General features: G+C 62.1%; 56 protein-coding genes (1 of these 56 running past the window's edge). 38 read left to right on the forward strand and 18 right to left on the reverse strand.

The features are described 5' to 3' along the window. The coding region (locus Q1M07_RS03050) for a KUP/HAK/KT family potassium transporter (protein WP_300450814.1) at positions 1-148 on the reverse strand (148 nt) is incomplete at its 3' end. Between the two features lie 298 nt (positions 149-446). On the opposite strand from Q1M07_RS03050, the gene Q1M07_RS03055 reads away from it, so the two are divergent. Continuing rightward, a complete protein-coding gene (locus Q1M07_RS03055; RefSeq protein ID WP_300450533.1) occupies positions 447-1829 on the forward strand; it encodes a CorA family divalent cation transporter in 1383 nt (460 codons plus the stop codon). Between the two features lie 75 nt (positions 1830-1904). On the opposite strand, the gene hemL is transcribed toward Q1M07_RS03055, so the two are convergent. The 3 genes from hemL to Q1M07_RS03070 are packed head-to-tail and all read right to left on the reverse strand — an operon-like array spanning position 1905 to position 4663. After that, positions 1905-3185, reverse strand: coding sequence for a glutamate-1-semialdehyde 2,1-aminomutase (hemL, locus tag Q1M07_RS03060; protein WP_300450536.1), 1281 nt, complete (start codon positions 3183-3185; stop codon positions 1905-1907). Continuing rightward, on the reverse strand, positions 3157-3825 hold the full coding sequence (gene thiE / locus Q1M07_RS03065; RefSeq protein WP_300450539.1) for a thiamine phosphate synthase: 669 nt from the start codon (positions 3823-3825) through the stop codon (positions 3157-3159). The genes hemL and thiE overlap by 29 nt, the downstream gene beginning before the upstream one ends. Beyond that, positions 3818-4663 (reverse strand): hydroxymethylpyrimidine/phosphomethylpyrimidine kinase, encoded by an 846-nt coding sequence (locus Q1M07_RS03070; RefSeq protein WP_300450816.1) that lies wholly within the window; start codon positions 4661-4663, stop codon positions 3818-3820. The genes thiE and Q1M07_RS03070 overlap by 8 nt, the downstream gene beginning before the upstream one ends. Positions 4664-4782: 119 nt before the next feature. Between Q1M07_RS03070 and Q1M07_RS03075 the strand changes: the two genes are divergently transcribed. From Q1M07_RS03075 to Q1M07_RS03100, 6 genes are all read left to right on the forward strand, one after another. After that, positions 4783-4971: a rubredoxin gene (locus tag Q1M07_RS03075; protein ID WP_300450542.1), complete on the forward strand. Its 189-nt coding sequence runs from the start codon at positions 4783-4785 to the stop codon at positions 4969-4971. Positions 4972-5075: 104 nt separating this feature from the next. After that, a complete protein-coding gene (locus tag Q1M07_RS03080; protein WP_300450545.1) occupies positions 5076-5471 on the forward strand; it encodes a response regulator in 396 nt (131 codons plus the stop codon). A 48-nt stretch (positions 5472-5519) separates the two neighbouring features. Then, positions 5520-5882, forward strand: coding sequence for a response regulator (locus Q1M07_RS03085; protein WP_300450548.1), 363 nt, complete (start codon positions 5520-5522; stop codon positions 5880-5882). Positions 5883-5896: 14 nt separating this feature from the next. Then, entirely contained in the window at positions 5897-6409 is a 513-nt protein-coding gene (locus tag Q1M07_RS03090; protein ID WP_300450550.1) for a chemotaxis protein CheW, read from the forward strand. Between the two features lie 72 nt (positions 6410-6481). Further along, positions 6482-8647 (forward strand): methyl-accepting chemotaxis protein, encoded by a 2166-nt coding sequence (locus tag Q1M07_RS03095; protein WP_300450553.1) that lies wholly within the window; start codon positions 6482-6484, stop codon positions 8645-8647. A gap of 38 nt (positions 8648-8685) precedes the next feature. Further along, positions 8686-14058 carry an Hpt domain-containing protein gene (locus Q1M07_RS03100; protein WP_300450556.1) on the forward strand — a complete coding sequence of 1791 codons (5373 nt, stop codon included), beginning with the start codon at positions 8686-8688 and terminating at the stop codon, positions 14056-14058. Here Q1M07_RS03100 and Q1M07_RS03105 read toward each other — a convergent pair. After that, entirely contained in the window at positions 14036-15484 is a 1449-nt protein-coding gene (locus Q1M07_RS03105) for a deoxyribodipyrimidine photo-lyase (RefSeq protein WP_300450558.1), read from the reverse strand. The two genes, Q1M07_RS03100 and Q1M07_RS03105, sit on opposite strands and share 23 nt — an antisense overlap. A gap of 47 nt (positions 15485-15531) precedes the next feature. On the opposite strand from Q1M07_RS03105, the gene Q1M07_RS03110 reads away from it, so the two are divergent. The 5 genes from Q1M07_RS03110 to Q1M07_RS03130 are packed head-to-tail and all read left to right on the forward strand — an operon-like array spanning position 15532 to position 19296. After that, positions 15532-16092, forward strand: a complete 561-nt coding sequence (locus tag Q1M07_RS03110; protein WP_300450560.1) for a YqgE/AlgH family protein — start codon at positions 15532-15534, stop codon at positions 16090-16092. Continuing rightward, entirely contained in the window at positions 16085-16591 is a 507-nt protein-coding gene (gene ruvX, locus Q1M07_RS03115) for a Holliday junction resolvase RuvX (protein ID WP_300450563.1), read from the forward strand. Before Q1M07_RS03110 ends, ruvX begins: the two co-directional genes overlap by 8 nt. Continuing rightward, a complete protein-coding gene (gene pyrR, locus Q1M07_RS03120; RefSeq protein ID WP_300450565.1) occupies positions 16578-17084 on the forward strand; it encodes a bifunctional pyr operon transcriptional regulator/uracil phosphoribosyltransferase PyrR in 507 nt (168 codons plus the stop codon). Before ruvX ends, pyrR begins: the two co-directional genes overlap by 14 nt. Continuing rightward, complete coding sequence (locus tag Q1M07_RS03125; RefSeq protein ID WP_300450567.1) at positions 17077-18036, forward strand: aspartate carbamoyltransferase catalytic subunit; 960 nt, start codon at positions 17077-17079, stop codon at positions 18034-18036. Before pyrR ends, Q1M07_RS03125 begins: the two co-directional genes overlap by 8 nt. A gap of 3 nt (positions 18037-18039) precedes the next feature. Then, the gene (locus Q1M07_RS03130) at positions 18040-19296 is read left to right on the forward strand and encodes a dihydroorotase (RefSeq protein ID WP_300450569.1); all 1257 of its coding nucleotides are present in this window, start codon (positions 18040-18042) and stop codon (positions 19294-19296) included. 24 nt (positions 19297-19320) lie between these two features. Here Q1M07_RS03130 and Q1M07_RS03135 read toward each other — a convergent pair whose 3' ends face one another. The 4 genes from Q1M07_RS03135 to Q1M07_RS03150 are packed head-to-tail and all read right to left on the reverse strand — an operon-like array spanning position 19321 to position 21646. Continuing rightward, the gene (locus Q1M07_RS03135) at positions 19321-19611 is read right to left on the reverse strand and encodes a DUF167 domain-containing protein (RefSeq protein WP_300450571.1); all 291 of its coding nucleotides are present in this window, start codon (positions 19609-19611) and stop codon (positions 19321-19323) included. A gap of 3 nt (positions 19612-19614) precedes the next feature. Continuing rightward, positions 19615-20145 (reverse strand): YggT family protein, encoded by a 531-nt coding sequence (locus Q1M07_RS03140; RefSeq protein ID WP_300450573.1) that lies wholly within the window; start codon positions 20143-20145, stop codon positions 19615-19617. Beyond that, entirely contained in the window at positions 20142-20960 is an 819-nt protein-coding gene (proC, locus tag Q1M07_RS03145) for a pyrroline-5-carboxylate reductase (RefSeq protein ID WP_300450575.1), read from the reverse strand. The genes Q1M07_RS03140 and proC overlap by 4 nt, the downstream gene beginning before the upstream one ends. Further along, positions 20957-21646: a YggS family pyridoxal phosphate-dependent enzyme gene (locus tag Q1M07_RS03150; RefSeq protein WP_300450577.1), complete on the reverse strand. Its 690-nt coding sequence runs from the start codon at positions 21644-21646 to the stop codon at positions 20957-20959. Before Q1M07_RS03150 ends, proC begins: the two co-directional genes overlap by 4 nt. Positions 21647-21715: 69 nt before the next feature. Here Q1M07_RS03150 and Q1M07_RS03155 point away from each other — a divergent pair, with 69 nt between their 5' ends. The 7 genes from Q1M07_RS03155 to Q1M07_RS03185 all read left to right on the forward strand — a co-directional run bounded on the left by Q1M07_RS03155 (position 21716) and on the right by Q1M07_RS03185 (position 30173). Then, entirely contained in the window at positions 21716-22762 is a 1047-nt protein-coding gene (locus Q1M07_RS03155; protein WP_300450579.1) for a type IV pilus twitching motility protein PilT, read from the forward strand. 27 nt (positions 22763-22789) lie between these two features. Then, complete coding sequence (locus Q1M07_RS03160; protein WP_300450582.1) at positions 22790-23926, forward strand: PilT/PilU family type 4a pilus ATPase; 1137 nt, start codon at positions 22790-22792, stop codon at positions 23924-23926. A gap of 319 nt (positions 23927-24245) precedes the next feature. Beyond that, positions 24246-25313 carry a PEP-CTERM sorting domain-containing protein gene (locus tag Q1M07_RS03165; protein ID WP_300450584.1) on the forward strand — a complete coding sequence of 356 codons (1068 nt, stop codon included), beginning with the start codon at positions 24246-24248 and terminating at the stop codon, positions 25311-25313. 108 nt (positions 25314-25421) lie between these two features. Continuing rightward, entirely contained in the window at positions 25422-26723 is a 1302-nt protein-coding gene (locus tag Q1M07_RS03170; protein ID WP_300450587.1) for a tetratricopeptide repeat protein, read from the forward strand. A 219-nt stretch (positions 26724-26942) separates the two neighbouring features. Beyond that, entirely contained in the window at positions 26943-27527 is a 585-nt protein-coding gene (locus Q1M07_RS03175) for a phasin family protein (protein ID WP_300450590.1), read from the forward strand. Positions 27528-27784: 257 nt separating this feature from the next. Beyond that, positions 27785-29074: an APC family permease gene (locus Q1M07_RS03180; RefSeq protein ID WP_300450593.1), complete on the forward strand. Its 1290-nt coding sequence runs from the start codon at positions 27785-27787 to the stop codon at positions 29072-29074. 22 nt (positions 29075-29096) lie between these two features. Beyond that, positions 29097-30173, forward strand: coding sequence for a hypothetical protein (locus Q1M07_RS03185; RefSeq protein ID WP_300450596.1), 1077 nt, complete (start codon positions 29097-29099; stop codon positions 30171-30173). Here the strand turns inward: Q1M07_RS03185 and Q1M07_RS03190 are convergent. Continuing rightward, positions 30109-31038, reverse strand: a complete 930-nt coding sequence (locus tag Q1M07_RS03190) for an alpha/beta hydrolase (protein WP_300450599.1) — start codon at positions 31036-31038, stop codon at positions 30109-30111. The two genes, Q1M07_RS03185 and Q1M07_RS03190, sit on opposite strands and share 65 nt — an antisense overlap. Before the next feature lie 286 nt (positions 31039-31324). On the opposite strand from Q1M07_RS03190, the gene Q1M07_RS03195 reads away from it, so the two are divergent. Next, positions 31325-33031, forward strand: a complete 1707-nt coding sequence (locus Q1M07_RS03195) for a HAMP domain-containing protein (protein ID WP_300450602.1) — start codon at positions 31325-31327, stop codon at positions 33029-33031. 161 nt (positions 33032-33192) lie between these two features. On the opposite strand, the gene Q1M07_RS03200 is transcribed toward Q1M07_RS03195, so the two are convergent. From Q1M07_RS03200 to lgt, 3 genes are read right to left on the reverse strand one after another with little or no spacing between them, the layout of a single operon-like run. Beyond that, the gene (locus tag Q1M07_RS03200) at positions 33193-33666 is read right to left on the reverse strand and encodes a VOC family protein (protein ID WP_300450605.1); all 474 of its coding nucleotides are present in this window, start codon (positions 33664-33666) and stop codon (positions 33193-33195) included. Positions 33667-33716: 50 nt separating this feature from the next. Further along, positions 33717-35102, reverse strand: coding sequence for a malonyl-CoA decarboxylase (locus Q1M07_RS03205; RefSeq protein WP_300450608.1), 1386 nt, complete (start codon positions 35100-35102; stop codon positions 33717-33719). A 44-nt stretch (positions 35103-35146) separates the two neighbouring features. Then, the gene (lgt, locus tag Q1M07_RS03210) at positions 35147-35944 is read right to left on the reverse strand and encodes a prolipoprotein diacylglyceryl transferase (RefSeq protein ID WP_300450610.1); all 798 of its coding nucleotides are present in this window, start codon (positions 35942-35944) and stop codon (positions 35147-35149) included. An 82-nt stretch (positions 35945-36026) separates the two neighbouring features. On the opposite strand from lgt, the gene ilvD reads away from it, so the two are divergent. The 7 genes from ilvD to Q1M07_RS03245 all read left to right on the forward strand — a co-directional run bounded on the left by ilvD (position 36027) and on the right by Q1M07_RS03245 (position 43577). Then, positions 36027-37883, forward strand: a complete 1857-nt coding sequence (gene ilvD, locus Q1M07_RS03215; protein ID WP_300450613.1) for a dihydroxy-acid dehydratase — start codon at positions 36027-36029, stop codon at positions 37881-37883. Between the two features lie 247 nt (positions 37884-38130). Further along, positions 38131-38442, forward strand: a complete 312-nt coding sequence (locus Q1M07_RS03220; protein ID WP_300450616.1) for a c-type cytochrome — start codon at positions 38131-38133, stop codon at positions 38440-38442. A gap of 168 nt (positions 38443-38610) precedes the next feature. Next, the gene (locus Q1M07_RS03225; RefSeq protein ID WP_300450620.1) at positions 38611-39909 is read left to right on the forward strand and encodes a branched-chain amino acid ABC transporter substrate-binding protein; all 1299 of its coding nucleotides are present in this window, start codon (positions 38611-38613) and stop codon (positions 39907-39909) included. 171 nt (positions 39910-40080) lie between these two features. After that, entirely contained in the window at positions 40081-41004 is a 924-nt protein-coding gene (locus Q1M07_RS03230; RefSeq protein WP_300450818.1) for a branched-chain amino acid ABC transporter permease, read from the forward strand. Continuing rightward, a complete protein-coding gene (locus Q1M07_RS03235; protein WP_300450623.1) occupies positions 41001-42077 on the forward strand; it encodes an ABC transporter ATP-binding protein in 1077 nt (358 codons plus the stop codon). The genes Q1M07_RS03230 and Q1M07_RS03235 overlap by 4 nt, the downstream gene beginning before the upstream one ends. Before the next feature lie 2 nt (positions 42078-42079). Then, positions 42080-42856, forward strand: coding sequence for an ABC transporter ATP-binding protein (locus tag Q1M07_RS03240; protein WP_300450626.1), 777 nt, complete (start codon positions 42080-42082; stop codon positions 42854-42856). Positions 42857-42872: 16 nt separating this feature from the next. Continuing rightward, positions 42873-43577, forward strand: coding sequence for an ABC transporter ATP-binding protein (locus Q1M07_RS03245; protein WP_300450629.1), 705 nt, complete (start codon positions 42873-42875; stop codon positions 43575-43577). 12 nt (positions 43578-43589) lie between these two features. On the opposite strand, the gene Q1M07_RS03250 is transcribed toward Q1M07_RS03245, so the two are convergent. Together Q1M07_RS03250 and Q1M07_RS03255 are read right to left on the reverse strand one after the other, a co-directional pair. Then, entirely contained in the window at positions 43590-44765 is a 1176-nt protein-coding gene (locus Q1M07_RS03250) for an EAL and HDOD domain-containing protein (protein ID WP_300450632.1), read from the reverse strand. Beyond that, positions 44758-45831 (reverse strand): CDP-6-deoxy-delta-3,4-glucoseen reductase, encoded by a 1074-nt coding sequence (locus Q1M07_RS03255; RefSeq protein ID WP_300450635.1) that lies wholly within the window; start codon positions 45829-45831, stop codon positions 44758-44760. The genes Q1M07_RS03250 and Q1M07_RS03255 overlap by 8 nt, the downstream gene beginning before the upstream one ends. A 39-nt stretch (positions 45832-45870) precedes the next feature. Here Q1M07_RS03255 and Q1M07_RS03260 point away from each other — a divergent pair, with 39 nt between their 5' ends. From Q1M07_RS03260 to ppk2, 4 genes are all read left to right on the forward strand, one after another. Then, positions 45871-46773 (forward strand): NAD-dependent epimerase/dehydratase family protein, encoded by a 903-nt coding sequence (locus tag Q1M07_RS03260; protein ID WP_300450638.1) that lies wholly within the window; start codon positions 45871-45873, stop codon positions 46771-46773. Next, the gene (locus tag Q1M07_RS03265) at positions 46767-47183 is read left to right on the forward strand and encodes a CopD family protein (RefSeq protein ID WP_300450641.1); all 417 of its coding nucleotides are present in this window, start codon (positions 46767-46769) and stop codon (positions 47181-47183) included. Before Q1M07_RS03260 ends, Q1M07_RS03265 begins: the two co-directional genes overlap by 7 nt. A gap of 20 nt (positions 47184-47203) precedes the next feature. Next, positions 47204-48367, forward strand: coding sequence for a THUMP domain-containing protein (locus tag Q1M07_RS03270; RefSeq protein ID WP_300450643.1), 1164 nt, complete (start codon positions 47204-47206; stop codon positions 48365-48367). A gap of 502 nt (positions 48368-48869) precedes the next feature. Further along, positions 48870-49658: a polyphosphate kinase 2 gene (ppk2, locus tag Q1M07_RS03275; protein ID WP_300450820.1), complete on the forward strand. Its 789-nt coding sequence runs from the start codon at positions 48870-48872 to the stop codon at positions 49656-49658. Positions 49659-49803: 145 nt separating this feature from the next. Here ppk2 and Q1M07_RS03280 read toward each other — a convergent pair whose 3' ends face one another. The 3 genes from Q1M07_RS03280 to Q1M07_RS03290 form a co-directional block, all read right to left on the reverse strand. Next, positions 49804-50247, reverse strand: coding sequence for a cache domain-containing protein (locus Q1M07_RS03280; protein WP_300450645.1), 444 nt, complete (start codon positions 50245-50247; stop codon positions 49804-49806). 223 nt (positions 50248-50470) lie between these two features. Continuing rightward, positions 50471-50938: a hypothetical protein gene (locus Q1M07_RS03285; RefSeq protein ID WP_300450649.1), complete on the reverse strand. Its 468-nt coding sequence runs from the start codon at positions 50936-50938 to the stop codon at positions 50471-50473. A gap of 513 nt (positions 50939-51451) precedes the next feature. Continuing rightward, positions 51452-52261 carry an inositol monophosphatase family protein gene (locus tag Q1M07_RS03290; RefSeq protein ID WP_300450652.1) on the reverse strand — a complete coding sequence of 270 codons (810 nt, stop codon included), beginning with the start codon at positions 52259-52261 and terminating at the stop codon, positions 51452-51454. Between the two features lie 65 nt (positions 52262-52326). Here Q1M07_RS03290 and Q1M07_RS03295 point away from each other — a divergent pair, with 65 nt between their 5' ends. From Q1M07_RS03295 to iscA, 7 genes are all read left to right on the forward strand, one after another. Then, on the forward strand, positions 52327-53124 hold the full coding sequence (locus Q1M07_RS03295) for an RNA methyltransferase (RefSeq protein ID WP_300450655.1): 798 nt from the start codon (positions 52327-52329) through the stop codon (positions 53122-53124). A gap of 58 nt (positions 53125-53182) precedes the next feature. Further along, complete coding sequence (cysE, locus tag Q1M07_RS03300; RefSeq protein WP_300450823.1) at positions 53183-53935, forward strand: serine O-acetyltransferase; 753 nt, start codon at positions 53183-53185, stop codon at positions 53933-53935. Between the two features lie 60 nt (positions 53936-53995). Continuing rightward, positions 53996-54490 carry a Fe-S cluster assembly transcriptional regulator IscR gene (iscR, locus tag Q1M07_RS03305; protein WP_300450658.1) on the forward strand — a complete coding sequence of 165 codons (495 nt, stop codon included), beginning with the start codon at positions 53996-53998 and terminating at the stop codon, positions 54488-54490. Positions 54491-54511: 21 nt separating this feature from the next. Then, entirely contained in the window at positions 54512-55669 is a 1158-nt protein-coding gene (locus Q1M07_RS03310; protein WP_300450661.1) for a cysteine desulfurase family protein, read from the forward strand. Between the two features lie 64 nt (positions 55670-55733). Then, positions 55734-56945 carry an IscS subfamily cysteine desulfurase gene (locus tag Q1M07_RS03315; protein WP_300450664.1) on the forward strand — a complete coding sequence of 404 codons (1212 nt, stop codon included), beginning with the start codon at positions 55734-55736 and terminating at the stop codon, positions 56943-56945. Between the two features lie 23 nt (positions 56946-56968). Further along, complete coding sequence (gene iscU / locus Q1M07_RS03320) at positions 56969-57364, forward strand: Fe-S cluster assembly scaffold IscU (RefSeq protein ID WP_300450667.1); 396 nt, start codon at positions 56969-56971, stop codon at positions 57362-57364. A 39-nt stretch (positions 57365-57403) separates the two neighbouring features. Then, positions 57404-57671, forward strand: the 5' portion of a protein-coding gene (iscA, locus tag Q1M07_RS03325) for an iron-sulfur cluster assembly protein IscA (RefSeq protein WP_300450670.1). 56 nt of this gene lie beyond the right edge of the window; only the first 268 of its 324 coding nucleotides appear in the window; the start codon lies at positions 57404-57406; the stop codon falls past the right edge of the window.

The raw sequence follows: 57671 nt of genomic DNA on the forward strand, positions 1-57671 counted from the left end.
TCACCGACAACGGATGGTGACCACCAAACACTTCCTTCATCGTGTACAGCGGACTGGTCCCGATATCCCCAAAAACCACTCCCATCGCCGCCAGCGCCGTCCCCGCCAGTCCGGAATGCTCGCCGCCCGACTCCTTCCTTTCTGCCATGGTACCTCCGGAAAAGCACTTGCTCGGGTGAATGCCCCTGTGCCACTTGCCCGAGCGTCGGCCGTACCGCCGGGTATCGTCGCCCAGATCGATCGCCTACGATCACCTGTCGGCGAGGCCGCCGCAGGATCTCCGACTTCTCCCCAACGACCGACGGCTGTCGCTCGAGAAGTCTGCGAAATCTGTTGCATTTCTTTTCAAGCGCCGAAATAGGCGCCAATTCGGGAAGTCTACCTCAGCTTCCGGGAGTACAATCGCGCGCTTCCTCCAGCCACCTCATCATCAGGGAGTCGATACCGTGGACGAGCAGGCCAGAAAACCGACGACGCCGGAAATGCTGCAACAGGGACTCGCCGACGTCCACCTGAGTGAGGTGCGTTCTCTGCTTTCGCTGCAGAAACGGGTGGAGGAACTCGTGGCGCCACTGGTACGCGAACAAGGTACGTCTAACCTCGACGAGGCTAGCGCCGGGATCCAGCAGCAGTATCGTCGGGAACTACGGCAAAAGCTCAAGCTGATGCCGGCCAAAGAAGTGGCCTACATCATCGAAGCGCTCGATTCCAACGAACGCTTGGTCGTCTGGGACGAGGTCAAGGAAGGCGCCGACCCGATTCTCGCCTTACTGCCGGACGAAGTTCTCGAGGAGCTGATCGACGATAGCCACTACCGCAACGAAAAAATGTCGATCACCGCGTTCGAGCTGCGCGATGGCCGGCTGCGCCAGATCGCGATCAGCAGCCCCGACGATCTCGAGAGCATCAACCCGATCTGGATAGATCTCATCGCGCCAACCAAGAAAATCCGCGGCTGGATCGGCGACGCCTATGACGTGGAGATTCCCGATCCGGGCAGCCTGACCGACCTGGAGGCGAGCGCTCGCTTCTATGTCGAGGATGACGGAGAGGTCCATCTGCACTCCGATTTCCTGCTCGACACGCGCGACGAATCGCGCAACGTCCCGGTCGCCTTGATCCTGCACAACGAGATTCTGTTCACCGTGCGCAGCGAGGAACTGCCGGTGTTCCGTCTGCAACGGGCGCGCGCCCGCACACGCCCGGGTTACGTGACGGACGGCAAGGATGTCTTGCTCGACCTGTACGCCGCGGACGTAGAGTACTCGGCGAACGCGCTCGAAGATGTCTATGCCGGGCTGGAGAAGGTCGGTACGCAGGTCTTGCGATCGCGCATCAGCGACGCCGAGGCGGCGGAGATCCTCGCGGCGATCGCCGAAGCGGAAGACCTCAACGGACGCACCCGGCGCAGCGTCCTCGACACGCGGCGCGCGCTGTCCTTTCTCCTGCGCGGCAAGGTGCTTTCCGAGTTGCAGCACAACGACATACGCGAGATCCTGCGTGACATCGAATCGCTGGACGGCCACACAGCTTTCCTGTTCAACAAGATCAACTTCCTGATGGATGCCACCGACAGCGCGATCAACATCAACCAGAACAAGGACATCAAACGCCTGACGATCCTCAGCGTGGTCTTCATGCCGATCAACGTGCTGGCCGGCATGGGCGGCATGTCCGAGTTCTCGATGATGACACAAGGCATTCCCTGGCCGATCGCCTATTCCAGCTTTTTTGTCGCGATGATCGCCGTCGGCGGCCTGACCTATGCAGGACTGCGCTTCTTCTCGAATCGCAAGACACGCAGCAGGAGCCACGGCGGCTCCTTGTAAGCGCTTGCCGGGTGCCCTGAAGAGCGCCGTCGGACCGCGCCGGCGGCGACAGTTCCGGTCGCTCCAAAAGCAAGATCACCAGGCAGCGAAAACCGTTTCAGCCGCCACCACGGTCGCCGCGATGTCGGCCTCGCCATGTGCGGCGGAAACGAAACCGGCTTCGAAAGCCGAGGGAGCAAAGTAGTGACCGGCAGCGAGCATGCCGTGGAAGAAGCGATTGAAAGCCTCCCTGTCGCACGACATCACCTCGGCGTAGGTCTGCGGACACTGGTCGCGGAAGTACAGCCCGAACATGCCGCCTATCGATTGTACCGAAAAGCTTACGCCATGCTTGGCGGCGGCGGCGGCCAGCCCGTCAGTGAGCTGCCGGGTCAGCCGCGCCAGCCGTTCATGGAATCCCGGAGCGTGTACGAGTTTCAAGGTCGCCAAACCAGCGGCGACCGCCACCGGGTTGCCGGACAAGGTGCCTGCCTGGTACACCGGACCCAACGGCGCCACCTTGGCCATGATCTCGCGCCGACCGCCAAAAGCGCCGACCGGCATTCCGCCGCCGATTACCTTGCCGAGTGTGGTGAGGTCGGGCGTGATGCCGTAGAGGCCTTGTGCGCCTCCCCCGCCGACGCGAAAACCCGTCATCACTTCATCGAAAATCAACACCGCTCCATAGCGGCTGCACAGCTCGCGCATGGCCGACAGGAAGGCCGGCCGCGGCGCAATCAGGTTCATGTTGCCTGCCACCGCTTCGACGATCACCGCCGCGACCCGCGAACCATGCTCCGCAAACGCCGCTTCGAGTCCCTCGCTATCGTTGTAGTCGAGAACCAGCGTGTGCCGCGCCAGATCGGCCGGCACACCGCCCGAACTCGGGTGACCGAAAGTGAGCATCCCGGAGCCCGCTTTCACGAGCAGGCTGTCCGAGTGGCCGTGATAACAACCCTCGAACTTGATCAACAGATCGCGCCCCGTATAGCCGCGCGCCAGGCGAATGGCGCTCATCGTCGCTTCGGTCCCGGAACTTACCAGGCGGACCATCTCGAGCGCCGGCATCGACCTACAAAGCAGCTCGGCCAAGTCGACCTCGCCCTCGGTTGGCGCGCCGAAGGATAGTCCACGAAGCGCGGCGTCGCGTACGGCAGCGACGACTTCGGGATGGGCGTGTCCGACGATCAGCGGCCCCCAGGAACCGACGTAGTCGACATAGCTCTTGCCGTCCGCATCGGTAACGCGTGGCCCCAGACCGGCGACGAAAAAGCGCGGTGTACCGCCGACCGAACGAAAAGCTCTGACCGGCGAATTGACGCCGCCCGGAATGAACTGCTGGGCGCGTTCAAAGAGTTGCTGATTGCGGGAGATCACGCGAGGCTTCCTCAAAAAGTTGTTGGTAGGTAGCTGCCCGGGCGGCGATATCTTCCGCCTCGAAGAGGTCGGCCACGACGGCCAGCAAATCCGCGCCGGCAGCGAGCAGCGGTGCCGCGTTGCGCACGGTGATCCCGCCGATGGCGCAAGCCGGCACACCGAGTTCGACGCGGCAACGATGGAACAGGGAAAGCGGTGCCGGTACCGCCAGCGGCTTGGTCGACGAAGGATGAACGGCTCCGAAGGCCACATAATCGGCCCCCGCCGCCGCCGCGCGGCGGGCCCGTTCGAAGTCGGCGTAGCACGAAGCACCAAGCAGGCAACCCGGTGCCAGAGCTTGTCGCGCGGCTCCGAGATCACCGTCGGAAGCTCCGAGGTGCACGCCGTCGGCATTGATCTCCAGCGCCAAGCGCAGATCGTCATTGACTATGAGGCGAGCGCCAAATCGCCGGCACAAGCTTTGCAACGCATGTGCCAGTTCCGCGCGTCGGCGTGCGTCTCCGCTCTTCTCCCGGTATTGGACCAAGCTTACACCACCCCTCAGGGCCGCCTCGACGCGGGCGAGCAAATCCTTCGCCGCCAAACCGTCCGGGGTGATCGCGTAAAGCCCGCGCAAGGCGTGCCGAGCGGAGTCACTCATCTCGAGCCGCACGGCGAGCGCGCAACTCGAAGTTGCGATCCGGAATGCACTGCCCCGCTCCAGGCTGGAAAGCAGCGGCCAGCGACTGCCATGTATACTCCTGAGCCGCCCGCACTGCCTCGCCGACAGGCATTCCGGTCGCCAGACAAGCGGCCACAGCCGCCGCCAGGGTGCAGCCCGAACCATGGTATTCGCCGGGCAAGCGTGGCCAGACGTCCTGGCGCAACAGGCCAGAGCGCTGCTCATAGAGGCGATTGACGACCTGCTCGCTCCTCGCGTGCGTGCCCGTCAACAGCACATGCCGGCAACCAAAGTCCAACAGGCGCCGCGCACATTCGGCGAGCGGCAACACGACGGCAGGATCTTCCTCGTCGCCCGCGGACAAGCGACGCGCTTCGAGGGTGTTCGGCGTCAGAACCGTGGTCAAGGGCAGCAACCGTTCCCGTAGGCCCGCGATCATCTTCCGGTCGGCCAGTTCATCGCCCCGGCCCGACGCCAGAATCGGGTCGAGGACCAGCGGTATGCCCGGGTATTCAGCGATGATCTGGGCGATCAGCGCGATATTCTCGACACTACCCAAAAGACCTATCTTGAAGGCGGCGACCGGCATGTCGGCCAGCAACCGCCGCGCCTGCCGCGCGACCCAATCGGCCGGTACGGCCATGATCCCGGCGACGCCGACCGTATCTTGAACCGTGATCGCCGTCGCCACGCTCAGCGGGTGACAGCCAAGCGCCGAAATGGTCAGGACGTCCGCCTGCAACCCTGCCCCGCCCGAAGGGTCAGCAGCGGAAAAAGTCAATACGAGAGGTGGTAGGCAAGCAAGATGGGGGGTGATCAAGGCAGACTGACCTCGGCCGACATTTCTGTCCGAAAAGAAAATCTTGGCAGCGAGAGAAGGGTTTGGCTAGAATCCCCGCTTTTTCTCACGATTCTAACCGAAAATCGACAGCCACCATGAACACAGCAAGTGACCAGCCCTATCGTACCTGGATGTGTCTGACCTGCGGCTTCGTTTATGATGAGGCGGCGGGACTGCCCGACGAAGGCATTGCTCCGGGAACGCGATGGGCCGATGTACCGATCAACTGGACATGCCCGGAGTGCGGCGCGCGCAAGGAAGACTTCGAAATAGTCGAAATATGAAGACAATGAGCAAGACAATGCGGTATAGAATTGACGCGCAGGCGAATCATGCCGGTTTCGCGGGACTCGTAGAATAAGCACCTGGGACACTCTGGAGGAGACAAGTGGCTGAAGCGGCAAACCTGCGCGGCGTCAAGGTCATGGTCATCGATGACAGCAACACGATACGGCGCAGCGCGGAGATTTTCCTTGTGCAGGCTGGTTGTCAGGTGCTGCTTGCCGAGGACGGCTTCGATGCGCTGGCGAAAATTGCCGATCACCAGCCGGCAGTCATTTTCTGCGACATCGTGATGCCGCGGCTCGACGGCTACCAGACCTGCGCCCTGATCAAGAAGAACCAACGTTTCCGCTCGACGCCGGTGATCATGCTGTCGTCACGGGATGGCCTGTTCGATCGCGCGCGCGGTCGCATGGTGGGTTCAGATCAGTACCTGACCAAGCCATTTACCAAAGACAGCCTGCTGCAGACGGTCGCCGCTTTCGCGCCGCCGTCTGACTGAGCGTAGCGAAACGCGTTGACCGATAGCCAGTCGAGGGAGCTACAGGCCATGACGATCAAGAAAATTCTCGTCGTTGACGATTCGCCGACCGAGCGGCACGTGATGAAAACCTTGCTGAGCAGCAACGGTTATGAGGTGATTACCGCCGAAAACGGCGAAGAAGGAATTGCCAAGGCGAAGAGCGAACTACCCGATCTGGTCCTGATGGATGTCGTCATGCCGGGCCTCAACGGTTACCAAGCCACCAGAACCCTGACTCGGCATGAGACGACGCGCAGCATTCCGGTCATCATGTTTACCACCAAGGGACAGGAAACCGACAAGATCTGGGGCCTGCGACAGGGTGCGCACGACTACCTGGTGAAACCGGTCAATGGCCAGGAGCTGCTGGCCAAGATCGCCGCGCTCTGAGCGATAGCGCGAGCATGAGCAAGAAGAAGATCCGGCTGCACGAATTCCAGTCCTACCTCGCGGCGCGGCTTGCCGGAACGAGCGATCGAAGTTCCGCCGGATTGCTCGGTCTGCAGGCAGGATCGGATTACTGGCTGGTCGACCTGGCGGACTCGGGCGAAATCGTTCCCTTATCGCCGCTCACCGACGTTCCCTTGACGAAACCGTGGTTCGCGGGCATCGTCAATATTCGCGGCAACCTGTACTCGGTAGTCGATTTATCGGCCTTTCTCGGTAAGGAAGCCACGCCCCGTAACGGCAGCTCGAGGTTGCTTTTGATCGGCACCCGCCATGGCAGCAACGCGGCCCTGCTGGTAACCCGAATGATCGGCCTACGCAACATCGAAGCCCTGAACGCCGAGCCGCCCGATCCTCAGGCGCCGGTCTGGGCGCACCAAGCCTATACCGACAACGAAGGACGGCGCTGGAGGAAACTCAGGGTGCGTGATCTGCTGGCTGACGACAAATTCATGGACATCGGCGTTTGATCCGCCTTGGTATCAGGCAGTACTCGACGACCGTCACTGCCACCGTCGAGAAAGCGTAACCGGAGAAGCAAGATGACGTTCAAACCCAAGTTGCCCGCTTTCCTGTCCCGCAAGGCGGACCCGGCAGGGGAGACTCTCGTGGTGCGTGCGGCGGCCGACCCGAAGGCAGCGACAGGCCCGGGCAGGAGCAACCTCATGTCCGCGCTGTTGAGCAAGTATCCGGTCGCCAAACAACTGCAGATTCTCGGCGGCGCGCTGCTCGTCGTGATGCTGCTGATCGCGACCGTGGTTTATCGCGACAGCCGGCAGGCGACTTACGGTACCGCTTATATTGCCGCCGCCGGCGACATGCGAATGCTTTCGCAACGCTTGGCGAAAGCTTCCAGCCTGGCCCTGCTGGGCGACCCCGCGGCTTTCAAGCAGCTCCGGGAGTCGCGTGACAGCTTCGCGGCCAACCTAGAGGGATTGACCAACGGCGGCGAGTTGGCGGCAACGCGAGTGCCGCCTTCCCCAGATGCCCTCCAGTCGCAGTTGCAGTCACTGGCGCAAACGTGGGAAAAGACCGACAAGAGCGCGCTGCGGCTGCTCGAAATGGAAACGAACCTCGTCTCGCTCGGCAAGGACGTAGCGTCCATCAACGACAAGAACCCGCAGCTTCTCGAACTGTCGGAGCAAATCGCGGCGCTCAAACTGCAGGGCAACGCCAGCATCCGGGAAATTGCTGCCGCCAACCAGCTCGTGATGCTAACGCAAAGAATCGCCAAGAACGCCAGCGCACTGCTGGTCGGCAATGCGATCGACCCGGAAATCGCCTTTCTCCTCGGCAAGGATACGAATACCTTTCGCGACTTACTGCGCGGCCTCGCCAAAGGGAGCGATACGCTACGGATCACGGCTTCGACAGACCCGGACACGAAGCAGAAGCTGAGTGAACTCGAAGCCAGCTTCGGCGAGTACCGGACAGCCGTCGGCGAAATCCTCGGCAACATGCAGCGCTTGGTAATCGCCAAGCAGGCCGGTTCGCAGATTTTCCGTGACAGCGAAGAACTGCTCGAAGCGACCAATCAGCTTGCCCAGGGCTATCAGATCGGAACCATGCAGCGTACCGGCTATGGCCTTGCCTTGGTGACCTTGATTCTGCTCGCCATTGGACTCCTGTTTCTCCTGGCCAGGACCTATCTCGCCGAAAGTGTTCGGCAGGCGGAAGCCGCCGAGCAAAGCCGGCAGGCCACCGAGGCGCTCAACCGCCAGAATCAAGGTGCCATTCTGCGCCTGATGAACGAACTAGGAGATCTTGCCGACGGCGACCTGACGGTCACCGCGACGGTCTCAGAAGACATCACCGGCGCCATCGCCGACTCGATAAACTACACCATCGAGGAACTGCGCGTGCTCGTCGGCCGCATCAACGACGCCGCCAGCCGCGTGACCGAAGCCACAGGCATCGCACAGCAGACATCCACCGAACTGCTGGCCGCCGCTGAACGTCAGGCCAACGAAATCAAGGCGACGGGGCAATCTGCCCTGGCCATGGCAAGTTCGATGACCAGCGTCTCGAGCGACGCCAAGCAGTCGTCGACCGTCGCCCGCCAGTCGCTCGCCGCGGCCGACAAGGGCGCTCAGGCGGTCGAGGACTCGATCAAGGGCATGAACAAGATCCGCGAGCAAATTCAGGAAACCTCGAAGCGAATCAAGCGTCTCGGCGAATCGTCGCAGGAGATCGGCGAGATCGTCGAGCTGATTTCCGATATTACCGAACAGACCAATGTGCTGGCCCTCAACGCCGCGATCCAGGCGGCATCGGCCGGCGAAGCGGGGCGTGGCTTCACGGTGGTGGCGGAGGAAGTACAACGCCTCGCCGAACGCTCCGGTGAAGCGACGAAGCAGATCGGCGCCATCGTCCGGACGATTCAGACCGACACCCAGGACACTGTGTCGGCAATGGAGGAGTCGACCCGTGGCGTCGTCGAGGGCGCCCGGCTGTCCGACGCCGCCGGCCAGGCGCTGGCCGAGATCGGGGAGGTTTCGAAGGCGTTGACGGTACTGATCGAAAACATCGCCGTCGCAACGCGCCAGCAGGCTGATTCGGCAACTCAGGTGGCGCGCAAGATGCAGGAGATTCTGCTAGTCACTGGTCAGACAACGGCGGGTACACAGAAAACCGCGACTGCGATCGGCGAACTGGCCGCTCTGGCAACCGAACTGAAGGGATCGGTTGCCGGCTTCAAGGTGTCTTGAGCGCTGGCGCCGATCAGCGGAGTGGAGAATTTGCCCCGATGAACGCCCAGACGGACTTCGACATCGGCCCGCTGACCTGGGTCAAGAGCGAGATCGACCTCGCGCTAGAGCGCGCCGACAAGGCGCTGCAACAGTTCACGGCGAGCACGGCCGACGGGGCGGGCGATCTGACGCAGCTCAGATTCTGTCGAACTCACCTGCACCAAGTCCAGGGCGCCCTGACCATCGTCGGCTTGGACGGCGTGACGCAGTTCAGCGAGGCCTTGGAATCATTGCTCGAGGCGATGGAACTACAGGAACGTCCGGCCGAACAGCTTTCGGTCGACCTGGTGCGACGGGCGATGGCCGCGCTTCGTCATTATCTCGACGACCTGCTTGGCGGCCAGCCGAATCAGCCGTTGCGCCTCTTGCCATTGTATCGGGAAGTACAGTTGGCACGCGGACAGGAGCGAGTTCTCGCCACCGATCTGTTCTTCCCCAATCTGCTCGTCGGCCCCGGACGGCGGCCGGGCCCGCCGCTGCAGATCGAACGTGCCGAGCGACAACGCGCCCTGCGCCAGCAGCGGGCGCATTTTCAACGCGGTCTTCTGTCCTGGCTGCGCTCACCGAAGGACGGCACCGGCCTTCCGGAGATGCTGGAGGCCGTCAAGCGTATCGAGGCCATCCAGGACTTGCCGTCGGCACGTGCCTTCTGGTGGGTCGCCACCGCCTTCCTGACCGCCCTGACCCAGCGCGGGCTGCCGGCGGATGCCGACGCCAGGCAGTTGTGCACCCGCATCGACCTGCAGATTCGCCGACTCCTCGAAGGCTCGAGCAACGTTGCCGAGCGCCTGATGCGCGACGCACTCTACCTCGTCGGCTGCGCCACGAGCAATGATCGTGCGGTGCGACGAGTCAAAGAGGTTTATCAGCTCGCGGCACTGATACCCGGGGCCCCAGCCACACCGGTCGCGCTGGAGTCCGTCCGCCGCCAATTGCGCGAAGCGATCGCACTCACCGAAGAGAGCTGGAACAAGTTCTGCGCCGGGACGACGCAGGCCTTGCCAGCCTTCCGGGCCAACAGCAGTGCCTTGTCGGCCGTCGTCGAAGAATTGGATCACGCCGACTATCGTCGCCTGGTGCAAGCCATTGGCGAAGTTGCCAATCTGTTGGCGCAGACACCGGCACGGCATAGCGAAGCCCTGGCCATGGAAACGGCGACGGCGATCCTCCTCGCCCAGAACGCGCAGGAAAACATACAGCGCCTCGACCGCGGTTTCTCGCACCAGGTCGACGTCATGGTGGACCGGCTTCGCGCGTGCATCGCCGGAACACCACCGCCTCCCGGATCGGAGCTGCCACTGCTCGACGAAATGTCGCGCCTGGCACAGGAAAAGCTGCTGATTGGGCAGGTCGCCAAGGAGATTCAGAACAACCTGGCGCAAATTGAACAAGTGCTCGATGGTTTCTTTCGCGACACCGACAAGCCCGCCGATCTCGGCGGCCTGGAAACGCCCTTGCGGCAGATCGTCGGCGCCTTGACCATGATGCGCCATGATGGCGCGGCAACCGTCGTACGGCAGTGCGCGGCCGACATCAGCGCTTTCTCGGAACCGAACTATTTGCCGCAGGAGGCCGATTTTTCCCGTGTCGCCGATCGACTGGCGCTGGTCGGGTTCTTTGTCGACGCGCTGCAGACCGGCGCGGCTGATTTCGAGAGCTTTGTCGACAATATGCAGGCGGATACCGCCCGCCGGCCGGCAACCATAGCCGAGCCGGCGGCGACCGTCGAGCAGGAGATCGAGCAGCACAAGCGAGAAGCGCACGGCTTGCTGGCGGCGCTCAAGGAGCAACCGACCGATGCCGGTTTGCTCCAGGAGGTTCAGCAGAATCTCGCCGCACTGCAAAAAGACGCCGATCTGGTGGCCGACAAGAAGCTCGGCCAACAGACGAAGCACGCCCTTTCGGCGCTCGCCGCCGGGGGTGATGCCGCCCGTCAGATCGACGAAGCAATGGCCACGCTCAAACCGCAAGCGGCCGAGACGCCGCTGCCATCGGCTGAGACGCTGCAGCTCTCACAGGCGACCACCGAGGAAGTCGATGCCGAGTTGCTCGGCATCTTTCTCGACGAAGCCGACGAGGTACTGGCCGGTATGGCTCAGAACTACCACTTGCTGCAACAGCGTCCACATGATGTCGAAGTGCTGACGGCGCTCCGCCGTGCGGTGCACACGCTCAAGGGCAGCGGCCGGATGGTCGGTCTGAAGGATCTCGGCGAATCAGCGTGGTCTGTAGAGCAAGTGCTCAACCTCTGGCTGCGGCAGGAGCACGAAGTCACGCCGCCGCTTCTCGACCTGCTTGGCCAAGGATACCAAGTGTTTCTGGCCTGGGTCGGGCATCTGAAGAGTAGACGCGGGAGTGCCCCGGACACCAGCTCACTGATTGCTTTCGCCGACGCGCTCAGGCAGGGCCGTGAAGCCGCGGCAGAATCGTCACTGCCGAGCAGCGTCACGCCCGCGGCCACCGCCACTGCCCCGGAAGCCGTGCCGACCGAGGTCGCCAGCCAGCCAGAGCGAGTTGAGGACGAACCACGGACGACACGTTCTCGACTGGCCTTGGCGGCGGACCTGGCCGAGATCTTCAATGCCGAGGCTGCCGTCCATCTCGCCACCCTGCAGCGCGAGTTCGCGCTGCTCGAAAGCGACCCGCGCGCCGAAACGCGGCATGAGATGTACCGTGCCGCGCATACGCTCGGCGGCATCGCGGCGACCGTCGGCATCGAGGCGGTCAACCGACTCGGTCACGCTCTCGAGAATGCCTTGCTGCGTCGCAATCGCGCCACGCAGCCGGACAGCCTCGAAGCACTTGAGATGGTGCGGCAGACGATCGCCGTCCTCGCCCAGATGCTCTCGGATGTGCTCGACGACCACGAGCCCGAAGCTGCCCCCGCGCTGGCCGAAGCGCTCGACACACTTTACCCGGAACAGCTTGCCGAACATCCACCGGTGCCGCCGGCCGAAGCCGCAACCGAAAACGTGGAATTGACGACCCCCGAGGCAGCACCGTCGCCGACCCCTCCCCACCCGCCGGCGCCGACGGCGAGTGGCACGGGCGCGGCAGTCTCACCACTGCAGGACGAACTGGACGAGCAACTGTTACCACTGTTTCTCGAAGAAGCCGTCGAACTCAACCAGAGCATTGCGAAGCAACTGCGTGTCTGGCGCGGTGATCCCACCGATGGCGAGGTCGTGCGTCGCCTGGCGCGTCTCTTTCATACCCTGAAGGGTAGTGCCCGCATGGCCGGTGCGATGAACCTCGGCGAGCTGACGCACGCCATCGAGACGCGCATGGCCGAGGCGCAGCGTGCGGGTAGTGCGCCGCCGGAACTGATCGATGATATCGACAACGCGTTCGACGTCATCGTGCAAACCGTCGAAGGCTTGCAGCGCGGCGAATCGGCCGACGCCTTCGTCGAGGTGCCAGACAACGCCGTAGCGGAGCTGGCAGCGGAGTCAGCGACCGCCGAAGCGGGTACAGCTGGCGAGCGAGGCGCGGCCGTCAGTCAACGCGAGGCGCAGGAGGCGGAAAGCGAGGCGGCGGCACAGCGCGCGGTACTGCGTGTGCGCGCCGACCTGATCGACCGCCTGGTCAATGAGGCGGGTGAGCTGTCGATCGCGCGCTCGCGGATCGAAGGTGAGATGCGAGCCATCAAGGGATCCTTGCTCGATCTGACCGAGAACGTCATCCGTCTGCGCCGGCAGTTGCGCGATATCGAACTGCACGCCGAGTTGCAGATGCAATCCCGTACCGCCTTGACCGACCATACCCACACCGATTTCGATCCTCTGGAGTTCGACCGCTTTACACGCTTCCAGGAACTGACGCGGATGATGGCCGAATCCGTCAACGACGTCGCCACCGCCCAGCAGAGCCTGCTGAAGAATCTCGACGATGCCAATGCGGCAATCCTCGCGCAATCACGCCTGAACCGCGAGCTGCAGCAGGAGCTGATGTCCGTTCGCATGGTCCCTTTTGCCAGTATCGCCGATCGCCTCTACCGTATTGTCAGACAGGCGAGCAAAGAGATCGGCAAGCGCGCCAACCTGGAGATCAGTGGCGCCGAGTTGGAACTCGACCGGACCGTTCTCGACAAGATGTTGGCACCGCTGGAACACATGCTGCGCAACGCCATCGCACATGGTCTTGAAACGGCCGACCTTCGTCTGGCTAAAGGCAAACCGGAGATCGGCGAATTGTCGCTGTCACTGGCCCAGGAAGGCAACGAGATCATTCTTTGTTTCTCGGATGACGGCGCCGGTCTCGACCTGAGCCGCCTGCGGGAACGTGGTCTCGCCGCCGGCCTGCTGACCAGCGAAGAGGCAACGGATCCCGCGCGCGTGGTCGACCTGATCTTTGCCCCGGGCCTCTCGACAGCCAGCGAGGTATCCCGCCTGTCCGGCCGTGGCATCGGGATGGATGTGCTCAAGAGCGAAGTGGCAAGCCTTGGTGGTCGCATCGAAGTCGCCTCGAGCGCCGGTCAAGGAACGACTTTCCGACTCTATCTGCCGCTCACTCTCGCCGTCACCAAAGCCTTGCTGGTGCGCTCGGGCAATCGCGAGTACGCCATTCCGGCGGCGATGATCGAGCAGGTGCTCGATCTCAAGGAAAAAGGCTTGGCACGCATTCGCGAAGCCAACGCCGCCACTTGGTCCGGGCACCCCTATCCCTTCCACTACCTTCCCCACCTCCTCGGCGACACCCGCGCGCTGCCCGAAAAGCATCAACAGTACTGGGTTCTCCTGTTACGCAGTGGAACCGGCCGGATCGGACTGCAAGTCGATGGCCTGCTCGGCAATCAGGAAATCGTCGTCAAGAACGTCGGGCAGCAACTCGCCCGGGTCATCGGTGTCGATGGCGCGACGGTCCTCGGCAACGGCCAAGTTGTGCTGATCCTGAACCCGGTTGCTTTGGCCAGTCGTACTCGTGGCGCGTCGGCAGTGGTGCCGGTACCGACCGTCCGCCAGCCAACGGCAGAGGCCTCCGTCACGGCGACCTTGCCGACCGTGATGATCGTCGACGACTCGCTGACCGTACGCAAGTTCACCAGCCGCCTGCTGGCGCGTGAAGGCTATCAGATCATAACCGCCAAGGACGGTGTCGACGCACTCGAGCAACTGGTCGCCCTGGTCCCCGACGTGATGCTGGTCGACATCGAGATGCCTCGCATGGACGGCTTCGAACTCACCCGAAACGTACGCGCCGACAAGCGCCTGCGAACCGTTCCCATCGTCATGATCACTTCGCGGACCGCGGACAAGCACCGCCAGTACGCCTTCGAGTTGGGCGTCAATCACTATCTTGGCAAACCCTATCAGGAAGACGAACTGCTGCGCCTGGTCGCGCAACACGTCAAGGAACAGCGCGGGTCTTGACGACGGCGTAACGCTCTAGGGTGCGCCGTCTGGCCTGATCATGGTCGACCAGTGGCGCAGGTGTCGTGCGACCGATCAGCACGGCGCAGGCCTGCTGCTCGTGCTGGGTCATCCGCCAGGGTGCGTGGATGAACTTGTCGGGAACTCCAGCAAGCTCAGGCAGGTAGCGGCGAATGAACTTGCCGGCCGGGTCAAAGCGCTCCGATTGGGTGACCGGATTGAAGATGCGGAAATAGGGTTGCGCATCGCAGCCGCTGGAAGCGGCCCATTGCCAACCGCCGTTGTTCGCGGACAGGTCGAAATCGTTCAACTGGCAAGCGAAGTAGGCTTCCCCAAGCCGCCAGTCGATTCCCAGGTCTTTGCTCAGGAATGAGGCGACCAGCATACGCAGGCGGTTGTGCATGTAACCCGTCTGCTTGAGTTGCTGCATCGCTGCATCGACCAGGGGATAGCCGGTACGCCCGGCGCACCAGGCGGCGAAAGCCTCGTCCGCTGCCGGCCCGCTCTCCCACTCGATCGCGTCGTACGCCGGTTTGAAAGCGCCGCGGACGACATGCGGGAAGTGGTCGAGAATCATGAAGTAGAAATCTCGCCAGACAAGTTCCCCAAGCCAGGTAGTCGCCCCACCATTTCCCTCGCGCAGAGCGCCAGCGGCAACCGCCGCGCCAACCAGCGACCGCACCGACAGCGTCCCGAAGCGCAAATGAACGGAGAGGTAGGATCCTCCATCGACGGCCGGAAAGTCGCGCTGCTCCCGATAGCGCGCTAGGCGCCCGAGAAAGCTGGCCAGCCCCCGACGTCCACCGGACATTCCCGGCACGATGCCCGACGCCCTCAGGTCGGTTCGGGAAAAACCGATATCCGTCAAGGAAGGCAGAGCATTAGCCAGCGACGAGGCAACCAGAACCCCGGGCCCAGCCTGATGCGGGCGCCAATCGTCTTCCGTCAAACGCCTTAGCCAGGCGTTCCGATAAGGGGTAAATACGGTGTATGGACGCCCGGCCTGCGTAAGCACGTCGTTGCCGTCGAAAACGGCCTGATCCTTGAACGACTCGAAGGCAATTCCCGTCGCCTGCAGCGCCGCTCCGACAGCGGCGTCCCTCTGTTTCGCCCCTGGCTCATAGTCGCGATTGGCAAACACTGCCGCGACGCCAAGTCGCCTGGCCAGGCACGGGATTTCGCTGACCGCCCAGCCGTGTCGTACCAGCAAGCCACCGCCGCGCGCGCGCAAGGCCGCGTCGAGTTCGGCGAGCGACTCGAGGATGAACTCGACGCGACGATCGGCTCGCTGCTCGAGGCGGTCGAGAATCTCCCGATCAAACACGAAGACGCAATACACCCGCCGTCCGCGCCGCAGCGCCTGACTTAGCGCGGCGTGATCGGTATCACGCAGATCGCGCCGGAACCACACTAGAATCGATTCCAAAGTGGATTACCTTTGTATCGGCAGCCGCCGCCGATTAGAATAAGGCCATGCAAAGCATCAATCTGACCGATCATTTTCTCATCGCCATGCCGGCGATGCTAGATTCGTACTTTTCCCGGACCCTGGTTTACATCGCCGAGCACAACGATCGCGGCGCCCTCGGCGTGATCGTCAATCGGCCGATCGACATGAGTCTGGGAACACTTCTCGAACGGATAGACCTCCCGCTGGCGGACGACGCCTTCGCCCACCTGCCGGTTCTGTTCGGCGGTCCGGTACAGACCGACCGCGGCTTCGTCCTTCATCGTCCGGTCGGTCAGTGGCAGTCGACCTTGGTAGTCAACAAACAGGTCGGTCTTACCAGCTCGCGCGACATCCTGCAGTCGGTCGCGCGCAGCGGACAACCGCAGGATCTGATGGTGACACTGGGCTACGCAGGCTGGTCGGCCGGTCAGCTCGAACACGAGCTTGCGCAAAACGCCTGGCTAACCGTGCCGGCGGAATTGCGCATCTTGTTTGAACTCCCTTACGAAGAGCGACTCGCTTCGGCCCTCGAGTTACTTGGCGTCAACCTGACCAATCTGGCCGACGAAGCCGGGCATGCCTGAGCGCATCGGCCGACACCAGGGCACGGTGCTCGCGTTCGACTTCGGCGCCAAGCGCCTCGGCGTCGCCGTTGGCGAATGGCAGACGAGGCAGGCGCATCCACTGACGACAATCGAGGTTGAGGCTGTCACCGAGCGCTTCGCGGCGATCGGCGCGCTGATCCGGGAATGGCGACCCGCACATCTGGTAGTTGGCCGCCCCACCGCTTTGGACGGCACCGACCACGCGATGACCGCCCGCTGCCAGCGCTTCGCTCAGCAGTTACGCGGGCGCTTTGGCCTTGATGTCGACTATGCCGACGAGCGGCTCTCTTCGTTCGAGGCGCAGGAAAGACTCCTGGCCAGCGGCCACGACACCCGTCGCGCCAGGAGACACCTCGATGCGGTCGCCGCACAGTTGATTCTGCAAAACTACTTCGACGACATGAGCGGCCCAGCCCGGCTTGACATGCCCGACACACCTAACACTCTTGATCACGCGCACACCGATGCCGACCATTGACCTCCCTGACGCCGAAGCACAATGTAGCGAACTCGCCGAACTGATACGCCCCCACCTTCGGTCAGACACGGTGCTGGTCGGCATCCACAGTGGCGGCGTGTGGGTCGCCCGCCGTCTTTGCGAGCGCCTCGCTCTAAACAAAGAAATCGGCCTAATCGACGTCTCCTTCTATCGCGACGACTACAGCGAACGCGGCCTTCATCCGCGCGTCAAGCCGAGCTCTATCCCTTTCGATGTCGAGGGCCGGCCACTGATCCTCGTCGATGACGTACTTTACACGGGACGCACGACGCGCGCGGCAATCAACGAACTGTTCGATTATGGCCGCCCGGCCAGCATACAGCTTGCTGTCCTGGCTGACCGCGGCCGGCGACAGCTACCGATTTGCGCCGACTACTGCCCCTGGCGAGTGGCGCTCGATCCGTCGCAGGAACTGATACTCTCGACCAACGACGATGGGCGTCTGCAGTGGAGTGTGGCCGAAAATGCGTAATCCGCAACTCAACGCCAACGGTGAATTGACCCACCTGTTGTCCATCGAGGGTTTGCCACGCGAAGTGATTACCCATATTCTCGATACGGCATCCAGCTTTCTCAAGGTTTCGCACCGCGATGTCAAGAAGGTCCCACTGTTGCGTGGCAAGAGCGTCTTCAACGTCTTTTTCGAGAATTCGACACGTACGCGGACGACTTTCGAGATTGCCGCCAAGCGACTGTCGGCGGACGTCATCAACCTCGACGTGACGCGCTCGTCGACGGCCAAGGGTGAGACGCTGCTCGACACGGTGGACAATCTCGTCGCCATGCACGCTGACATGTTCGTCGTCAGGCACGCGGCGAGCGGCGCGCCGCATCTGATCGCCGATCATCTGCACCGCCTCGGGCGGCGCGACGTGCACGTCGTCAATGCCGGGGACGGACGCCATGCGCATCCCACGCAAGGCCTGCTCGACATGTACACCATCCGTCACTATAAGAAGGATTTCAACGACCTGGTGGTAGCGGTTGTTGGCGACATCCTGCACTCGCGGGTTGCCCGTTCGGATCTGCACGCGCTGACCACGCTCGGTGCCGCCGAGCTGCGCGCGGTCGGGCCGCAGACCCTGTTGCCAACCGCCATCGAGAAAATGGGCGTGCGTGTCTGCCATGATTTGCGCGCCGGACTACGCGACTGCGACGTGATCATCATGCTGCGCCTGCAGAACGAACGTATGAACGGTGCCTTGCTGCCATCTGCTCGCGAGTACTTCAGCTGTTACGGACTGACACCAGCAATGCTGGCGCTGGCCAAACCAGACGCCATCGTGATGCACCCGGGACCGATGAATCGGGGCGTGGAGATCGACTCCGACGTCGCCGACGGGCCGCAGGCGGTAATCCTGCCGCAGGTCACGTTCGGCATTGCCGTCAGGATGGCGGTGATGGGCATTCTCGCCGGAAACTGAGCCATGAGCTACCCGCTGTTGCACCTCCGGAACGCCCGCCTGATCGATCCCAGCCAAGGCATAGACGGGCGACTCGACCTTTTCCTTGCCGATGGACGTGTCGCTGGCGTCGGCCAAGCACCGGCCGGCTTCACTGCCCAACGCCGCATAGAGGCCAGCGGACTGATCGCTTGTCCCGGACTGGTCGATCTTTCGGCCCGCTTGGGCGGCATCGAAGCGGAACTCCAAGCCGCTGTCGCCGGCGGAGTGACCTCGCTGGCCTGTCCGCCAGACAGCAAACCGCCGCTCGACGAGCCCGGGCTGGTCGAGCGCCTGGTCCGTCGCAGCGACATGCTCGGCCTGGCGCGGGTCTATCCGATAGGCGCACTGACGCAGGAGCTGGCCGGTCGCAGGCTGGCCGAAATGAACGGTCTTGCGCGTGCCGGCTGTATCGCCTTTTCGCAGGCCAAATGCCCGATCATCGACACGCAGCTCCTGCTGCGCGCCATGCAGTACGCCGCCACCTTCGGCTACGCCGTTCGCTTGCGGCCGCAGGAGCACTTCCTCGCTCGCGAAGGTGTGGCCCACGACGGTGAAGTGGCTTCAAGACTGGGTCTGACGGGAATTCCGGTGTCGGCCGAAACCGTCGCCATCTCGACCGCCCTGCAACTGGCCGGTGAAACCGGAGTCCGTCTACACCTCTCCCGCCTCTCGTCTGCCGCCGGCGTCAAGCTGATCCGCGCTGCCCGGCGGGCGGGCGTACCGGTCAGCTGTGACGTCGCGATCCACCACCTGCATCTGTCGGAAGTGGACATCGGCTACTTCGACAGCAATGCTCGCCTCGACCCGCCACTGCGCTCGCAGAACGATCGCGAGGCCCTGCGCACTGCTGTCGGCGACGGCTTGGCGGCCATCTGCTCGGACCACACACCGGTCGACGCGGACGGCAAGCAATTGCCCTTTGCCGAAGCGACTCCCGGTGCCACCGGCCTTGAACTGCTGTTGCCGCTAACCCTGCTCTGGTCGGAGCAGACGAAACTGCCGCTGACCGTCGCCCTGGCCCGCATCACCTCGGATCCCGCAACGATCCTCGGCATCGACGCCGGATCGCTCGCCGTCGGCTGCCCGGCTGACATCTGCCTTTTCGACCCCGATCAGCTTTGGCAGGTCACGCCGGGAGGCTTGCGCAGCCAAGGCAAGAACACACCTTTCCTGGGTCGCGAAATCAAGGGTCGGGTACGCATGACCTTGATTGGCGGACGAATCGTCTACGAAGCCTGAGCGCAAGGCGCCGCTGGGAAAACGCTACGGGCCAAGCAGCCTCTGCCGCGCGTCTGCTGGCGCACCGCTGACATGTAATACCTTGCGGCGCGCCAAGTGGCCACTTTTCAGGTCGACTGCCGACCTCGCCAAGCCGAGACGCTGTGCCACCAAATCGATCAACGCCATGTTGGCCCGACCGTCGATCGGTAGTGCCGCGAGGCGCACCTTCAACGCATCGCCATGCATGCCGACGACCTCGGTCCTTTTCGCTCCAGGCTGAACGTGGACGGTCAGGGTGACTACACTACCCGCCACGCTTAGCCATTCGGCCATGGACTACAGGAACATCAGAAGTAGTTGCGCAAGAACGATGGCAACCAGCGGCGACAGGTCGACCGACCCAATCGGCGGAATGACGCGCTGCAGCGGACGCAGAAAGGGCCGCGTCAGTTGCACCAGCGGCTGGCCAAGCGGCGAGTACGGGTTGACCCAGGACAGTATGGCCTGCACCAGCAAAGCGCCGATCAGCAGGTAGATACTGAGGCGCAAGGTGGCCAACAGCGCCCACCAGAGAAGCAGGCTGTCGAACGACCATGCGACGCCGTGACCGCGCCAATAAAAGGCCGCCAGAACATAAATGAGTTGCAACAGATAAGCTGGCAACAGGCTCGCCAGATCGAGCCCGAAAAACCCGGGCAGGACTTTGCGCAAGGGCCGAACCAGCCAGTTGCTGAGTTCGACGACGAACACACCGAGCGGATTGTTGAACGAAACCCGCCACGCCTGCATGTAGAAACGCAGCAGCAGGGCGCCGCTCAGAAAGCCGGTCAGCGCTTGCAGCAGGAACAGCCCCGCCTCAACGATCATTCGTCGTCCTTGCCGAACAACTCGCCCAGTTCGCGGCCGCGGACGTTGGCGGCGAGAACTCCGGCGATGAAGCCATCCTTGACGCCGCGTTCCTCCATCGTTCGCAGCGCCGCCTCAGTGGTACCCCCTTTCGAGGTCACGCGCTCGCGCAGCACGCTTGCCGCTTCGTCGGATTGGGCGGCTAGTTTGGCGGCACCGAGTACCATTTCGATCGACAGTTGACGCGCCTGCGCCTGCGTCAATCCGAGATCCCGGGCGGCCTGCTGAAGAGCCTCGATGAACAGGAAAACGTAGGCCGGGCCACTGCCGGAGATGGCGGTAACGGCGTCCATCTGAGCCTCATCGGCGATCCACAGCGTACTGCCAACGGCCTGCATGATGCGCTCGGCGCCCAATCGCTCGGCCATCGACACCGCCGGCATCGCACACAGTCCCGTAATGCCGGCGCCAATCAGCGCCGGCGTGTTGGGCATGGCGCGGACGATCTTTCCGTAGCCGCCCAACCAGCGCGACACGTCGGCAAGGCGCAGCCCGGCAGCGATGCTGATCACCAATTGCTGTTTGAGATGGTGGAGCAACGGCGTACACGCGTCGCGCATCTGCTGCGGTTTGACTGACAGCAGAAGCGCGTCGCAATCCAGCGCCGCGGCGCTCGGCGCCTCGTAACAGCGCACTCCGTAGACGAGCCGCAGCTTGGCACGCCCCTGCGCACCCAACTCGATCACGGCGATGTCCGCCGCCGCAAAGCCGGTCTTCACCAGGCCACCGATCAGGGCGTTGGCCATGTTCCCACCGCCCAGGAAAGTGATTCTCATACTTTCTGTCTCTCGCCAAAAATTGCGCTACCCACCCGAACCAGCGTCGCACCTTCAGCGATCGCCGCTTCAAGGTCATGCGACATGCCCATCGAAAGCGTGTCAAGCGGCAGACCATCGGCCTGCATTTGTTCCGCAAGCTCCCGCAGCCGGCGGAAAGAGTGGCGCTGTTCGAGGAAGTCGTCACTTGGCGCCGGGACGCACATCAGGCCACGCAGGCGCAAACCCGGCAACCCGGCGACAACGCGCGCCAAAGCCGGCGCATCGGCAGGCGAAACACCCGCCTTGCTGGCTTCGCCACTGATATTCACCTGCAGGCAGACGGACAACGGACGCCGTGACGGCGGACGTTGGGCGGAGAGTCGTTCGGCGACGTGCAGGCGGTCGAGGGAATGTACCCAATCGAAGTTTTCGGCCACGCCACGCGTCTTGTTGGCCTGCAGGGCACCGATAAAGTGCCAGTCGAGGTTCAGCGCAGCGAGTTCCGCCATTTTCGCCAAACCTTCCTGAAGGTAGCTCTCGCCGAACGCCCGTTGCCCAGCAGCAGCAGCCTCGCGCACGCAGGCGCTGGACCAAGTCTTGCTGACCGCGAGCAGGACGACATTACCTGGATCACGCCCATACTGCCGCGCGGCGCGGGCTATTCGCGCGCGAACGGCTTGCAGCTTGGCGGTAAGTGTGATCATAATCAGGCGTCGCGCAGATTGTCGCTAGTATAACACCCTGCCCTCTTCACCGCCCGAGGACTGATCCGGATGGACATCACCGAACTGCTGGCCTTCAGCGTCAAGAACAAGGCTTCCGACCTGCACCTCTCGTCGGGCTTGCCGCCGATGATCCGGGTAAATGGCGACGTGCGCCGCATCAACCTGCCGGCGATGGAGCACAAGGACGTACACGGCATGGTCTACGACATCATGAGTGACGGCCAGCGCAAGCACTACGAAGACACGCTGGAATGCGACTTCTCTTTCGAGATCCCCAATCTGGCGCGCTTTCGCGTCAATGCCTTCGTTCAAAACCGCGGCGCGGCCGCGGTTTTCCGGACCATTCCGTCGAAAGTCCTGACGCTCGAGGAGCTCAACTGCCCGAAAATCTTCAAGGACATCTCGGAATACCCTCGCGGCATCGTACTGGTCACCGGGCCAACGGGATCGGGAAAATCTACCACGCTGGCGGCGATGATCAACCATGTCAACGAGACCATGTACGGCCATATCCTGACGGTCGAGGATCCCATCGAATTCGTGCATCAATCGAAAAAGTGCCTGATCAACCAGCGCGAGATCGGACCGCATACGCTGTCCTTCCAGAATGCTCTGCGCTCGGCTCTCCGCGAAGACCCGGATGTCATCCTGGTCGGCGAGATGCGGGATCTGGAAACCATCCGCCTTGCCCTCACTGGTGCGGAGACCGGCCACCTGGTGTTTGCCACCCTGCACACATCGAGTGCTGCCAAAACTATCGACCGTATCATCGACGTCTTTCCGGCAGCCGAAAAAGACATGGTTCGCTCGATGCTTTCCGAGTCGATCCGCGCCGTGATTTCGCAGACCCTGCTCAAAACCAAGGATGGTCAGGGTCGAGTCGCAGCACACGAAATCCTCATCGGCACGCCGGCGATACGCAACCTGATCCGCGAAAACAAGATCGCACAGATGTACTCCACCCTGCAAACCGGCCAGCAGTACGGCATGCAGACCCTAGATCACAGCCTGCTCGAGCTCGTCAAGCGAAACCTCGTCGCCGTCGGTGAAGCACGCAGCAAGGCGGCCAACAAGGATACCTTCGGCGGCGCCTAAGGCTTGCCTCGCAACCGGAAGGACAGCATGGAACACGATCAAGCACTCAAGTTCATGCACGAGTTGCTGCGTTTGATGACGCAGAAAAACGGTTCCGACCTTTTCATCACCGCACATTTCCCGCCGGCGATCAAGATCGACGGCAAGGTCATGCCGGTTTCCAACCAGCCACTCCTGCCCCAGCACTCGGCCGAACTGGCGCGCTCGATCATGAACGACCGCCAAGCCGCAGAGTTCGAGGAAAGGAAGGAATGCAACTTTGCCATCTCGCCCTCGGGAATCGGCCGTTTCCGCGTCAATGCCCTGGTTCAGCAGGGCCGTGTGGCCGTGGTCTGCCGGACGATCAACCTGGTGGTGCCGACTCTCGACGAGCTTCAGTTGCCGCCGGTGCTCAAGGACATCTCGCTTGCCACGCGCGGTCTGGTGGTATTCGTCGGCGGCACCGGCACCGGCAAGACAACATCGCTCGCCGCCCTGGTCGATCACCGCAACCGCAACAGCCACGGCCATATCATCACCATTGAGGATCCGATCGAATTCGTGCACGAACATAAGAAGTGCATCGTCACCCAGCGCGAAATCGGCGTCGACACCGACTCCTGGGAAGTCGCACTGAAAAACACCCTGCGGCAAGCACCGAACGTCATCATGATGGGGGAAATACGTGATCGTGCGACGATGGATTACGCCATCGCATTTGCGGAAACCGGACATCTTTGCCTGGCGACGCTACATGCCAACAACACCAACCAGGCAATCGACCGCATCATCAATTTCTTTCCCGAAGAACGTCGCCACCAGTTGCTGATGGACCTTTCGCTGAACCTGCGCGCCTTCGTATCGCAACGCCTGCTGCCCAAACGGGACGGTCGGGGACGCGTACCGGCGATCGAGGTGATGCTCAATTCGCCGCTGATTTCCGACCTGGTCTTCAAGGGCCAGGTACACGAAATCAAAGACGTCATGAAGCGTTCGCGAGAGCTTGGCATGCAGACCTTCGACCAAGCGCTGTTCGACCTCTACGAAGCCGGCCAGATCAAGTATGAGGATGCCCTGCGCAACGCCGACTCGCTCAACGACTTGCGCCTGCAGATCAAGCTGCATGGCAAGGAATCTAAAGACCGCGACCTCACCGCTGGCATCGGTCATCTGGACATCGTCTAGCAGACCGTTACCAGCGCCTGCCGAACCTCGGTGCAGGACGACCTCCTACCGGTAGCTCGGACCAGAGCGGCACACCGCCACCCCGAAAGCATCGCTCCGAATCCTGGCTTTGCCGTGAAACCCGCGTGGCGCGGCACTGGGCCACCTCCTTCGAGGGCACGCGCAAGCACGGCGAAGGTGTCGGACGCCTTTACAGCTGACGATTGACAGAGGCCAGCCGAAGCGATCATCATTCATTATATCAATACAATACTAAATTGGCACGACTGTTGCTTAATGTTTCTCGCAGATCGCACAAACATTCCACCAGGAGAGAGCCATGACCTTTAGAATCAAGACCATCGCCAGTAGCCTAGCACTGGCCGCCGGCAGCCTGCTGATCGCCGGAACCGCCAACGCTGGCGCGATCATCAGCAACGGCACCGTGCAACTCGGGGTGCGCGACCTCGGCAACCTGAACCAGGGTGGGGGTAGCAATGCCGCCGGCTCGGGCACCACCATTGTCGGCCTGCGTTCGGTGGCGACCAATTCCGACTCGACCTCACCCGGCTGCACCTGCGAAGGTTGGGGAGTCGGTATCGTCAGCACCGGGCAGTCAGGCTACGCCAATGACGCCGTCGGCACGGCCAACTTGTCGTTAGTCAGCTTCGTCTCGACGCCGACCACCGCCGTGTCGGTCACCAACGTACTGAATGGCGCTGGCTCTCCCATCCTGCAGGTAACGCACAACTATCACCCGATCGCCGGCACGCCCTATCTCTACGCCGTCGATGTCAGCATCAAGAACACCAGCGGCAGCAATCTCGCCAGCGGCGACCTCGTCTATCGTCGCGTCATGGACTGGGACATTCCGAGCCCGGGCAGTGAAATGGTCAGTATCGCCGGCGTGCCGGCCGCACTGGGCCTGGCCAACGGCAGCAACCTCAAGCGCTCGGACAACAACGGTTTCAACTCCGGCGACCCGTTCAGCTTCAGCCCCTTTGGTCTGACGAACGTCAACTTCACGGACGCCACCGGCGACATCGGCGCCCTGTTCGACTTCGAGTTCGAGGCGCTGGCCGACGGAGCCACGCGCACTTTCTCGACCTACTACGGAGTCGCCCCGGACAAGGCTGCCGCCGATCTCGCCCGCCGCCTGGTCGATGGCGACGCCAGCGACGAGGACATCGGCTTGTACTCCTACGGACGCTGCGGCACCGGCGACAGCTTCGATAGTTTTACCTGCACCGCCGACGGCGGGCCGAACACCTTCATCTTCGGCTTCGGCGGAAGTGGTGGTGTTCTCGACCCGGTCGACCCGAAAGTCCCGGAGCCGGGCTCGCTGGCCCTGCTCGGTCTCGGCTTGGCCGGTCTTGCCGGACTACGTCGTCGCCAGCACAAAGGCTGATCGCCGGGCACATCAGCTCAGCCCTCTTCTCCATCGCTGGAGGAGAGGGCTTTTCGGTGTATGGCTTAGCTTAGAATGATTGCTTCACCTTCGCCAAGGCCCCTCACCATGCGTCAGCCGATCGCCTCTTTCGTCCTGCTCACGGTGCTGCATGTGGCGACACCGGTTTCGGCACTCCCCACCGTTTATCTCGTCGAAACGTCGCCCACGACGGCCGCCCAAAGCGCGTCGTCGGAGTTCCCGTTGTTCGAGCGCGGGCTGATCGCTCTCGACAAGAATGACCTCCAGCAGGCTGAAAAGCTCTTTCGTCAGGCCATCGAGAAAGACCCCAAGTCGCCAAAGCCTTTGCTCGGTCTGGCCGAGACGGCGCGCCGACGTGGCCAGACCGGCGAAGCTGAACGCTGGGTGGCCAAAGCCGCCGAAGTAGCGCCAAATGACCCCGATAGCCAGCTTGCCATGGGCCGCCTGCTGTTTGCCAAACGCAAGTACGCCGAGGCAGAGGCGAGTTTTCTCAAAGCGGCGGCCGGCAACCCCGATGCCGCCGCGCCATGGATAGACCTTGGCGAGTTGTACAATCAGCAGGGCAAGCCCGAACGTGCCGGCGAAGCCTTTGGCAAGGCGATCAGGCTCAAGCCGGAGCACGCCGGCGCACACTACGGCGCGGGGATGGCGTATCTGGCCCGGCGCGATTTCCTCAGCGCCACACCGCTGCTCGAGAAAGCGACGCGACTGGCGCCCGACAATCCGCTGGCGTGGATGGCGCTCAGCCAGGTACTCGCCGCGCAACGCAAGTACAAGGACGCACTGGTTGCCGCCGAAAAGGCGACCCAACGACAACCCGGCATGATTTCGGCTCAATTCAATCTAGCCGATGTCGCGCTGTCCGCCGGGCAGCCCAGGCTGGCGGTGAGCGCGCTCCACGATGCCGCAAGAATCGCCCCTAAGTCGGCGCAGATTCCGCTGAAGCTCGGCATGCTGCACCAGCAGGCAGGCGAATGGAAGGAAGCCTACCTGGCCTACGAACACGCCATCCGGCTCGACCCGAAGCTGGCTCTGGCCTACAACAATCTGGCCTGGATCGCCGCTGAGCGCAAGGAGCGGCTCGATGACGCCCTGCGCTGGTCACAGAAGGCGATCGAGATTGCGCCTCAGGAAGTGGGATTCAAGGACACGCTAGCCTGGGTAAAGCGCGCGCGCGGCGACCTTCCCGGTGCGATCCGGCTGCTCGAGCAGGTAACCGCGGAGAAGTCGGCCAGCGCCGAGCACTTCTACCATCTCGGTATCGCCCGCTCGGACGCTGGCCAGAAGGCGGGGGCGATCGACGCACTGCGCAAAGCGCTGCAAGTAGACCCCGGTTTTCCACAGGCGGGCGACGCTAGCCGGCGGCTGAACGAGCTTGCCGCGCGCTGAAAGGCGGAGAAAGCCGCCCTTCGAAACCAGCCGCCGGACTATCGGCCGCGGTGGACGCTTGCCCACGAGGGACGAGCGTCAGCAAAAAAAGGCTTGGCCGCAAGCCCGGAAAAGCTTACTCTCGCGTCGCGTACCGGCGCAGCCGTCCTGTGGCATCCCGATCTGCGGCTCAAGCTTCGGAAACCACGGGCTCGCCAATCATCCCATGCGGAGATTACCATGCCCGCCTCATACACAGACGTCATCGAAGCTCACCGTAAGACATTGGACAGCCTCGCGGCGCTGGCGTTTACGACCATCGAAGTCTCCGAGCGCCTGCTCAGTCTCAACCTGCAAACGACGCGCCGTTTCGTGAATGACGCCTTGGCACGAAACCAGGCCTTGCGCGGGGTCGGCGACCTCCACGAGGCGCTGGCGGTAAATGCGGCCTTCAGTCAACCCTGGCTAGAGAGAGTCCTGACGTACTCGCGCCGCTACCACGACATCCTGGCGGAGACCCACACGCAACTGGCCAGGACAAGCGAAGCCTGCGCGGCGGACTTCCAACAGTCCATGACAACTCTCTTGGAGCGGACCGCCGCCTCGTCGCCAATGGGCTCGAAAGCGACATCGGCGCTCCTGCAGTGCACACGCCATGCCGTCAGTTCGGCGGTCGAGGAATTCCAGCGTGCCGCCCAGCCCATTCTGGAAATCAGTGAAGCCGGCGCCGCAGCGCTGGCCTGCACGACGGCGCGCGCGGTTGACGCCGCCACGGCCTCTGCCGAATTGGCGACTGAAAGAAAGCGCAAACGCCGCCCCAGCTAGCCTGACCGACCTGCTAACCGGGAGCCAGGATAGACGATTCGCAGGCCGTAGTGATGGGACGACGAACACCTACCTGCCCGTCCAAGAATGGCGGACAGGTGTGCAAAAAAGCGACAGTGTGCCGAGTGACAACGCCCGCTTGATCTGCTTCTCGCCAAGCTGGACGAGCAGCATGCTAGTCTCGCGGACTGTCGTTTCGCCTCCCCATGTTTGTGTCCCCGCGCGTCGTGCGCTACTGTGGGCAAGGACTCGCCGTCATGCGCCATCATCTCAATACCTTTTCGGCGACTTTCCTGGTCGTGGCCAGCATGCTCGGCACGGGCATTCTGACCACCAGCGGAATCATGCTGTCGCTCGTGAAGACACCGGGTGCCGTGCTTTGCATCTGGGTCGCGGGCGGACTCCTCGCCTGGATCGGCGCTTGGTGCTACGGGGAACTGGCGCGCCGCATGCCTCGCAACGGTGGTGAGGCAAGCATCCTGCGCGAACTGTTCTCACCCTCCTTGGGTGAACTGGCCGGGTGGACCTCGTTCGTCGTGGCTTTTGCGGCCGGCAACGCCGCCTCTTCGCTGGCCTTGTCCGACTACCTGGCGCAGGCCCTGCCGGGATTGGCTCTGGCACCGCAAGTCGTGGCCTGTACCGCGCTGCTGTTGGTGACCAGCCTGCACGGCCTGTTCGGCCCGCTCGGCCTGCGCATCCAAACGCTGCTCGCGGCAAGCAAGTTCATCCTGCTCGCTGGATTGACCCTCTACGGCATCTTCCTCGCCTCGCCGGCGATGGAAGCACCGGTCTCGGCCCTCGAACCTCTGCGTCGAACTGCCGAATTCGGTGCCCCTTGGGGTCTGGCAATGATGCTGGTCATGTTCGCCTACAGCGGCTGGAACGCGGCGATCTATGTCGCCGGTGAGGTCGAGGATCCAGTACGCAACGTGCGGCGGGCGATGATCATGGGAACAAGTATCGTCATGCTGCTCTATGTGGCGATCAACGCCGTGCTATTGACCAGTTTGCCGGCACAGGAACTCGAAGGTATCGTCCCGGTCATCGCAGTACTTGTCAAACACCTCTTCGGCGCCCAGGCAGCATCGTTGTTTTCCGGACTCGTCGCGTTTGCGTTGCTCTCCTCGCTGGGCGTCTCGGCTTTTCTCGGGCCTCGCGTTCTGGCCACCATGCTCGGCTGGTACGACAAGGCAGGCGACGACGACTCTGCACGATCCCTGGTACGACCGAGCCTCGTATGGCTGCAAGCTGGACTGTCGATTTTCATGGTGCTCACCGGCTCCTTCGTTCAGATTCTGACCGTGATGGGTTTCCTGCTCGGCTTGTTTCCGATTCTCTGCGTGCTCGGTCTCTATCGCGTCCGTGAGCACGATGGTCACCCGCAGCGTCTCCTGCGCTATGTGTTGGCACCCGTGTTCGTCGGCGTGTCCACCGTCGTTCTGCTGCTCGGTGCAGCGCAAAGCCCACATGAGGTCGGGATCGCGGTGGCGCTGATCGGTTTCTTCTTTTTGGCGCGCGTCGGCATACGCCGTTGCGCCTGGATCTGACTGACGCATAGGGAAAGTCATCATGCGGCACCAACTGACTCGCTGTATGTTGCTTGGCGTGTTGTCTTTCACCGCCTGTTTCGTCCCGGCGCGCGCTGCCGAACCCTCGCCGCAGGAGGCAGCACGCAGCTTTGCCGGGATCGATTCGCCAGCCACCGATGCCGTGCGCAAGGCCTTCCAGGGCCGGGCGGCGGCGGCTTGGGCGAAGTACGACAAACAGGTCGGCCAGCCGCTAGCCACCTGGGCCAAGCGTGAGGTCGGCTACGGCGGTGGCGGAACCGTCTTCTATCCATTTTCGGGCCCGGACTTCCTGACGGTCGCCTTGGTCTACCCGGGTGCGCAACGCTATGTATTGGTAGCGATCCAGAACGCCCGGCCACCGGCGCATCCCGAGCGTATGGGAAGCTCACAGCGCCAGGCGTTCGAGCGAAAACTCGGGGCTGCCTGGGAGAAGTTTGGCCGACTGGGCTTCTTTCGGACCGAGGATCTCGACGACGATCAGCGCGATCTGACGAGCGGCATCGGGCCCACCACCATACTGATGGCCTTCGCCGCGCGTCTGGGCTACAGCGTGACCGCGGTGTCGCCTCTCGGTTTCGACGCGGACAAGGGAGAGTGGGAACCACTGGCCACCGACGACCGTTGGCGCTCTGTGCGTCTGGCGCTGGAGAAGGATGGGCGCAGGGTGACGCTCGACTACCTACGCTTGGATCTGTCCGACAACGGACTGCAGGCGGCCTTGCAGCAGCAGGCCTGGATCAAGCGCATGGCTGCCGGGCCAACGCTCCTCAAGGCGGCTTCGCACCTGCTGCAAAAGCCGCACTTCGGGATCCTGCGTGAAGCGCTGGTAAGCAACGCGACGCAGGTGGTGCAGGACGAAACCGGGCTGGATTTCAAGGACCTCGGCAAAATCGGATCGGTACGCCTGTACGGCAAGTTTACGCAGACTCATAGCCTGTTCACGACGACGACGCAGCGCGCGCTGGCCGAAGCCTACAAACGCGAGAAAGCGCCGGGGGATCTGCCTTTCGCCTTCAGTTATCTGAAACGGGCGGACGCCCGTTCGATGCAGATCGCGCGCCGTCAGGCAAAGACATGAAAGTACGCCGTGAAAACGCGGCGACCAGGCTGTTGAAACGGCTCGGCTCGTCGACGAACAAGGTGTGACCGGCTTCTTCGAACACCTCCACCTGCGCCAGTTCACCCTTGCGTCTCTGCAGCGCTTCCCCCTGCTCTCGCAGGCGCGGGCGGATTGCATACAGCACCGGCACTTCCTGACGGGCCACGATGTCACGCCAATAGGTACGCGGGTACGGCTGGCCGAGCAGCTGTCTGGCGGCACCCGCCGGCACTCGTAGCGCTGAACGGAGGACCGCGTCGGCGATATCGGCCGGCGGCGGGGTGCGAAAGATTCCTCGGCAAAAGTTGGTCAGGTACTCCTCTCGCCGTTTGGGGTCATTCAGGTCGTCGCGGCGCCTGCTCGAACTGGCGGCCGGCGGCCGTCCCTCGCCGATCGAATTGTCGATCAGGACGAGACCGCGCAAACCCTCCTGCGGCTTCTGTTCGATGAAGTCAAGCGATTCGAGGACGCCCAACGACCAACCGGCGAGCACGTAGTCACCGACACCGGCTGCCAATAAGAAATCTTCAAGGTCCGCCATCCTGCGCGCAGGATCGTGCGGTCCGTGAGAAATCTCGGACAGCCCTTGCGATCTGGGATCGAAGGCCAGCACCCGAAACTCGTCACCCAAGGCTTGCAGTTGCAGACGAAACACCGCGGCCGGCATCAACCAGCCAGGGACGAAAACGATGGTTTGCGGCCCACTGCCGGCCTCTAGATAGTGTAGGCGCAAGCCATCCCGGTTGCTGAAAAAGCGTGTGCTGAGCGATGCTCCAAACGTCGCGCTACTCATCACGGCCAATCCGGCAAGACACAGCAGAAGACACGAGCGGGCCAGTTTCATGGTTCGTCCGGATAAACGTCATCAATCATCAGTATTGAGGTGTCCGTCGGCACACGAGAGTCGGAGTCAACTCTCGGACGCCGGCGCAGGGTAGTACGGCAGGCTACCATCAGCTTCTGCCTTCCGGCAAGCCCATGCGCATCCCGGAACGGGTAAGCTGCGGTTCGACAGAAACTCGGTACGGCGGATATACTCCGCGTTCAGCGCCCTGCCACCGTGTGTCGAAGCTGGCGGCAGCCGTTGTTGTTGGCGCTCGCAGGCCCAGTTCACCAGCCAGGAGCGACATGTGGGCATATTTTCCAGCAAATTGCGCATCGGCGAGAAACTCGGACTGGGTTTCGGATTGGTCGGACTGCTCTTCATCGGCGTCATCTGGCACGATCACCAAGTTCTGCGCTCGGTACTTGACGACTACCATCAGTTGCACGCGGTATTCGAAACCCGCAAGTCGCTGGCGCTCCAGATCGAGAGCGAGATGGCCGCCGCCCGGGAAGCGGAGAAAGATTTCCTGATACAACGCCAGGAACGCTACGCCGGCAAGGTCGATCAACACTTGGGCAACTTGCGCGACAAAATCGCCGCCTTGGCGACCGTTGACCAGCAGTCGCGGCAGACGGCCGAGGAACTCCAAGCGCTGACGGCGAGCTACCAGGAAAGCTTCCATGCCGTTGCCGACGCTTGGCGAAGTATGGGCCTCGACGAGAACTCCGGAATTCAGGGCTCGTTCCGCAGCCGAATCCATCGCCTGCACGAGTTGTCGGCCAACTACAACGTCGACCGTCTCTACACCAGCCTTTTGCAGATTCGCCGCAACGAAAAAGACCTCGCCTTGCGCAGAGACGCGAGCTACCGCGATCGTGTCCGCCACCTGATCGCCGAGTTCCGACAACTCATCGAGGCCTCGGAACTACCGCAAGCCGTCAAGGCGAAATTACTCGCCGAGTTGGCCTTGTACGCGCGAACCTTTGAACCATATGCTGAACGGGTACTAAGATCTGGCCAAACGGACAGCGGGAAAGGACCTTTCCGCGACGCCGCGCAGCGCATGGAGGCCCTGCTCGACGCTTACCATGTCACCAACCTGGAAACCAACGTTCTCAAGCTCCGACGACGAGAAAAGGATTTCCTGCTGCGTGGTGACGAATCGTATCCGCAGATGGTAGTCGATATCGCGCGGAGCATTCGCATGCAGATCGCCTCGTCGACCATTTCGGCCGCCGACAAGGAACTACTCAACGGCCTTCTACGCGATTATCAACGCAGTTTCCTGGTGCTCGTATCGCGGCGCTCGCTGATCGCCGACTTGACTCGGCAGATGGACGCGGCCGCCAATCGCGTCGTCCCCCTGATCCAGCAGAATGCCGATCAGGCGAACGAAATGATGGCTGCTCGCGCAAAGGAGATCGCCGAATCTTCGCAAGCGAGCGTTCGCCTGAGCCTCGTCGTGATGGCCTGCGCGATCGCGCTGGCGATCGTCTTCGCCGTCCTGATCGCCGCGCGTATCGTTCGTCCCGTGCGTCAAATGGCCGGCCTGCTCGACAACTTGGCGTACGGCACACCGACTGGGCGAGTGGCCACGGTACACGGCGGACGCGACGAGATCAACGCTATGGGCGAGTCGCTCAATGCTCTGATCGATCACCGCGCCAACTTCCTGGACTGGTGGAAAGCTTCGATGAACGAGGTGATGGCCCTGCGCGAACTCGACGGTGCGCAGACCGAGGCAGAACGCGACGCGGCTAACCGCAACCTGCACGCGGCTGAAATCGCCAAGGTAACTCAACTCGATGCCATCCGCGATCGCTTGCTGCAGCATTCCGAATGCATCGTCAATATCGCACAGCGGGCCATTGCCGACCACGGCAAACTCGGCGCCAACGATGTGAAAGACATGGCGCACGCGGCACAGAGCATTACCATGCTACTCGAAGCGCTGACCAAAGAACGGGCGTCGGTAGCAACGAAGCCTGCACCGCAGACCACGGCTAGCTGACCACCTACGGCCTGTGGGCCCGCCCCGGTGACTCGGGGCCCGACCACGTTCCCCTCTACGACACTGACAGAGGGCTGCTCCGGCCCGGGAGATCAGCCGGCTAGGGGCGAGTCACCACTTCCTAGCCGACGAGCGTAGCGGCCTGGCACGGCAAAGAGCGTTCAACCAAGCTTGGAAAACGCCTCGACCACATCGAGCGGTGCCTGGACCAACTCGATCAGCACGCCTTCACCGGCGATCGGGAATTCTGCGCTGGCTTTCGGATGTAGAAAGGTGATGTCAAAGCCTGCGGCCCCCTTGCGGATACCGCCCGGCGCGAAACGCACTCCGTGGTCGGTCAACCATTCGACCGCCTTCGGCAGGTCGTCGATCCACAACCCGACATGGTTGAGCGGAGTGGCGTGGACGGCCGGTTTTTTCTCGGGATCAACGGGCTGCATCAAATCCACTTCGACCTTGAACGGGCCTTTGCCCATTGCCGCGATGTCCTCGTCGACGTTTTCGCGTTCGCTGACGAAGTTACCGGTAATCTCGAGACCAAGCATGTCTACCCACAATTGGCGGAGTTTCAGCTTGTCCGGACCACCGATGGCGATTTGCTGGATGCCCAGCACCTTGAAGGGACGTTGGTTCATGTGATGTTCTTTCTTTTGACAAGGAAAACGAACGTTCAGCCCGCGTTGTCTCAGTCACGGGCTGAACGGCGAATAGCGGGGTTGGCAGCCACTTCCCCGCCGCGTGAAAAAACTTCGACATTCTGTTCTATGGTATCAGGGTCGTACAGATAGTTGACCATCAGTCCGTACGACTGCCGTCGACCACGCTCCGACGTGTCCGCCAGGTAATTGAGACGCTCGATACGCGCGCCATTGCCTAGATGAAACCGCGCAACGGGGTCGAATGGCCTCCCGCCTTCGCCCGGAGTCAGCAAGTAGCGCGCCGCGAGCCGGGTCAGCCCGTGCTGAAGAGCACGCGCCAGACGAGAATCGTCGGCCCAGTGACCATCGGCGAGCCGTGCGACCAAGTCGGCCGCCTGGACAACGCTCGCTGTTCCGGCCATCTGATGCCGACTGATCCGTTCAAGATCGGACTCGGAAAAGGATTTCTGCCAAGCTTCAGGATTCTTCTCGGCCCAGCGGCGAAAAGACGGCAGCGGCGACAAGGTGGCAAAGTTGACGAGGCGCGGGTAATCACGCTTGAGGTCGTCGACCACCCGTTTGAGCAGGAAATTGCCAAAGGAAACGCCACGCAAACCGGCCTGCGTGTTCGAGATCGAATAAAAAATCGCCGTACTCGCCCGTTGCGCGTCGAACACCGGCGCCTGCTCGTCAAGCAGTGTCTGAACGTTGTCGGCAAGCTTGTCGGTCAAAGCCACCTCGACGAAGATCAGCGGTTCCATCGGCATACGTGGATGGAAGAACGCATAGCAACGCCGATCCGAGTCCAGGCGGTTTTTCAGGTCGCTCCAGGAGCGGATCTCGTGCACCGCTTCATACTCGATCAGCTTTTCTAGCAACGCCGCCGGCGAGTTCCAAGTAATACGCTGAAGTTCGAGGAAACCGACGTCGAACCAAGCACTCAAGCGAGTTTCGACCTCCCGGTCAAGCGAACACAATGCGGGATCCCCGTTCATCAGGCGCAACAGGTCGGCACGTAGATCCACGAGAAACTTGACGCCCTGCGGCAGCGCGGTGAACTGCGTCAGGATGCGCATGCGTGCCGAACGCATGGCGTTGCGCAGCGCGGATTCGGCCGTCCACCGGTCATCGCACTCGATCGCTGCCTGATAGTCGGCATGCGCCTCGGCGACCCGTTGCGGATCGGGCCCGAATTCGGTAGCGATGACACGCAGGAAGCTGGCACGGCCTTCGTCGTCGAGACGCAGATAGCTTTCCGCCAGGCGGCCGGCGCGTTGCCGCGCCGAGACTTCGCCGCCGACACCGCTCGCGCACTCGTGCAGCAGCTCGCGTATGCGCTGGAGCTGCCTACCATCGAGATGGCGCGGGCCACTCCCCTCGGAGAGCAGCGTACGCACCTTGCGCAACCCCCGGACAACCATTCCACTAGGCATTTCTTCCTCCTTCGTCGAGCGGTCGACGAGCGGGCGTCCTCGGCTCACACTCGCTGGCGATACGCCGCGACAACAAAAACGATTCCGCACAAGACCATCGGCAGGGACAGCCACTGGCCCATGCTGATGGCGGTAGACAAACCAAAGATGCCGTCATCCGGCGCACGAAAGTACTCCGCCAACCAGCGCAGCGCGCCGTAGCCGATCAGAAACATCCCCGAAACGGCGCCGCGCGGCCGCGCGCGGCGCGAATAGAGCCACAGCACCAGAAATAGCAGGAGTCCTTCGAGGCCAGCCTGATAGATCTGCGAGGGGTGACGCGGCAGCGCATCGACGTGCGGGAAAATCATTGCCCAAGGCAGGGAAGAGTCGGCTGGGCGCCCCCACAACTCGCCGTTGATGAAATTGCCGATGCGCCCGGCGGCAAGCCCGAGAGGCACCAGCGGAGCAATGAAGTCGGTGATTTCGAGCCAATTTCGGGAATTCCGGCGGGCGTACAGCGCCATCGCCACGAGCACCCCGAGGAAGCCGCCGTGAAACGACATGCCGCCCTTCCAGACAGCGAAGATCTGCAACGGATGCGCCAAGTAGTAGGCCGGCTCGTAGAACAACACCTGGCCCAGGCGGCCACCGATGATTACTCCCAGAACCCCGAAGAAGAGGAGGTCGTCGAGTTGGCGCAGCGTCCAGCCGGCCAGGGAAAGCTGTGGATGCGACGTGATCCGACGGCGGCCCAGCCACCAGAACTGGAAGAAGGCCAGCAGGTACATCAATCCGTACCAATGGACGCTCAGCGGGCCAAGCGACAAGGCGACAGGATCGAACTGCGGATGGATCAACACGGCGCGAACACCCCGAGGGCTTTCGGATAGAATCCGAATTATACGCGCCCCCTTGGACGTGTTCCCCGATTGGAGATCTCCGATGCCATGCTATCGTTCCCGCACTTCCACCCACGGCCGCAACATGGCCGGCGCGCGTGCTCTTTGGCGCGCGACCGGAATGAACGACGGCGATTTCGGCAAGCCGATCATCGCCGTCGTCAACTCCTTTACGCAGTTCGTCCCGGGCCACGTTCATCTGAAGGATCTTGGCCAGTTGGTCGGACGCGAGATCGAAGCTGCCGGTGGCATTGCCAAGGAATTCAACACCATCGCCATCGACGACGGCATCGCGATGGGTCACGACGGGATGCTCTATTCGCTGCCCTCGCGTGAACTGATCGCCGATTCGGTCGAATACATGGTCAATGCCCATTGCGCCGACGCCATGGTCTGCATCTCGAACTGCGACAAGATCACGCCGGGAATGCTGATGGCGGCGATGCGGGTCAACATTCCGACGATCTTCGTCTCCGGCGGCCCGATGGAAGCGGGCAAGGTGAAGTGGGGTGGCAAGGTGATTGCGGTCGATCTGGTCGATGCAATGGTCAAAGGTGGTGACAGCAGTTGCTCGGACGACGAGGTTGACGCCTTCGAACGATCGGCCTGCCCTACCTGCGGCTCGTGTTCCGGGATGTTTACCGCCAATTCAATGAACTGCCTGACCGAGGCGCTGGGTTTCTCGCTGCCCGGCAACGGCAGCACGCTGGCCACACATGCCGACCGGCGAGGCCTGTTTCTGATGGCCGGCCGGCAGATCGTCGAACTCTGCCGCCGTTACTACGAGCAGGACGACCCTTCAGTTTTGCCGCGCTCCATAGGCAGCGTCGCGGCCTTCGAGAACGCCATGACGCTCGATGTCGCGATGGGCGGCTCGACCAACACCGTGCTGCACATCCTGGCCGCGGCGCAGGAGGGCGGCGTGAACTTCACGATGGACGACATCGACCGCATTTCGCGTCAGGTTCCCTGCCTGGCCAAAGTGGCGCCGGCCACCCCCGACTACCACATGGAAGATGTGCATCGCGCCGGTGGCATTTTCGCGATACTCGGCGAACTGGACCGCGCCGGTCTAATCCACCGCGAGGTGCCGACCGTACACGCGAAGACGCTGGGAGAGGCGATCGACACCTGGGACGTCATCCGCGCGCACGACCCGCAAGTGTTTGAGTTCTTCAAGGCCGCGCCGGGGGGAATTCCAACCCAGACGGCGTTCTCGCAGAGTCGCCGCTACCCTGAACTCGATCTCGACCGCACGCACGGCTGCATTCGCGACAAAGCCAACGCGTATTCTCGCGAGGGCGGCTTGGCCGTACTGTATGGCAACATTGCGCAAGACGGCTGTATCGTGAAAACCGCTGGTGTCGATGAGAGCATCTGGGTCTTCAGTGGCAAGGCGCGAGTGTTCGAAAGTCAGGACGACGCTGTGCAGGCGATTCTAGGCGATCAGGTCAAGGCTGGTGAGGTGGTCGTCATTCGCTACGAAGGTCCGAAAGGCGGTCCCGGCATGCAGGAGATGCTCTACCCGACGTCTTATCTGAAATCGAAAGGGCTGGGCAAGGTCTGCGCGCTGCTCACCGACGGACGCTTTTCGGGTGGCACTTCAGGGCTGTCGATCGGCCATGTCTCGCCTGAAGCGGCAGAAGGCGGCGCCATCGGGTTGGTCGAAGAAGGCGATCTGATCGAGATTGACATTCCCGGCCGTCGCATCCATCTGGCGATCAGCGACGCCGAACTGGCCAGCCGGCGGGCCGCGATGGACGCTCGGGGTGAGGCCGCCTGGCAGCCGGCGACGACCCGCCGCCGAGCAGTCTCCCGAGCACTGCAGGCCTACGCCTCGATGGCCACGTCCGCCGCCACCGGAGCAGTACGCGACCTGTCACGATGGCACAAGAACTGACGAGTGGCGGCAATAGGAAGCCGCTTGTCGCCGTCTTGCCCCGTGCTCGCCATCCGAACGGCACAGGTGAGGCGCTGTTCTTTGCCAGGCTCGATCGACGACTGGCGAGGGAGCGCGGATCAACGCGTTTTCATGCGGCGCGTTGATTGTCTACGCCGTGCAAACGCCGATCATGGCACTTTCCAAGCTGGCGAAACTGAAATAGTATCCGATTGTTTCAACCCCCTATCTGAACGGAGTGATAAGCATGAAAGCGATCTACGTGTCTCTGCTGGCTGCCGCCGGTGTGATTTCCGCTGGCGCCGCCCAGGCGGCTGATGAATCTGAACTCGCCAAATCGAAAGGTTGCCTGGCTTGCCACGCCGTGGACAAAAAGGTCGTCGGCCCGGCCTACAAGGAGGTCGCCAAGAAGTACACCGCGAAGGATGAGGCGATGCTTGCCGAGAAAGTCATCAAAGGTGGCAAGGGCGTATGGGGACCCGTGCCAATGCCGCCAAATGCGACGGTCAAACCGGAAGAGGCGACCAAACTGGTCAAGTGGATCCTCAGCCTGAAGTGATTCTGCAGCAAAGCAAAAACCGGCCAAGTGCCGGTTTTCCGTTTTATTGCCAGGCATGACGCACTCAGATCGTCCGAGCATTCACATGCATGTTGACAAGCTCCTGATGTACTTGGACAATCGCCCGTTCGCTGGCACAGTATAAACACAATATCGGAGATGAAACCTATGAACCATGCACGTATACCTGGTGTACTCGTCGTTCTGGCAGCCTCCTTGGCCGTCGTAGGCTGTGGCAAGAAAGAGGAACCGAAAGCTGCCGCCCCCGCACCGGCGCCAGCCCCGGCAGCCGCTGCGCCGGCGCCCAAGCCCGAGATGGTGGTCAAGATCGGCCATGTCGCGCCGCTGACAGGTCCTATTGCTCATCTCGGCAAGGACAACGAAAACGGCGCTCGCCTCGCGGTCGATGACGCCAACGCGAAGAAGATCGAAATCGATGGCAAGGTCATCAAGTTTGAACTGCTTGGCGAAGACGACCAGGCCGACCCGAAAACCGGTACCGTCGTTGCCCAGAAACTGGTTGATGCCAAAGTCGCCGGCGTCGTCGGTCACCTGAACTCGGGGACCACCATTCCCGCGTCGGCAATCTACAATCAGGCCGGCCTGCCGCAGATTTCCCCTTCGGCGACCAACCCCAAGTACACCCAGCAGGGTTTCAACACGACCTTCCGGGTGATGGCGAACGACATCCAGCAGGGCTCGGTGGTCGGCACCTACGCGGTCAAGGACATGGGCGCCAAGAAGGTCGCGATCATTGACGACCGTACCGCCTACGGTCAGGGCCTGGCGGACGAGGTTGAGAAGGCCGCGAAGGCCGGAGGCGCGACGATCGTCGCCCGCGAGTTCACCAACGACAAGGCTACGGACTTCAAAGCCATTCTCACCAAGATCAAGGCCAAGAAACCCGACGTCATCTTCCTTGGCGGAATGGACGCGGTCGGCGGGCCGATGCTCAAGCAGATGAAGGAGTTGGGTATCACTGCCAAGTTCACCACCGGTGACGGCGGTTGCTCACCCGAACTGATCAAGCTCGCCGGCCCGGCATCCGAGGGTGTCATCTGCTCGCAAGCGGGCCTGCCGGTCGACAAGCTCCCGAACGGTCAGAAGTTCGTCGAGGACTTCACCAAGAAATACGGCCAGATTCAGATCTATTCGCCGTACAGCTATGACGCCGTAATGGTGCTCGTCGACGCCATGAAGCGCGCCAATTCGGTAGACCCTGCCAAGTATTTGCCTGAAGTCGGCAAGACCTCCTACAGCGGAGTGACCGGCAAGGTCGAGTTCGACGAAAAAGGCGACATCAAGAACGGGGCGATTACCGTTTTCGAAGTCAAGGACGGCAAGCTCGTCACTCTGAAGTCCGAAGGTGGGTCGACCGACGCACCGGCGCCTGCTCCCGCGGCCGCGCCGGCACCTGCCGCAGCACCCGCAGCCGCTCCGGCTCCGGCTCCCGAAACCAAGAAGTAAGGGCCAACCGGTCGCACGGGGATGGCAGATCGTCTGCCGTCCCCGTGTTGACTACACCTCCGCAAACCCACTCAGCATGACGCGTGCCTAGCATCCGCACGGCCTGACTCCCGCTATCGTGAGTCGGAGCTTTTGGCTCGTCACCAGCCACTTGTTGCGGAAAGCCTGACCATGGACACACTCCTTCAGCAACTGATCAACGGCCTTACTCTGGGCGCCGTCTACGCGCTCGTCGCTCTTGGCTATACGATGGTGTATGGCATCATCGGGCTGATCAACTTCGCGCATGGCGAGGTCGTCATGATCGGTACGATGGTCGCGTTCACGGTGATCGTCTCCCTGGCCGGCTCCGGCATGTCGCCGCTGCTGGTTCTGGGAATCGGACTTCTGGTGTCCGTGGTAGTCTGCATGGTGCTTGGCTGGGGGCTGGAACGAGTGGCCTATCGTCCGCTGCGCCATGCGCCGAGACTAACGCCGCTGATCACGGCAATCGGCATGTCGATCGTGCTGCAGAACGTGGCGATGATCGTCTGGGGCCGTAATTACATCACCTTTCCACCGATGATTGACAAGCAGGTATACGAGCTTGGCGGGGCGAGTTTCACCAACGTGCAAATCGCCATCGTCACGCTTGCCGCCCTGGTGATGCTGGGCCTCATCTACCTCGTCCATCGGACACGGATCGGGATGGCGATGCGGGCTACGGCGCAAAACCCGCATGTCGCCTCGCTGATGGGCGTCGACATCGACCGCGTCATCGCCATGGCCTTCGTCATCGGCTCGGCGCTGGGCGCGGTGGCGGGCTGCATGGTCGGTTCCTACTACGAAATTGCGCATTACCAGATGGGTTTCATGCTCGGTCTAAAAGCTTTTACTGCGGCCGTTCTCGGGGGAATCGGCAATCTCGCGGGCGCCATGGCCGGGGGCCTCCTGCTCGGGGTGATCGAGGCCCTGGGAGCTGGTTATATCGGAGAGTTGACGGGTGATTTCCTGGGCAGCCACTATCAGGACATTTTCGCTTTCATCGTGCTGATCATCGTCCTGATGTTTCGTCCGTCAGGGCTTTTTGGCGAGCGCACGGGAGATCGCGCATGAACGACCGCCTCAGGAAGTCCGCGGCTTGGCGGCAGCATTGGGTAGGCCTGCTACTGGTCGGCGCCACTCTGCTGGCCGTACCTTTCATTGCCGCGCTCGGCGGCCAGGCCTGGGTACGCATCGCCAACTTTGCAATTCTCTATGTCTTCCTGGCTTTGGGCCTGAATATCGTCGTCGGTTACGCCGGATTGCTCGATCTCGGCTATGTCGCGTTTTATGCGGTTGGTGCCTACACGTACGCGTTGCTGGCCTCGCCGCATTTCGGAATCCACCTGCCGTTCTGGGTCATCCTTCCTTTCGGAGCTGCCCTGGCGTGCATTTTTGGCGTACTTCTCGGCGCACCGACGCTCAAGTTGCGTGGCGACTATCTGGCGATCGTCACCCTCGGTTTCGGCGAAATCATCCGCATCTTCATGAACAACCTCAACGCACCGATCAACGTCACCAATGGAGCGCAGGGCATTACGCTGATCGACCCGATACGGATCGCTGGCTTCTCCTTTGCCGATACCACGAACATCCTCGGATTGACGATTTCCGGTCCCCAAAAATACTACTTCTTTCTGGTCGCTTTGGCGATCGCGATCATCATCATCAACGTCCGCCTGCAAGATTCACGAATCGGTCGTGCCTGGCAAGCCATTCGTGAGGACGAAGTGGCGGCCAAAGCATGTGGCATCAACACACGCAACATCAAGCTGCTCGCCTTTGCCATGGGAGCCTCCTTCGGCGGCATTGCGGGCGGGGTTTTCTCGGCGATGCAGGGCTTCGTCAGTCCGGAGAGCTTCTCGCTGATGGAGTCGATCACGATTCTGGCGATGGTTGTTCTCGGCGGCATGGGGCATATACCCGGAGTGATCCTCGGCGCCGTACTACTGACCGGCTTGCCGGAAGCTTTGCGATATGGTATCGAGCCTCTCCAGCGAGCACTGTTCGGGCGCATGATCATCGATCCGGAGAGCCTGCGGATGCTCGTCTTCGGTCTTGCGCTGGTACTCGTCATGCGCTTCCGGCCGGCCGGCCTGTGGCCATCGTCGCAACGCCGCCGCGAACTGACCGAAAGCACTGACTGATCATGAGCGAGCGACAGATTCTTCTCGAAGCGCACGAAGTGGCCAAACACTTCGGCGGTGTCAAAGCCTTGCACGACGTTTCACTGACCATCCGTCGGGGCGAGATCTACGGCCTGATCGGACCGAATGGTGCCGGCAAGACCACTTTCTTCAATTGCCTGACCGGTCTCTACCGCAACGAAGGCGGCTATTTCGTCTTCGACGGCGTGAAACTGGCTGCCGATGCGCCGCACAAGGCTGCGGAAGTCGGGATTGCGCGCACCTTTCAGAACATCCGTCTGTTCGGCAACATGACGGCGATCGAAAACGTCATGGTCGGCCGGCATCTGCGGACAGGCGCCGGCGTACTCGGCGCCATCACCCGCAATGCGGCGACGCGCGCCGAAGAGGCGGCGATTACCCGCCGTGCCGAAGAACTCCTGCACTACGTCGGCATCCACGAACGGGCGCACGACTACGCCAAACACCTGTCCTATGGCGATCAGCGCCGGCTGGAAATCGCTCGCGCACTGGCGACCGAGCCGAAGCTGCTGGCGCTCGATGAACCGGCTGCCGGCATGAACGGCACCGAGACCGAAGCACTGCGCGTGCTCGTCGAAGGCATCTGCCGGGATGGCGTTACCGTTCTGCTTATCGAGCACGACGTCAAACTGGTGATGGGCCTGTGCAATCGTGTCGCCGTGCTCGACTACGGCGAGAAAATCTGCGAGGACGTGCCCGCGGTCGTCCAGAAGGATCCGCGTGTCGTCGAGGCCTATCTCGGCGGATCGGTAGCCTGAAGGGAACGGAGTAAGCATGCTCGAAGTTAACGGTCTACGCGTTTCCTACGGCGGTATACAGGCCGTCCGCGGCATCAGTTTTCACGTCAATGAAGGTGAGATGGTGGCGCTCATCGGTGCCAACGGGGCTGGCAAGAGCAGTACGCTGCGTGCGCTCGCCAGGCTGCTCGACCCGGCCGGAGGTAATGTCCGTTATCGCGGCAAGGAACTCCTGTCGCTACCGCCGCACCAGTTGGTCAGCCAAGGAATAGCCCTGGTTCCCGAGGGCCGAGGCGTATTTCCGCGCATGACTACGGTGGAAAACCTGCGCATGGGCGCCTACGCCCGCGACGACAAGGCGGCGATCGAGAACGACCTCGGGCAGGTCCTGGCGCATTTTCCGCGTCTCAAGGAACGCGCCGAGCAATTGGCGGGCACGCTCTCCGGTGGTGAACAACAGATGCTGGCCATCGGCCGCGCACTGATGAGCAAACCCAAGCTGATGCTGCTCGACGAACCGTCGATGGGGCTGGCGCCAATCATGGTACAGAAGATCTTCGAGGTGATTTGCGCGGTGGCGCGCGAGGGGATGACCATTCTGCTGGTTGAGCAAAACGCCAAGTTGGCGCTCGAAGTGAGTCAGCGCGGCTATGTCATGGAGAGCGGCGCGATTACTGTCACCGACGAGTCGACCCGCTTGCTGGCCGATCCCAAGGTACGTGCCGCGTACCTCGGCGAATAAGCTGGCGGCCTTCTAGAGTTCCATCGCGTCGGCGAACGCCAGCGCCTGCAACTGGGCTCGGTTGAATTGATCCGCCGTCAGGCCGAGCATCGCCGCCTGCTCGGCGATCGCCTCGCCATCGTCGGCCTCGCCGGCCCGCGCCAGATCAAGGAAAGGCTGGTAGCGGCCCCCGCCACCAAGCAGCGCATCGCAAATCGGCTCGGGCAGGCGCATCGCTTCGAGCGCCTGCTCCATGCCGACCCCAAGGAGAGTGTCGAGCAGCGAAAAGGCGCCGGTAATAAACAGATTGTCGTACTCGGATTTGTCGACCAGACCAGTCGACAGGATCTCCATCAGGCGCGCCCGCAGCAGCGCCGTATGCATCAGTGCCGGGGCCATCGGATCCTTACTGGCTGTCGCCAGCAATACCGACAGCCAGCGGTTGAGCTTCTCGTAGCCGAGCATGTTGACCGCATGCCTGAAGGACTGTATCTCGCAGGACAGCCCGAAACCGGCCGAATTAATGTAGCGCAACAGCTTGTAGGAGATGGCGACATCAAGCTTTAGCGCGGCTTCGATTTCCCGGATATCGGCGTTGCTGCGTACCAGATTGAGCACCCGCACGATGTTCGCCTGTCCCGGGTTGAGCGCTTTGGCTGGCGCACTTGCCGGCACGGTGAAAAACCACCCGGCAGCGGCCGTCGCACCGGCTTCGAGACAGGCGCGAAACTGGTCGGTCGTTTGCACGTTGAAGGCGATGCCGATGCCGCTGGCCCGCGTTCGGGCGACCAGCACTTTGAGTTGGTTGATCTGAAACTGCCGCGTATCGAAGCCGATGAAGCGAAAGCGCACGCCAGTGGACAGCGCCTGCGCGGCGGAAGCGCAAAAGTGCAGACAGACGGTCGGCTGGAAGGTCTGCAGAGCCGCGACGACGTTCGGCCCATCCTCTCCGACCAGGGCCGTAGCGGGCAATTCGATGGCTACGTTGTCCGGTGCCGACCAATCGAGCAGGCTAGCTTCGCAGCCACTCCGGTCGCAGCCGACGAACACCGGCTTGCCACCCTCGGGCCAAACGCCAGCCAGCGCGCTAAGCGCGTTGACGCCGTCGAGCGCCGTCGCCCGATCGCCCAGATGCAGCGTCAAGCGGGTGGCGATGATCCTGCTCTGGCGATTGACCAGCGGCTGGCGCGACACAAAAACTTCAGTCATACGAATCAACCTTGCTGTCTGGATGGGTAGTGGCATCGATCGCCTCGAGCGTATCGGCGGCAAAATCGAACGAGTCGGCAAAAAACTCGTCGGCTGGCAAGCGACAGCGCCCCAGAAAATCCTGCCGAGCGGCGGCAACCATCGCTGGCGATCCACAAACGTAGGCCTGATAGCCCGAGAGGTTGGCGTGGTCCACCATCGCCGCCCGGTGCACCAGTCCTGTTCGACCGTCCCAGGCCAGCCCGCTCGGCGGTTCGGAAAGCACGGGGACGAAGCGAACGTTGGCCAGCACCTGCGACCAACTCTGAGCAAGAGGCAGCAGATAAAGGTCTACGAGGCTACGTCCACCCCAATAGACATGCATCGGCCGCTCGCTACGCTCTGCGATGGCGTGTTCGACGATCGCCTTGATCGGTGCAAAGCCTGTTCCGCCGGCGACGAGGAGCATCGGTTTCCGGGAATCTTCACGTAGAAAGAAGCCTCCCTGCGGCCCGCGCAGGCGCAGGATGTCGCGTTCCTTCATGGCACCAAAGACGTGACCCGTAAACTGGCCACCCGGAACACGACGGACATGCAACTGCAGGAATGTGTCGTCGTGAGGCGCGTTGGCCAGCGAGAAAGCTCGACGCCGGCCGTCCTTAAGCAAAATGTCTACGTACTGTCCGGCGAGATACTGCAGCCGCTCGCTGTTGGGCAATTTGAGGTCGATGATCATCACGTCGGGCGCGGCGCGCGTCAGCTTCTGCACGCGTACCGGCAACGTCCTGACCGGAATGTCGGCCAGCGAACGCACCTCGCGGCTCTCGATACGGAGATCGCCCCTCGCCCGAGCACAACAGAAGAGGGCGAAGCCCGCCCGCCGGTCCGCTTCGTCGAGAGCCTGCGGCGTCGCCTTCCCATGCTCGAACTCGCCGACCAGCACTTTCCCCCGGCAGGCACCGCACACACCATCCCGGCAGCCGTACGGAAGGCGTAGCCCCTGCCGGAGTGCAGCGTCGAGCAAGGTTTCGTCAGGCTCGGCCTCGAAACAGTGCCCGCTTGGCTCTATGCTGACCTGAAAACTCATCGCCTCTCCGCGGATGGCCGAATCCGGTAAAATTGCGCAGTGCAAAAACTCTTGATTGTCGGCTGCGGCGACATCGCGCGTCGCATCCTTCCGCGGTTGCTCGGCCATTACCGCGTTTTCGCGCTGGTCCGCGATCCGGAGCAGCGCGCCATTTGGCGCGAACGTGGCGCCAGACCGCTCGTCGCCGACCTTGATCGACCAACGAGTCTGCATCGTCTTGCCGGCTTGGCCGATGTCATTCTGCATCTGGCGCCACCCGCCTCCGACGGACCGACACCCTTCGGTGAGCAACGTGACTCCCGAACGCGTCGCCTGCTTGCAGCGCTCGCTCGCGGAAGGAGTCTACCACAGCGAATCGTCTACATAAGTACCAGCGGCGTCTACGGCGACCGCGCCGGCGCGCGTATCGACGAAACATGCGCTCCGCGACCGACTACCGCCCGCGCCTGCCGGCGGTGTGACGCCGAGCGCCAGCTACGCCTGCTCGGCCAACGCGGCGTGGTCGTCACCATCCTCCGCGCGCCGGGCATCTATGCTGCCGACCGCTTGCCGATCGAGCGTTTGCGGCGCAAGACCCCAGCCCTTCGCGATGAGGACGACGTCTACAGCAATCATATTCATGCCGACGACCTGGCGATGTTGACCTGTGCCGCCTTACGGCGTGGGCGTAGCAACCGTGCGTACAACGCAGTCGACGATTCGGAAATCAAGATGGGCGGCTACTTCGACCTCGTTGCCGATCGTTTCGGGCTACCCAGGGCACCTCGCCTGTCGCGACACGAGGCGCAGCAGCAACTGCCGCCGTTACAGTTGTCGTTCATGAGTGAATCGCGACGCCTGCTCAACCAGCGCATCAAGAAGGAGTTCAAGGCGAAGCTGCGCTATCCCCGGGTCGAAGACGGTATCGCCGCCGCCTGGGATGAAAGGAATATTTCGTGCTGATTGTCAAGGTAGTCCATCTCTGGTTGGTCGTCAGTTGGTTCGCCGGCCTGTTTTATCTGCCTCGCCTCTTTGTCAATCTGGCGATGATCGAGGCCGACAGCGTCGCCGAACGCGATCGCCTGTTGCTGATGTCCGGCAAGCTCTATCGTTTCGTCACCCCGATCGGACTTCTGGCAGTAGCGTCCGGGCTTTGGTTATGGCTCGGTTTCGGTTTTTCGGGCGGCTGGCTACACGTCAAAACGACGCTGGTTGTCCTACTGCTCGCCTATCACGCCTATTGTGGCCGGCTGTTGCACCATTTTCGGACGGGTTGCAACAGGCACAGCCACGTCTGGTACCGCTGGTTCAACGAAATGCCCGTGCTCGTGCTGCTGGCCGTGACTTACCTCGCGGTAGTCAAACCCTTTTAAACCACTGCCCGGGAATAGCCATGGAAACTTTTTTCGCAAGTTGCCCGCGTGGCCTCGAGCCACTGCTGGCGGACGACCTTGTGGCGGCCGGAGCACCTGATCCGAGGCCGGTTCCCGGTGGTGTGCATTTCCGGGGAGAATGGCCGGTCTGCTACCGCGCCAGCCTTCACTCGCGAATCGCGACGCGTATCCTGTGGCGGGTGGCGCACGCCGACTACGGCAAAGAGGACGACATCTACCGGCTGGCGCTGGAAACACCGTGGCCCAACTGGTTTAACGCAGACCAGACGCTTCGTGTAGACATCAACGCGCTGAAGAGCCCATTGAAAAGCATCGACTTCGTCACGTTGCGCGTCAAGGACGCCATCTGCGACCGCTTTCGGCGGGAATCCGGCAAGCGGCCCAATGTCGATACTCGACATCCGGACGTGCGGGTGCAAGGATTTCTCAACGCCAAGGAGTGCACGCTCTATGTCGATACGTCGGGGACACCGCTATACCAGCGCGGCGCTCGCCAGAAGACGGTCGACGCGCCGCTGAAGGAAAATCTCGCGGCCGGCATTCTTCGCCTCACCGGCTGGCAGCCCGGAACTCCCCTCTTCGACCCAATGTGCGGCAGCGGCACCTTCCTGATCGAAGCCGCTCAGATCGCGCTCGGTATCGCACCCGGCAGCGGGCGCGACTTCGGTTTCCAGCGGCTGCGCCAATTCAATGACAGTGCTTGGCGAAGACTGCTCGAGGCCGCGCGTATCGCCGAAAAGCCGGTAGGCAACACCCGAATTTTCGGCAGTGACATCTCACCGCTAGCCGTACGCGCCACGCTCGCCAACCTCGATCGCGCCGGCCTGCTGCCCGCGGTCGTCCTCAAGGCGGGAGATCTGTTGACGATCGACGCGCCTGCCCAAGGTGGAATCCTGGTCGCCAACCCGCCCTACGGCGAGCGTGTGTCGGACGATGACGAACTCGCTGCCTTCTACCCTCTGCTCGGCAGTGCATTGAAGCGCCGGTTCGCCGGTTGGCAATGTTACCTGTTGACTGCCGACCAGCGCTTGCCGAAGCTCATGCGCCTGACGCCAAGCAAGAAGACCCCACTCTTCAACGGTGCGCTGGAATGCCGTCTCTACGAGTTCAAAATGGTCACCGGAAGCAACCGGGACACGCAGCGTAAGACTTCGTCGCCGTAGGGCGAGGCAACGGCCCTTCCCGGTGGAGGCTGCTGCGACTTGAGTGAACCGCGCGAACGGTGCGAGCGGCCAATGGCAGATACCCAACAGCAGCCAGATTGCACGTTTCGTGCGTTCAATTGTTCTTTTTTGCGACAAAAAGGACGATAATTAGCGCCCGTCGCCATTCGGACGCAACCTTAAAAAGAACCATGCCAACAGTTCAGTTTTCAGCCACACCAAGGAGGTATTTATGAGTGAAGTCAACACCGTGCAGGAAGAGCTTGTCCCGCAAGGCGATCAAGCCAACACAGCCGTGAGCGCGACCGCACCAACGGCCGACTCCGCCAAACCTGCCCCAGCCAAAACCGCCAAACCCGAGGCGAAGACTGAAGGCAAGAATGACGTACAGCAGACGTCTGCCAAAGCAAGCAAAGGCAAAGCCGCGAAAGCGGCCAAGCCGACTGCACCCGAAAAGCAGACCGACGCGGCGACGCGCAGCAATCAGAGTCAAGCCGTTCCGATGACTCGCAAACCACCGCTGAAAACCAAGTTCTACGAGGAAACCCTTTCGAAACTGCAGATCGAACTGGTGAAGCTGCAAGAGTGGATCAAGTTCAAGAAACTGAAAGTGGTCGTTCTGTTCGAAGGACGCGACGCAGCCGGCAAGGGCGGCACCATCAAGCGCATTACCGAGAGCCTCAGCCCGCGTGTGACGCGCGTTGCCGCACTGCCGGCGCCGACCGATCGCGAGCAAACGCAGTGGTATTTCCAGCGTTACGTTCAGCATCTGCCTGCTGGAGGCGAAATGGTGCTATTCGATCGTAGCTGGTATAACCGGGCTGGCGTGGAACGGGTAATGGGCTTTTGTACCGAAGAGGAGTATCGCGAGTTCCTGCGCACCTGTCCGGAGTTCGAGCGCATGCTCGTACGCAGCGGCATCATCCTGATCAAGTACTGGTTCTCGGTAAGCAACGAAGAACAGGAGCGCCGTTTCCAGAAACGCATCTTTCATCCGGAAAAGCACTGGAAACTGAGTCCGATGGACCTCGAGTCGCGAGCCCGCTGGGTTGAGTATTCGAAAGCCAAGGATGCCATGTTCGCGCACACCGACATCAAGCAGGCGCCCTGGTATGTGGTCGACGGTGACGACAAGAAGCGCGCCCGCCTCAACGTCATCACCCATCTGCTCAACATGATCGACTACGAGGATTTGACGCCGGAGCCAATCGTTCTGCCGCCGCGCCAGGATGAGCACGGCTACGTACGGCCGCCCCTGTCCGATCAGACCTTCATTCCGGAAGTGTATTGAGGCATCGACAGCCGGCGGCCCATTGCTTGCCAATGGCCTTCGGCTGCCGAACAAACCAGCGCATCGCCCAAACTACGGCGCTGCCGAGCGGCCAACCCAGGGGGTACCGAGTTCCCCGCCGTGGCGCCGGAGGGACAATGCGCTGCTACTTGTAGTACCCTACCGCACACACCTGATCACCAATCCTGGTGACGTAAGCGATCTTTGCCACCGGATCGGTCTGCCCGGGACGCGGCCACATGTAGCTTACCTCGGTGATCGAGCCCTCCTTCGCGGCGCCATAGACTTCCTCGCCGAGTGGCTTACCGGCCTTGTCCTTGAGATCTTTCAGACTCTTGCCGAGAAGCGTGGGGTGCGCCGTGAACATGCCGTCCGGCCCTCCACAATAGGGATAGAGGTCGCGATCCTTGAACCCCCCCTCACCCTTGGTGAACATCACCAGCGCCTTGGCCTTGTCGGCCTTGATGGCGACGACGGCCTTATCGAGCATGGCTCTAGCCTCGGCCGGAGTCCCATAGTCGGCTGCCGAAACCCCACCGACATATCCGGATACGACGAACGCTGAAACAAACGCAAATTTACGTAGCATCAAGAACCTCCTGGTCAGATGATCGGTTCGCAGCAGGGAAGCGCTGCGTACCGCTAGCCGGGGCCGAAGCTCCGGCAAACCGATGGTAGCTCAAAACAGGACAAGGCGATGAACCTTGTTGTGGTGCGAACGATCGGGAAAGACGGCCGCAAGCTGGCTGTCCAGCCAAGCTCCTCAGCAAGTCAATCGGCTGCAGCACCGGCAGACTTCTCCACCTCCATGTTCAACGGCAACAATGAACATCCGGACGGGCGGCCAGCGACCGCTCGTCCGGAAGGCGACGCACCCTCAGCAACTCCTTGTGGGCAGTCAACAAGGCCAGGCTCTCTTCCACATAGGCGCGAGACGAAAGCTCGCTAGCAGCATAACGGCCCAACAACTGCAACCAGCGAGCGTGAATCGTACAAGGCGTACACTCGTCACCGCCCGTCAGCGGGCAGTCCGGACACCGTATTTTGGCCAGCACGGTGACCGCCCTCCGCTTCTGCCATTGCTGGCGATACTGCCGGGCGTTATCCTCGATCCACGCCAAGGCCCTAGTTTCTCGCTCGTCCGGCGGAAAGCGCCCGACATACGCTTCGATGGCCGCCACTTGCTGCTCCAAGAAGTCTTTGTCCGAAGCATCCTGCGACTCGGGCTCGCCTACGAATCGGGCGATGAGCGCCAGGGCCGGGTCATCGACGATATACATACGAAACTATACGGGCTGGTTTACCAACATGAGGAATCCACGCGCATGCTTAATCATAGCAAAAAAATGCTGCGCTGCAACAATTGATCGGGGCGATGCCAAGCATCACGGTGCGCGTTCGCACGGGCCCATGGAGAATCCGGAAGCTCAGTTCAGGGCCGAGGTGCGGGAATTCTTCACCTCAGCAGAAAAAGCGAACTAGGCCGACGCCCCGGAGTCGTCGGCCGGCCCAAGGAAATCGAACGCCGTCAATACCGGCTGGCGGCGATGGCTGTCGCCAGGGCCAGGATACCCGCCCGGATCAAGGCACGTTATCCACGAGAGAAGGCCGAGTACGACGAGAAAATGACCCGCCGCACAGCCAAAAGGAAGCAACCGGCAGAAAGCCGGGAGGCAAGCCACCCAAAACCTCCGAATCCGGATAGCTCCGACAGGCGGCTAGCGAGCAGAATCAGGAAAAACAGGTCACACGAAGCCGGCACTTCGGCAGACGAAAAACCGAGCAAATCTCAATCAGGCCATCAGGCCAGGCCCACGATAGGTGTCGATCACCTGCAGCATCTGCGCGAAGAGCTTCGGGGTACCGGCCACCACGTTGCCGGACTGAAGGTAGGTTTCGTTGCCGGCCAGATCGCCGATCAGTCCACCGGCTTCCGAAATCAACAGTGCTCCGCCAGCGATATCCCAGGGCGACAGGCCGAACTCCCAAAAACCATCGAAGCGACCACAAGCGACATAGGCTAGGTCAAGTGACGCGGCTCCGGGGCGACGAATGCCGGCCGTCCGCTTGGCGAACTCCTTGAAGATCGCCAGGTAGGCATCGATGTGATCGTAGGCACGATAGGGAAAGCCCGTGCCGAGCAACGCGTCTTCGAGTCTGAGGCACTTGCTGACGCGGATTCGTCGGTCGTTGAGGAAAGCGCCGCCGCCCTTGCTGGCGACGAACAGCTCGTTGTGCACCGTGTCATAGACGACCGACTGCGTGATCTGCCCGCGAAATGCCAACGCGATCGAGATCGCGTACTGCGGAAAACCGTGGATGAAGTTGGTCGTCCCATCCAGCGGATCGATAATCCACTGATACTCGCTCCCGGCGAGCTGGCCGGCGGTCTGGCCCGACTCTTCTGCTAGAATTCCGTAGTCGGGATAAGCCTCGCAAAGCACCTCGATGATCGCCGCCTCGGCGGCCTTGTCCACTTCGGTGACGAAGTCGCTCTGGCGCTTGGTCGCCACCTGCAGGTGGCTGAGGTCGAGCGAGGCGCGGTTGATGATCTGGCTGGCGCGCCGCGCCGCCTTGATGAGGATGTTGAGCGCTGGATGCATGGCTGTAAGGAACCCGGCGGGCGGCTGCCGCCGGCCGGTCGCTGTGGAGGATCTTCGATTCTAATATGAACATGCCCGCCAGGTCTTCTACTTCCGGCTGGCCACTCGACCGCATCCGCATCGTCCTGTCACGCACCAGTCATCCCGGCAATATCGGCGCCGCGGCTCGGGCCATGAAGACAATGGGCCTGTCGCACCTGCGGCTGGTCAATCCGAAGCGCTTTCCGGACGACGAGGCGATGGCCCGAGCCGCAGGTGCCGAGGACATTCTCTTGCAAGCGCAAGTGTGCACTACACTCGACACCGCGCTCGCCGACAGCATTTATACCTACGCCCTGTCGGCACGGCAGCGTAACCTCGGACCGGCGGCGATGCCGGCCCGGCAGGCGGCAGGAGAAATTCTGGCGCGCGCTGGCACGGGAGAAGTCGCGCTGCTGTTTGGCAACGAAACGGCTGGCCTGTCGAACGCCGAAGTGCAGCGTTGCCAAAGCACCGTCTACATTCCGGCAAACCCGGAATACAGTTCGCTCAACCTGGCATCGGCCGTGCAGTTGCTGTGCTACGAACTGCGGCTTGCCGCTTTCGCCGGCCGGCCACCAGTTTTGACGCGCGCCGTACCCTTCGCTTCGCCACCGGCGGCCCACGCCGACATCGAGCGCTTCTACGCGCACCTCGAACGAGTTATGGTGGCCAGCGGCTTTCTCGATCCCGAACACCCTCGACGGCTACTACCGAAGCTACGTCGGCTGTTCGCGCGAACCGAACTCGAAAGCGACGAGATCAATATCCTGCGTGGGCTGCTCGACGCGCTCGAGCGTCGACTGACGACACAGCTTCCGGGCAACGAGGGCCGCGCGCGATAGTGGACGGAAGCACTAGGGTATTGTAGAATAGTTTTGTTTGCACAATGACTTATCGTACATGTTCAGCCGCCTGCGTGAAGATATCCAGTCCGTATTCGACCGTGACCCCGCCGCCCGCACCTTCTGGGAGGTGCTGACCTGTTATCCCGGCGTGCATGCGATGGTAGCGCACCGACAGGCTCACTGGCTGTGGACGCACCGCTTGCGCTGGTTGGGACGCCTGCTTTCGCATCTGGCACGCTGCCTGACCGGCATCGAAATCCATCCCGGTGCAACGATCGGGCGTCGGCTTTTCATCGACCATGGAATGGGCGTCGTGATCGGCGAGACAGCTATCATCGGCGACGATGTCACGCTCTACCACGGCGTCACTCTGGGTGGCACCTCGTGGAACAAGGGCCGGCGTCACCCGACGCTGGAGAATAGCGTCGTCATTGGTGCCGGAGCCAAGGTGCTCGGCCCGATCACCATCGGCACGTCGGCCAAGGTCGGCTCGAATGCCGTGGTCGTCAAGGACGTACCGGCGAGAGCGACGGCGGTGGGCAATCCGGCGCGCATCATCGACGGCGCGCAAGCGCAAAAGCGCGAGGAGATGGCCGGCCAGTTGGGTTTTTCGGCGTACGCCCTGGCGGGCGACCAGGACGACCCACTGGCCAAAGCGATTCATGGACTGCTCGACCACGCGGTCGAGACCGATCGGCGAATCGAGCTGTTGCTCAGGAAGCTCGAAGAAGCCGGCGTTCATGTGGCGGGCGATCTGGCGACTGCAGACCAGTTCGACCCACAATACCTGAGCAAAATAGTTGACTAATTTCGCCCTAGTCACTATAGTGTACCAATCCGATCAACTATTATTGGTGGAGACAAAAGAATGAGACTGACGACCAAAGGACGTTTTGCCGTGACGGCCATGATCGACTTGGCACTGCGTTGTAGCGACGGTCCGGTGACGCTGTCCGGAATCAGCGAGCGTCAGAAGATCTCGCTGTCGTATCTGGAACAATTGTTCGGCAAGCTGCGGCGCTATGGCTTGGTCGACAGCGTCCGTGGCCCGGGTGGTGGTTACTGCCTAGCACGGCCGACCCGCGAGATGACGGTAACCGATATCATCCGCGCCGTCGACGAACCTCTCGACGCCACTCAGTGCGGTGGCCGCGAGAATTGCCACGACGACGAACGCTGCATGACTCACGAGTTGTGGACGACGCTCAACGAAAAGATGTTCGAGTACCTCAGCTCGGTGACGCTAGACGAACTCGTCGCGCAACAGCTCAAACGTCAGGGTGGCGCGGTGTCCGTACTGCACGACGCGCGGCGACGGGTCGGTGCGCGCTCGCGCGCCAAGGTCATGTCGCTGAGTAGCTAGGCGACAAGCGCGCGGCCAAGCATGTTTGCTCCCGTCTATCTCGACCACAATGCGACGACGCCTGCCGATGCGGCAGTCGTAGACGCCATGCTACCCTGGCTGTCGCTCCAGTTCGGCAACCCGTCTAGCCGACACGAGTACGGTCGAGCGGCTCGGCGGGCGATCGACCATGCCCGCCGCCAGGTCGCCGCGGCGGTCGGTGCGCAACCCGGCGAGATCGTGTTCACCAGCGGCGGGTCGGAAGCCAACAACCTGCTGATCAAGGGCGCCGCCGCCTGCTTCAAACCCGGAATCCTGGCGGTGGGCGCCAGCGAACACCCCTGCGTCATCAAGCCGGCCGAGCAAATCGCCAGGCGCGGCTGGACGCTGCACCGGCTGGCGGTCGATAGCGAGGGGCGCATCGACATGGACGCCTTCGCTGCCGTGATGGCACTGAAGCCGAAAATCGTCTCGGTGATGCTGGCCAACAACGAAACCGGTGTGCTACAGGAAATCGAGCTGCTGGCGGCCATGGCACGTCGCGCCGGCGCCCTGTTCCACAGCGACGCGGTACAAGCGGTCGGCAAGGTGGCGGTCGACTTTCGCCAGCTCAATGCGGCCGGTGTTCAGGCGCTGACGCTATCGGCGCACAAGTTCGGCGGCCCGAAGGGTGCCGCCGCTCTGGTCATGGACAAACGAGTCGACCTCGAAGCGCTGATTGCCGGCGGTGGCCACGAACGAGGGCTGCGCTCGGGTACCGAGAACGTCGCGGCGATCGTCGGCTTCGGCGTCGCCTGCGAACTGGCTGTTCAGCGTTGCGCCGAGGTCGCCCCGCGCTTGCTGGCGCTGCGCGAGCGGCTCGAGGAGCGGCTGCTCAAGCTCGGCGCTATAGTGTTCGGCCGGGCTGCTGAGCGTCTGCCGAACACGGTTTTTTTCGCCTTCCCCGAACTCGACGGCGAAACAGTGGTCGGACAGCTCGACCGTGCCGGCTACGCAATCGCCAGCGGTGCGGCCTGTTCGAGCGCCAACCCTGAACCCTCTCATGTGTTACGAGCCATGGGAGTCGGGCCGGATCTGGCGCGTGGCGCGCTGCGTGTCAGTTTCGGCAGCGGCAATACACCGGAACAGGTAAACGGTTTCCTCGACGCGCTGCAGACGACCGTCGCCAGACTGCGGCAACTGACGGCGATGGCCGTCTGAAGATCGCCAACGGCAACACGAACTCATCCCACCAGCCCAATACGTACAACCCGGAGCAAGAGCAATGTTGAAACTTCCCATCTATCTCGATTATTCGGCAACCACCCCGGTTGACCCGCGCGTCGTGGAAAAGATGATTCCTTACCTCTTCGAGAAGTTCGGCAATCCCGCCTCGCGCTCGCATTCGTTTGGTTGGGAAGCGGAAGCGGCGGTCGAGGAAGCACGTGTCGAGGTGGCGAAGTTGATCAATGCCGACCCGAAGGAGATCGTCTGGACTTCCGGCGCCACCGAGTCGAACAACCTCGCGCTCAAGGGAGCAGCACAGTTCTACGCTGGCAAGGGAAAGCATCTGATAACCGTGAAGACAGAGCACAAGGCGGTTCTCGATACCTGCCGCGAGCTCGAACGTCAGGGCTTCGAGGTCAGCTACCTGGACGTCCTAGGCAACGGCTTGCTCGATCTCGAGGTCTTGCAGGCGGCCCTGCGCCCGGACACGATTCTGGTGTCGGTAATGTTCGTCAACAACGAGATCGGCGTCATCCAACCGATCGCCGAGATTGGCGAGATCTGCCGTTCGCGGGGCATCGTCTTTCATGTCGATGCGGCACAGGCCACGGGCAAGGTAGCGATCGATCTGGCAAAGCTGAAAGTCGATCTGATGAGTTTTTCGGCGCACAAGACCTACGGCCCTAAGGGTATTGGCGCATTGTACGTGCGTCGTAAACCGCGTGTTCGCCTGTCGGCTCAGATGCACGGCGGCGGTCACGAGCGCGGCTTCCGCTCGGGCACGCTGCCGACGCACCAGATCGTCGGCATGGGCGAGGCTTTTCGCCTGGCACGCCTGGAGATGGGGGCCGAGAGCGAGCGCATCCGCATGCTCCGTGACCGACTGCGCGAAGGGCTATCGGACATTGAGGAGGTCTATGTCAATGGCGACCTCGAGCGGCGTGTTCCGCACAATCTGAACGTCAGCTTCGCCTACGTCGAAGGCGAGTCCCTGCTGATGGCAATTAAGGAGCTGGCCGTATCGTCAGGATCGGCGTGCACCTCGGCTTCGCTCGAACCGTCCTACGTCCTGCGCGCGCTCGGCCGCAACGACGAGTTGGCGCACAGTTCGATTCGCTTCACGCTAGGCCGCTTCACCACCGAGGAAGAGGTCGATTACGCGATCAAACTGCTGCATGACAAGATCGGCCGGCTGCGCGAACTCTCGCCGTTGTGGGAGATGGTGCAGGAAGGCGTCGACCTGAGCACCGTCCAGTGGGCCGCTCATTGATCATGTATTGAAGGAGAAACAGCATGTCGTACAGTGTCAAGGTTCTGGATCACTACGAGAATCCGCGCAACGTCGGTTCTTTTGGCAAGGAAGAGGAAGGGGTGGCTACCGGCATGGTCGGTGCCCCTGCCTGTGGCGACGTCATGAAGCTGCAGATCAAGGTTGGCAAGGGAGGCGTCATCGAAGACGCCAAATTCAAGACCTACGGCTGCGGATCGGCGATTGCTTCGTCTTCACTGGTCACCGAATGGGTAAAGGGAAAGACGATCGACCAGGCGCTCGACATCAAAAACACGCAGATTGCCGAAGAGCTGGCGCTACCGCCGGTCAAGATTCATTGCTCGATTCTCGCCGAAGACGCGATCAAGGCCGCCGTTGCCGACTACAAGAAAAAGCATGGCGAACCCGCTGCTGCCTGACGTGACATCGGCCAACGCATTGACAGCAGGAGGTTTTGCATGGCAGTGACGCTTTCTGAGCGGGCAGCAAGCCATATCGCCAACTATATGGCCAAACGCGGCAAGGGCATCGGGTTGCGCGTCGGCGTACGCACCAGCGGCTGTTCTGGAATGGCCTACAAGCTCGAGTTCGCCGACACCGCGCTACCCGATGATATCGAGTTCGAGTCGCATGGCGTCAGATTGCTGGTCGACCCCAAGAGTCTGCCCTACCTCGACGGAACGGAACTCGATTACGCTCGTGAAGGACTCAACGAAGGCTTCCGCT

Origin of the sequence: Accumulibacter sp., from assembly GCF_029255285.1 — a bacterium.
Classification (GTDB): domain Bacteria; phylum Pseudomonadota; class Gammaproteobacteria; order Burkholderiales; family Rhodocyclaceae; genus Accumulibacter.

Coding starts and splice junctions, on each gene's coding strand:
- iscU (WP_300450667.1), top strand. CDS start 56,969: ATGTCGTACAGTGTCAAGGTTCTGGATCACTACGAGAATCCGCGCAAC.
- Q1M07_RS03135 (WP_300450571.1), bottom strand. CDS start 19,611: ATGGCCGAATGGCTAAGCGTGGCGGGTAGTGTAGTCACCCTGACCGTC.
- Q1M07_RS03155 (WP_300450579.1), top strand. CDS start 21,716: ATGGACATCACCGAACTGCTGGCCTTCAGCGTCAAGAACAAGGCTTCC.
- Q1M07_RS03270 (WP_300450643.1), top strand. CDS start 47,204: ATGGAAACTTTTTTCGCAAGTTGCCCGCGTGGCCTCGAGCCACTGCTG.
- Q1M07_RS03185 (WP_300450596.1), top strand. CDS start 29,097: ATGCGGCACCAACTGACTCGCTGTATGTTGCTTGGCGTGTTGTCTTTC.
- Q1M07_RS03140 (WP_300450573.1), bottom strand. CDS start 20,145: ATGATCGTTGAGGCGGGGCTGTTCCTGCTGCAAGCGCTGACCGGCTTT.
- Q1M07_RS03200 (WP_300450605.1), bottom strand. CDS start 33,666: ATGAACCAACGTCCCTTCAAGGTGCTGGGCATCCAGCAAATCGCCATC.
- Q1M07_RS03090 (WP_300450550.1), top strand. CDS start 5,897: ATGAGCAAGAAGAAGATCCGGCTGCACGAATTCCAGTCCTACCTCGCG.
- Q1M07_RS03250 (WP_300450632.1), bottom strand. CDS start 44,765: ATGACTGAAGTTTTTGTGTCGCGCCAGCCGCTGGTCAATCGCCAGAGC.
- Q1M07_RS03075 (WP_300450542.1), top strand. CDS start 4,783: ATGAACACAGCAAGTGACCAGCCCTATCGTACCTGGATGTGTCTGACC.
- Q1M07_RS03165 (WP_300450584.1), top strand. CDS start 24,246: ATGACCTTTAGAATCAAGACCATCGCCAGTAGCCTAGCACTGGCCGCC.
- Q1M07_RS03100 (WP_300450556.1), top strand. CDS start 8,686: ATGAACGCCCAGACGGACTTCGACATCGGCCCGCTGACCTGGGTCAAG.
- Q1M07_RS03190 (WP_300450599.1), bottom strand. CDS start 31,038: ATGAAACTGGCCCGCTCGTGTCTTCTGCTGTGTCTTGCCGGATTGGCC.
- Q1M07_RS03225 (WP_300450620.1), top strand. CDS start 38,611: ATGAACCATGCACGTATACCTGGTGTACTCGTCGTTCTGGCAGCCTCC.
- Q1M07_RS03255 (WP_300450635.1), bottom strand. CDS start 45,831: ATGAGTTTTCAGGTCAGCATAGAGCCAAGCGGGCACTGTTTCGAGGCC.
- Q1M07_RS03245 (WP_300450629.1), top strand. CDS start 42,873: ATGCTCGAAGTTAACGGTCTACGCGTTTCCTACGGCGGTATACAGGCC.
- ruvX (WP_300450563.1), top strand. CDS start 16,085: ATGCCTGAGCGCATCGGCCGACACCAGGGCACGGTGCTCGCGTTCGAC.
- Q1M07_RS03170 (WP_300450587.1), top strand. CDS start 25,422: ATGCGTCAGCCGATCGCCTCTTTCGTCCTGCTCACGGTGCTGCATGTG.
- Q1M07_RS03315 (WP_300450664.1), top strand. CDS start 55,734: ATGTTGAAACTTCCCATCTATCTCGATTATTCGGCAACCACCCCGGTT.
- Q1M07_RS03290 (WP_300450652.1), bottom strand. CDS start 52,261: ATGCATCCAGCGCTCAACATCCTCATCAAGGCGGCGCGGCGCGCCAGC.
- Q1M07_RS03110 (WP_300450560.1), top strand. CDS start 15,532: ATGCAAAGCATCAATCTGACCGATCATTTTCTCATCGCCATGCCGGCG.
- Q1M07_RS03125 (WP_300450567.1), top strand. CDS start 17,077: ATGCGTAATCCGCAACTCAACGCCAACGGTGAATTGACCCACCTGTTG.
- Q1M07_RS03230 (WP_300450818.1), top strand. CDS start 40,081: ATGGACACACTCCTTCAGCAACTGATCAACGGCCTTACTCTGGGCGCC.
- Q1M07_RS03310 (WP_300450661.1), top strand. CDS start 54,512: ATGTTTGCTCCCGTCTATCTCGACCACAATGCGACGACGCCTGCCGAT.
- Q1M07_RS03095 (WP_300450553.1), top strand. CDS start 6,482: ATGACGTTCAAACCCAAGTTGCCCGCTTTCCTGTCCCGCAAGGCGGAC.
- Q1M07_RS03205 (WP_300450608.1), bottom strand. CDS start 35,102: ATGCCTAGTGGAATGGTTGTCCGGGGGTTGCGCAAGGTGCGTACGCTG.
- Q1M07_RS03175 (WP_300450590.1), top strand. CDS start 26,943: ATGCCCGCCTCATACACAGACGTCATCGAAGCTCACCGTAAGACATTG.
- iscR (WP_300450658.1), top strand. CDS start 53,996: ATGAGACTGACGACCAAAGGACGTTTTGCCGTGACGGCCATGATCGAC.
- Q1M07_RS03085 (WP_300450548.1), top strand. CDS start 5,520: ATGACGATCAAGAAAATTCTCGTCGTTGACGATTCGCCGACCGAGCGG.
- ilvD (WP_300450613.1), top strand. CDS start 36,027: ATGCCATGCTATCGTTCCCGCACTTCCACCCACGGCCGCAACATGGCC.
- Q1M07_RS03285 (WP_300450649.1), bottom strand. CDS start 50,938: ATGTATATCGTCGATGACCCGGCCCTGGCGCTCATCGCCCGATTCGTA.
- pyrR (WP_300450565.1), top strand. CDS start 16,578: ATGCCGACCATTGACCTCCCTGACGCCGAAGCACAATGTAGCGAACTC.
- Q1M07_RS03220 (WP_300450616.1), top strand. CDS start 38,131: ATGAAAGCGATCTACGTGTCTCTGCTGGCTGCCGCCGGTGTGATTTCC.
- cysE (WP_300450823.1), top strand. CDS start 53,183: ATGTTCAGCCGCCTGCGTGAAGATATCCAGTCCGTATTCGACCGTGAC.
- Q1M07_RS03130 (WP_300450569.1), top strand. CDS start 18,040: ATGAGCTACCCGCTGTTGCACCTCCGGAACGCCCGCCTGATCGATCCC.
- thiE (WP_300450539.1), bottom strand. CDS start 3,825: ATGAGTGACTCCGCTCGGCACGCCTTGCGCGGGCTTTACGCGATCACC.
- Q1M07_RS03150 (WP_300450577.1), bottom strand. CDS start 21,646: ATGATCACACTTACCGCCAAGCTGCAAGCCGTTCGCGCGCGAATAGCC.
- Q1M07_RS03295 (WP_300450655.1), top strand. CDS start 52,327: ATGAACATGCCCGCCAGGTCTTCTACTTCCGGCTGGCCACTCGACCGC.
- Q1M07_RS03160 (WP_300450582.1), top strand. CDS start 22,790: ATGGAACACGATCAAGCACTCAAGTTCATGCACGAGTTGCTGCGTTTG.
- Q1M07_RS03240 (WP_300450626.1), top strand. CDS start 42,080: ATGAGCGAGCGACAGATTCTTCTCGAAGCGCACGAAGTGGCCAAACAC.
- proC (WP_300450575.1), bottom strand. CDS start 20,960: ATGAGAATCACTTTCCTGGGCGGTGGGAACATGGCCAACGCCCTGATC.
- Q1M07_RS03280 (WP_300450645.1), bottom strand. CDS start 50,247: ATGCTACGTAAATTTGCGTTTGTTTCAGCGTTCGTCGTATCCGGATAT.
- Q1M07_RS03235 (WP_300450623.1), top strand. CDS start 41,001: ATGAACGACCGCCTCAGGAAGTCCGCGGCTTGGCGGCAGCATTGGGTA.
- Q1M07_RS03180 (WP_300450593.1), top strand. CDS start 27,785: ATGCGCCATCATCTCAATACCTTTTCGGCGACTTTCCTGGTCGTGGCC.
- ppk2 (WP_300450820.1), top strand. CDS start 48,870: ATGACTCGCAAACCACCGCTGAAAACCAAGTTCTACGAGGAAACCCTT.